The sequence below is a fragment of the Aeromonas sp. s4 genome (assembly GCF_040907855.1).
Classification (GTDB): domain Bacteria; phylum Pseudomonadota; class Gammaproteobacteria; order Enterobacterales; family Aeromonadaceae; genus Aeromonas; species Aeromonas caviae.
Genome location: NZ_JBFOCP010000047.1, coordinates 1 through 56,438, shown reverse-complemented (window position 1 = coordinate 56,438; position 56,438 = coordinate 1). Strand labels below are relative to the sequence as shown.

Below are 56,438 nucleotides of genomic sequence, written 5' to 3'. Positions count from 1 at the left end.
GAGCACCACGATGGGCCGCCCCTTCAAGTCGGGGCGAAACAGCCGCTCGCAACTGGCGTAGAAGTTGTTCACGTCGACCAGGGCGACGGCGCAGCGCTTGTTCATGGGGTATCAACCTGGTGCACGATAAAGGACACCACCCCGAAGATTTCCAGCTCCTGCCCCTCACTGAAATGGATGGGGCGATAGGCCGGGTTGCCAGGGAGCAAGGCGACGGTGGGCTCAAGCTGCAGCTCCTTCACCGTGAACTCGCCATCGACTGCGGCGACCACCACGCTGCCGTGCCTGGCCTTGCGGCTGCGGTCGACGACCAGCAGGTCGCCATCGCGGATCCCGTGGTCGAGCATGCTGTCACCGGCCGCCCGCACAAAGTAGGTGGCCGCTGGGTGCACCACGCACAACTGATTGAGATCGATGGTCTGCTCGGTGTAGTCCTGCGCCGGCGACGGAAAGCCGCAGGCCACCGGGGAGAGAAACAGGGGTAGCTCCAACAAGGGGGCATCTGGGGTGGGTTGAGCAAACATGCTGGCAATCTCAAGAAATGCTGTATGGATAACCAGTATAGCAAGGCGCAAAAATCGGATCACCGTGCGGCGTTTGGCTCCGCCATTCATCATTTATCTACGAATACTGCAACGATTTGATGAATAGGGACGATTAAACGAAAAGTAGTGAAAAGTGTTTATTAAAACGCGTAATATCTATTACACTCTATTTTTTAACATGAATGAGATTATTTATGATTGAAGATATCAGGGGTGTAGTTATATCAAGAATGAATAATGTTTTAATGGGTGGCTTTATAATATCTGCAATAATGATGAACTCAAGAGGGATATTGATATTCATTTACAGTGATAAACTGGGGAAAATAAACATCCTAAAAAATTGGGAGCTAAATGTAGCTAATGACATAATGATACCGTTAGCGTTAACATTTATATATGTAACGGCGATCCCATTAATCAGTAGCCTTTTTAAAAAACACATAGCAAACAAAATATATGAAAAAGAGCACGATGCAGAACTGGATAGACTACTTATAAGCCATAGAGATATGTCGCAGGTGTCAATAGCCGCCGCTGAAAGCACTATGGAGAATGCCGACTTTATTGTAAAAAGCAGGGTTCGTGAATGGCTTAATGAAAAAGAAAACACTCTTTCTGAATTAAGTGAATGCAAGAAGCATATAGATATAATCACTGCGGAATTCACAGAGCGAATGAAAGACCGAGACGAATTAAATGAACGCTCAACATATTACGCTTCACTTTACGAACGAATGTCATTATTAATAAATAGCCTACAACCTATTACTAACGAACTGCTTTATCCATCTCAACACCTGCAAAACATGCTTGCTAACGCCCCTGCCGAATACAATAAATACATTGTAACTCAGTTCATAAAAGGAATTAAAAATCTAGCAGAAAACGTTAATAGAGCACCATTGAATACAGCAATAAAATGGCATCCGCCTGTAGATGAGGCGTGGATTTCAGCATTATCTGAATATATAAATAAGCAAGCGGAGAGTGGGGAGAAAATTAGTACAGGCAATAGACTATAAGTTAGTGAACGAATCTGGCGGAAAGTGAAGGATCGCAAAAAGGATCTGTTATCACCCGCGCGGCCAGCGCTGACGCGGGGAGCCGTTCCCCGCCCCCAGTCGTTCACCTGCATGATTTTCCACACATAAAGCGGGCAGGCGAGGCGGGGTCCCGATTGCGCGCCAGCGGTGCTGGCAGGTGGCAGCAGGCTGCGCCAGCCGCTCAGGATGCGCGTGAAAGGATCTGCGAGGGTGCAAGGGTAGCCCGCATCGGTGATGCAGCAGCGGGCCGCTGATGCGGCCATGTGAGGGGCAAAAGAAAACCCCGCCAGGTGGCGGGGTGGTCGGGATGCACAGGCCGGGTCAGCGCAGCATGTCGCCTTGGCTGGCCTGCTCGATGCCGGCGGCCAGCTTGTAGGGGTTAAACCGGATCACCTCCTCCCCTGCCCAGTCATTGAGCGCCAGCAGGCTGGCCTTGATGCTGTCGATCTCGTTGATGTCGAACACCTGGGCGGCCTTGGTCACATCGCCGAACCCGCCGGTGCTGTTCGGCATCACTCCCATCAGCTGGGGCGGTACCCGGTGGGTGGCCAACTGGTCGTCGCGGCTGACGTTCTTGATGGAGAGAAAGTCATCCTTGGCCGCCACCTCGGCCACCGGGATCAGCTTCACCCCGTCCTTGCTGCCGTTCGGGGTGTAGAGCAAGAGGTTGCGGAAGTTGCCGGGCCCCCGGCTCTGGCGCAGCGCCTCACGCAGGGCCGCAATGTCGCCCTCGTTCTGCACTGCGTCGGTGATGTGCATGATGAACCCAGCGTGGGATCCATTCTCGTAATACTTGCGGCGAAACAGGGTAGCAGACTCGTTGAGCAGGGTAGAGTTGAGCCCGCCGACATAGTCGGGGATGCCGTAGATCTCCTGGTTGATGTCGCTCTCCATCACATGGCCTACCCGCCCGGCCGGCAACGCCTGCTCCTGGCCGGGCTGGGCAATCCACCAATAGGTGTCCAAGTCCAGAGCGCGCCGGGTGTACTTGGCCCGCAGGTGGTCATAGCGCAGCACCCCGCCGAGCCGGTTCTGCACCACCTGCAGGTAGCCGTTGCCGAAGATCAGATAGTCCAGCGCCAGCCCGGTGAAGGCGGCCAGACTCAGTTTCGGATGCGGGATGAAGCAGGAGCGCAGGATGTTGCGCTTAACCTGAATGGCAGAGGCATGGTGTACCCCGGCCCGGTAGACCCGCGACAAGCCATTGAGCGAGAGCGGCGGTTCATACCAGCGCCCGTTGTGCATGGCTTCCAGGTAGTCGAACACCTCCCGCTGACTGAGCACGGGCACCGGCTCACCGAAGGTAAACGCCTCGATGGTCTGGCTGGTTGCGGCTTGGGTCGCCGTCACCGGCGAGGTATGGCGCTGCGGGCGGCGCTTTCTCATGCGAAAATCTCCATCATGCTGGTATTGGCACCGGTGGCACCTGCCAGCGGTTCGTGTAACAGGGCCTGCATCGTTGCCCAGGCAATATCGCCGTGGCTGACCTCTTCGGAACGGCTCGACTCAAAGGTCGGCATCTTGCCGGCGGTTACCCCCCGGCGAATACTCATAAAAGCGGCTGCTAAATCATTCCAACCGCTGTCAAACTCCAGCCGCCCCTTGTTCATCACATCGATAGCCTTCATGACCATGCGGATCTTCACACTCGGGTTGTACTGGATTGCGGTAACAGCGGGATAGAACACCTTCACATTCTGATAGACACCCTCCCCGATCCCGGTGGTATCGATTCCGATGTAGGCAACGTTGTAGCGAATAGTCATCTGGCGGATTGCCTCTGCCTGGGCTGCAAAATCCATCCCTTTCCACTGGTGACGTTCGAGCACCCGGAACTTACCGCCGGGTACAGCCGGCGGAGCCAGCACGGCGCAACCGGCGCTGTCACCCTGGCCACCCTTGGCCGGGTCATAGCCGATCCACACCGGCCGGTTACCCATTGGTCGCAGGGCAAAATGCTTATAGTCCTCCCATACCTCCCAGCTATCGACCATGCACCGTTGCAACATCGCCAACGGGAACACGCTGGACGTGTCATCCATGAAGATGCACATCAACAAGTTGAGGTATTCATCATCGGAATACTCGCTGCGCAGCTGATCCAGGTCGAACAGGTCACAGCCACCGCGCACCGCATCTTCGACCGTGACAATCTGCCGCCACTGACCATCGGCACACAGCTTACCGCTGGCAAGATTGGCGTGGCTCAGGTCAATCTCGACCCGGTCTGCCTTCGCCTTGCCGCGGTTGAAGTTGGCGCCGGACCAGAACGCATAGGCGGGATGGGAAAGGCTGGATGGGGTGGAAATGTAGGTCTGGCGCCACTTCTTGTGCATCGCCATGCCGGAAGCCACCTTGCGGAACTCCAGGAAGCCATGGATCCAGAAGTACTCATCCATGTAGATGTTGCCGTGGTAGCTCTGGGCGGTGCGGGCGTTGGTGCCGAGGAAGTAGAGGTGCGCTCCGTTCGGTAGCACCATGGGGTCGCCCTTGAGCTCCACCCCCTCCTCCTTGGCAAACTGGATGATGTACTGCTTGAACACATGAGCCTGCGCCTTGCTGGCCGACAGGAAAATCTGGTTGCGCCCGGTGACCAGGGCATCGATGAAGGCCTCGAAGGCAAAGAAGTAGGTCGCCCCAATCTGGCGAGACTTGAGCAGGTTGCGGATCCGGTGCTGGTTGCCAGCCTCGTACCAGGTGCGCTGGTAGCCAAACATGGTGGACTCGAAGCGCTCGATCAGCCGCTCTTGCTGTTCGGGCTCCACCACATTGCGCTCTGGCGCCTTCTTCGGCCCCTTGTTGCGGTTCGCCACCTTGGGGTTGAGGTCGGCCTCATTGCCTCCGTTGCTGTACTTGTTGACCCGGGCGATCCGCTCCAACTGCCTGCCCAGCAGGTCAATCTCCTTGAAGTCGCCGCCGCTCTTCACTTCCTTGGCGATCAGCTGGCACATCCGCGCCTCGATGGCGAAGTCGACCCGGTCAATGGGTTTGATGTCATCCCAGCCGTCGCGCTTCTTCCAGGTCGAGATAGTCCCCTCCGGCGTCTGCAGCAATTCAGCAATGGCGCGGAGCGGATAGCCCTGGAAGAACAGGTGCATGGCCTGCCGTCTGGGTTCGATATGGGGAAAGAGTAAGGGTGCTGTCATGGCGCCAGTCTACCCAGTCGCTACCGCTCAAAACGCCCCCGCGCCAGTGTGCCAGCGCCGTACACACTGGCCGCCGATTGCACGATCCCGCCTGTCACCCAGACCATAACCGCGACATCACCACCCAATCACCAAAGGGATCCCAACCCATGGCAAAGTCCAAATTTTTCCGTGTTGCCGTAGAAGGGGGCACGACCGATGGCCGCGCCATCACCCGCGAATGGCTTGAGCAGATGGCCCAGCGCTACAACCAGTCCACCTACGGCGCCCGGGTCAATATGGAGCACATCCGGGGGATTGACCCCAACGGCCTGTTCAAGATGTACGGCGACATCACCGCCGCCAAGACAGAAGAGGTCACCATCGAGGGCGAGAAACGCCTGGCCCTGTTCGTGCAGATTGACCCGACCCCGGAGTTGATCGAACTGAACAAGAAGCGCCAGAAGGTGTACACCTCGGTCGAGATCCACCCCAACCTGAACGAAAAGGGTGCCTACATGATGGGGCTGGCCGTCACCGACAGCCCGGCCAGCCTCGGCACTGAAATGCTGCAGTTCTGCAGCAAGGCCACGGTCAATCCGCTGGCCTACCGCAAATACCATCCGGAATGTCTGTTCACCGAAGCCTTGGAAACTGTCATCGAACTCGAGGATGAAGGTGAAAAAGGCCCTGGTCTGCTGGAACGGGTAACCGCGCTGTTCTCCAGCCACAAGAAGCAATCCACCGCCGATTTCAGCGACGTTCACCAGGCCGTCGAGACCGTCGCGAAAGAGGTCACCACCCTCGATGCCGACCTGCACAAGAAGTTCACCGAGCAGGCCAAGACCCTCACCGAGCTGACCAACAAGCAGGACGCCACCGCCAAGGCGCTGGCCGACCTCACCGCCAAGCTGGAAGGCCAGGAAGATTTCAGCCACAAGCGCGATCCAGCCACCGGCTCCCAAGGCGCCACCATCGAAACCGACTGCTAAGGACCATGCCCAATGCGTAACGAAACCCGCCAGAAGTTCAACGAGTTCACCGGCAAGGTGGCCAAACTCAACGCCGTCTCCAGCGCCACGGTGCAGTTCAACGTGCAGCCCAGCGTCCAGCAGACCCTGGAAACCAAAATGCAGGAGTCGGTCGAATTCCTGAAAATGATCCAGATCATCCCTGTCACAGAGATTAAGGGGGAGAAAGTTGGCATCGACATCGCCGGCACCATTGCAGGCCGCACCGATACTACCACCCACGTTCGTGAACCCAACGACCCCAGCACGCTCTATTCCAATGAATACGAGTGTGCCAAGACCAACTACGACACCAGCCTCCCTTACAACAAACTGGATATCTGGGCCAAGTTTCCCGACTTCCAGACCCGCATCCGCGATGCCATCCTCAAGCGACAGGGGCTCGATCGCATCATGATTGGCTGGAATGGCGTCGCCGTGGAGAAGAACACCAACCGCCAGACCAACCCGCTGCTGCAAGATGTGAACAAAGGCTGGCTGTACCACATCCGTGAAGACGCGCCGGCCAAAGTGATGGATGAAGGAACCGAAGGCTCAGGCAAGATCTACGTTTACCAGCCGAAGAATGACGCCGACACCAAAGAAGGCGACTACCACAACCTCGACGCCCTGGTGTTCGATGCCGTCAACGAGATGATCGCCCCCTGGTACCAAGACGATACCGACTTGGTGGTCATCTGCGGCCGTAAGCTGCTGGCCGACAAATACTTCCCCATCATCAACAACGCTGACAACAACCAGGACAAGCTAGCCGGTCAAGTGCTGGTGAGCCAGAAGCAGATCGGCAACCTGCCAGCGGTCCGCGTCCCCTTCTTCCCGGACAATGCCATTCTCATCACCAAGCTGAAAAACCTCTCCATCTACCCGCAGGAAGGTGCCCGTCGCCGCCATATCGCGGAAGAACCTCACCGCGACCGTGTCGTCAACTACGAAAGCTCCAACGACGCCTATGTGGTCGAAGATTACGACTGCGTCGCCCTGATTGAAAACATCGTCATCGGGCCGAAACCGGCCGCTGGCGGTTAAGGGGGCGACATGACATCACCTGCCCGTCGCAACCGCGAACGCAAACTGGCCGCCCTGCAAGGGGCGGCCAATCCTCAGTTCGACCAACAACGCGCCAATGCCTACGAGCTGCAACTGATGCAGTTGGCCGAACACCGCCGCACCCTCAAGGGCATCCAGAGCATCGAGCGCAAGATCGACGCCAAGCGCACCATGCTGGGCGTCTACAAGCCGTGGATTGATGGCCTGCTGGCCGCTGACCGGGGCGAACAAGATGACGTCCTGGTCACTGTCATGCTCTGGACACTCGACACCGGCGATCTCGAAGGGGCCTTCAACATGGCCGACTACGTGATCCGCCACGGCCTCAGTACCCCGGACCGCTACGAGCGCACCGCCGCCACCCTGATCGCCGAAGAGGTGGCCGACACCGGCATCAAGCTGCAAGAGGCAGGTGCTGGCCCCAGTTATGGCCTGCTGTGCGCTTACCTCGAGCTGCTGACCCACTGCGACATCTTCGACCAGGTGCGCGCCAAGCTGCACAAAGCCGTGGGCCGAGCCGCCCTGGCCGACGGGTTCAAGGAGCAGGCAGCCCAGCACTACCGCCGCGCCATCGAACTGCACGACAAGGTGGGCATCAAGAAAGAGCTCGAAGTGCTCGAGCGCGAACTGAAAAAAGAACAGCAGCCCGACGCCACTGGCGGCGGCAGCTAACCGAGCGAACCCCGCACCCTGGGCGGCTCGGGCCTGACGAATGCGTTTCGCATACCAGACGGCCCGACCACCGCCCAACAAGCGGAAAAGGAGCACCATGAGCACCGGATTCATTGCCAATGCCCCCACGTCGCCAGCCGAAGGGGAGATAGACTCCAGCCCCTTCTGGCCGGCGATCTCGCTGCCTGACCTGCGTGACACCGTCCGGCTCGATGGCACCGTCACCACGGCCCGCCTCAAGCATGCCGTGATCGACGCCATCACCAGCGTCAACCGGGATCTGGCTGACTGGCGCCGCGCCCGCGAGGCAGAAGGAGTCACCACCCTGGCCGCCGTACCGGGCGAGGTCATCAATGGCGAATCGGCGTACCTGCACAGCTACCGGCGCGCCGTCTATGCCATGACCCGCGCCAACCTGCTGGAGCGTTACACCGACTACAGCGCTACCGGTGATGGAGTCAAAGGGGCCGATGCCAAAATCATCAGCTCTGACGACCTCTACCGCGACGCCCGCTTTGCCATTCGCGACATCCTCGGTACCACCCACATCACCGTGGCGCTCATCTGATGGAGCTGCGCAGCCAACAGGGTGACACCCTCGACCTCATCCTGTTCCGGCACTACGGCTACACCGCAGGCATCACCGAGCAGGTGCTCGCACTCAACCCCGGTTTGGCCGCGCTCGGCCCCATCCTCCCGACCGGAACCCTCATCACAATGCCAGCGGCCCCCACCCAGGCCGAGCAGCCGCTGATCCAGCTATGGGAATGACCATGAGCCGCCTCGACGACGAACTCGAACGACTGGCCGACATCAGCGAGCAGCAACTCGCTGCCCGCATCCACGCCGCCCGCATCAGTGGCACCGGCCCGCACTACTGCATCGACTGCGAAGACCCAATCCCGCAGGCGCGCCGCGAAGCACAGCGGGGCTGCGAACGCTGCGCCGAGTGCCAGACCATCTACGAATTCCAAACCGCTCGCCACTACGGCAGCAAACGATAAAAACAGGAGAGCACGATGCCAGAACCGATTTCATCCAGTGCAGCAACCAGCACCCTGAGCGCCTTGGCGTTGCTGTCCCTCTTCCCGGGCGTAGACCCCGGCGTCCTGCTCGGTGCATTCGCCGGGGCGCTGGTGTTCATCGCCACCACCGCCGAGCTGGGCAACCTGCGCAAAGCGGGCCTGTTCGTTGCCGCCTTCGTGGCGGGGGCACTGGCGGCGCCGCTGGTTGCCGCCATGCTGGCCAGCGTGCTGCCGCTCAGCGTCGAGGTCCCCAGGGCTGTCGGCGCAATGCTCGCCTCGGCGCTGGCCGTCCACCTGTTGCAGTGGATCCTGCGCAAAACGCCGGAAGACCTGCTCAAACTCCGCAAAGGGGGCTGACATGCTGACCATCCTCTACGCCATGATCTGCACCGCGATCGCCATGCGCATCGCCACCTTCAACCGCAACGGGGGCGACTATCGCCCCCTGCCGGCACTGCTGGCATGGGTCATCACCGTCGCCGCCGGGTCCGTGCCGCTGCGCGTCCTGCTCGGGGTCATGCCAGCGCCAGACCCGGCCGCGGTGCTGCTGGCAGCCGTCCTGCTCACCGCCCTGATCGGCTCTCGCGGATCCGTCATGCGCCTGCTGCCACGCCGTCGCCAGCAACCGACCACCGCCAGCCACCTGAACGGGAGATTTCAACCATGAGCCTGAAAAAAGGGGATACCGGCGCCGCCGTCGCCGACCTGCAGCGTCGCCTGGCCAAAGCCGGTTATCCGCTCGATCCGGATGGCTGGTTTGGCGATGCCACCGAGCGCGCCCTGCTCGCCTTTCAGCGGGACTACATGATCACCGCCATCGGCCAGGCTGGCCCCCGCACCCTGGCCGCCCTGCTCGGCAGCGAGCGGGGCAACCAGTTGCGCATCGGCGACATGCAGGCTGGCGCTGACCTGCTGGGCCTGCCGCTGGCCACCATGGCCACCGTCGCCCAGGTCGAGAGCATCGGCGAGGGGTTCACCACCGACATGCGCCCGGTGGTGCTGTTCGAGCGGCATGTGTTCTACAAGCAGCTCACCCAGCACCTGGGCAAGGGCACTGCCGACCAGATGGCCGCCCATTACCCCAACCTGGTCAACCCCAAGCGCGGCGGCTATGCGGGCGGGGCGGCCGAGTGGGAGCGGCTGCAACTCGCCATCAGCCTGCACCGGGATGCCGCCATCGAGTCGGCCAGTTGGGGGATGTTCCAGATCATGGGCTTCCACTGGCAGGCGCTGGGCTTTGCCTCGGCCAGCGACTGGCAGACCGCCATGCAGCGCAGCGAAGTGGACCACCTCACCGCCCTGTGCCGCTTCATCCAGCAAGATCCCGCCATGCACAAGGCCCTGCAGGGGCGCAAGTGGGCTGACTTTGCCCGCCGCTACAACGGCCCGGCGTTTAAGGACAATGACTACGACACCAAGCTCGCCAAGGCATACGACCACTTTGCCAAGGTCTACCCGGTGAAGGAGGTGGCGGATGTGGCGTAGCCTCCTGCGCTCCCCCCTCACCTGGTTGCTGCTGGCCCTGGCCGTCGCCTTGGCCGGCTGGGGCTGGTCGGCCCGTTCTGCCGCCAAGGCTGAGGGCAAAGTCTCCACCCTGCAAAGCGACCTCAAGGCCGCCAACGACAAGGCCAAAGAGGCCGAGCAGCGGGAGAAACTCAAAGACGGGGCCATCGATACCCTCACCGGCGAGCTGGACGCCCAGGCAAACGCCGCCGCCACGCTGCAACGCCAGCTTGGCGATTTGACCATCACGGCCGCCACCCGGGCCGACACCATCAAGAGGCTCAAACGTGAAAATGCTGAACTCAAGGAGTGGGCTGATCGCCCTCTGCCTGATCCTGTTGTCAGGCTGCTCCAGCGCCCCGCCCTCACCGGCGCCGCAGATTATCAGGCTCACCTGTCCAGCCCCGGCGCCCTGCCAACTGCCGGCAGCCAGCCCGGTCAATAACGGTGATCTGCTCGACCAACTGACCCAGACCGAGGCGGCATGGGCCACCTGCGCCGCCCAGGTCGACAGCCTTATCGCCTGCCAGCAACGCCACCAGTACAGGAGGGAAAATGGAAAAGCCAAAACAGATCCGTGAGGTACTGACCCGCTGTGTGCCCCACCTCAAGACCAACCCGGACAAGCTGCACATCTTCATCGCCCCGGGCAATGTCGAAAGCACCGGTGCCCGCTCGCTCTCGTTCGAGTGGCAATACCCCCTCACCATCGGCATCGAAGACTTTGCCGGGCACCCGGACCAGATCATGGTGCCGCTGCTGGCCTGGCTGCGCCAACACCAGCCCGAGCTGATGACCAACGACGAGCAGCGTAAGGAAGGCATCACCTTCGAGGCGGAATACCTTGCGAGCGACCTGATGGACCTCATCATCACCGTCAAGCTGACCGAGCGGGTCAGGGTGTGGCAAAACGAACAGGGAATTGGTTGGGAGCACCTGCCGGAGCCACCGGAAGACCCCTATGACGGCATAACCTGGGAACTCTTCATCAACGGGGAGCATCAGCCATGGCCGCCGACGACCTGAGCCACCTGACCCATTGGGCCGATGGCCTGCTGGCCAGCATGGAGCCCGCCGCCCGCCGTCAGTTGGCGGGCGAGATGGCCCGCACCTTGCGCGCCAGCCAGGCCCAGCGGATCCGCGCCAACCGCCAGCCCGATGGCAGCCCCATGGCCCCGCGCAAGCCTCAGCCTAAGCTGAAAAAAAACCGGGGGCGCCTGCGCCGCAAGATGTTCTTCAAAATCAGCAGCCCAGCCTGGCTCAAGGCCCGCGCCAATGAACATCAAGCCGTGGTCGAGTTTGTCGGCACCGCCAATCGCCTTGCGACCATTCACCAATACGGCCTCAAAGACCGCATCAAGGGCCGCGAGATCCGCTATCCGGCGCGGGAACTGCTGGGCATCACCAGCCTGGAGGTGGAAAAGCTGGAGGAGTTGCTGTTGTTCCATGTCACAAGTTCTCACTAACCCAGCGTCTATCAGATCTACGCAGCCTTATGGCATGCCACTATCGATCTAACGTTGGCTTATAACGTCATTTTGTGAGCCAGTAATGGTTGTCAGGCTGGTACTGTTACGTAATACTGCACGGCAAAAGAGTCTGCTACGAGTAACACTAGGAACCTGACAATGACCACCGAATTTGACATTGCAAAGTACATCCTTCGTCAGCAAGGTGAAATGTCTGCAATGAAGCTTCAAAAACTGGTGTATTACAGCCAGGCATGGTCGTTGGTGTGGGATGAAGAACCCTTGTTCGAAACCGACTTCCAAGCTTGGGCCAACGGGCCAGTACTGCCCACCCTGTACAATGCCCATCGTGGCATGTTCAAGGTGAATGAAGCTACTTTCACCCAAGGAAGTCCGGATAGACTCTCTGCAGAGCAGAGAGATACCGTTGATAAGGTGCTTGAGTTTTACGGTGACAAGACAGCCCAGTGGCTTAGCAATTTGACGCATCAAGAATCTCCCTGGGTAAATGCCAGAAAGGGATTACCAGCAATGACTGTCTCCAATGAGGTCATCACTCAAGCGGCAATGGAAGAGTATTACTCGGCGCTTTAACATCTTGTCCAAAAAAGCCGAACGCGAGCAGCGCAAGCAAGAAAAAGCCGACAGGAAACGTGAAAAGTCGGTCCGTCTTCAGCAAGCCTATATTGCTGAGGATTTCGTCAAAAGACCCAAGTTTATCCCCCTCCCTGATATCGAAAAGATGCCGCAAACTGCTGCGGATATGGTTAACCTGAACGTACCCAAGCAACCTAGAACGAGCCAAAGCGGATCTCGTTTTGGGCTGCTCATGTCATGGTGCGCCAGATGCGCAGATCAACACGGTACTTGGTCATGGGGTCAGTCAAGGGCATGGACTGCAGATGAATGGGAAAATGTTATTAAACTAGGCATGAACGGCTTAGAAGGTAATGATTGGGGGGCTATCCAGCAAATGACATCCGATACAGGCCACTTGATGCATCATGACCATGACATCAGTGACCTCTGTGATGAAGCCATAAGGCGTTGGCTTGATCTCGGCTTTGAGCAATTTGATACCCCCTTCAGATTTCGCCTTGGTAACTTACCCAGAGTATGGGGAATAGTACTGCAAGGGCATTTCTACATGGTTTGGTGGGATAGACAACATCGGATATACCCAGTCCAAAACTGACCTGAAGCCATACTGCCCAACCAGTCTATTTATTCACCTATCTCCTTGTGTTTGCTCCCTCGCAAAACAGACACACTCTGCCATGACGGAAATCGCTCCCCGATGACGCCGCAGCATGCCCAGCGCATCCTGGCCGATAAAACCAGCCATGTGCAACCTGCCACCCATCGTAACTGTGCATGGCATCGGGTCACCCCACATCTGAGCAGCTCAACCTTCCCATGCAAGTGAATACCAAAGGACTGTAACCATCGCCGCCAGTGTGCCAGCGCCATACACACTGGCCGCCTCTCGCCTTACTCGCCATTGCCCAAAACAATGGCCCCATGCAACCGACCCCGACTGAACTCCAACGCCTGATCGACAACCTGATCCGCATCGGCACCGTCACTGCCGTGCGATCAGGGGAATGTCGCGTCAAAACCGGCGACCTCATCACCAACTGGCGGCCCTACGCAGCAGCTCGGGCCGGGAAGAATCGCACCCGCCATCGCCTCTCCATTGGCGAACAGGTGCTGATGCTCTCGGTCAGCGGCGATTTGCGCAATGCCTACATCGTCGGCCCCATCAATTGCGCTGCCTTCCCAGAACCCTTGGCAGGCGATGACAACCCGGACCTCGATCGCACTGAATACGCTGATGGCGCCGTCATCGAGTACAACCCGGCCACCGGGGTGCTCAATGCGAGCGGCATCAAGACCGCCACCCTCTCGGCCTCGGTGACCGTCAAGCTGATCACCCCCCTGGTGGAATGCACCCAGGCACTCAAGGTCGGTTCGACCATCGAGGCGGGCGGCAAGATCACCGCCCCCAGCGCCAAGATTGGCGGCATCGAGGTGACTACCCACAAGCACGGCAACGTCAGCACCGGCAGCGGCACTTCCGGGGGCCCGCAATGAACTGGCTCGGCATGAATGCAGTCTCTGGCCGCGCCATCAGCGCCACCGACCACATCATCCAGTCGGTGCGCGACATCCTCATCACCCCGGTGGGATCCCGGGTCATGCGCCGCGACTACGGCAGCGAGCTGTTTTACCTCATCGACCAGCCCCAGCATCAGGCCACCCGCCTGCGCCTGATGGCCGCCACCGTGCAGGCCCTCATCAACTGGGAACCCCGCATCACCATCACCCGGGTCGATGTGCTGGGCGGCGGCATGGATGGCGCCCTCACCGTCGAGCTCACCTGGCGGCGCAAGGACGGCGGCGCGCTGGAGTCTGCGTCTATCGCCATCCCCACAGGAGCCGCCAATTGAGCAACGTGGATTTGACCCAGCTCCCGCCGCCCTCGGTGGTGGAGCCCCTCGACTTTGAGACCATCCTGGCCGAGCGCAAGGCCACCCTGGTGAGCTACTACCCGGCAGACCAGCAAGCCGCCATCGCCGCCACCCTGGAGCTCGAATCCGAGCCGCTCAACAAGCTGCTGCAAGAGAACGCCTATCGGGAGGTGGTGCTGCGGGCCCGCATCAACGATGCCGCCAAGCAGACCCTGCTCGCCTTTGCCAGCGGCACCACCCTCGACCACCTGGTCGCCGAGTACAACATCGCCCGCCTGCTGGTCACCCCGGGGGATCCGGCGGCCAATCCGCCTGTCGATCCGGTCTATGAGTCGGATGACCGCCTGCGCCTGCGCGGCCAGATGGCTTTTGAGGGGCTGACCACCGCCGGGCCAGTCAATGCCTACAAGTTTCACGCCCTGTCAGCCAGCGCCGAGGTGGCGGATGTGGCCGTCGACAGCCCCTCGCCGGGTACCGTGCGGGTGACCCTGCTCTCCCCTGCCGGCCAACCCAGTGCCGACACCCTCAATCGGGTCAGCCAGGCGCTCTCGGCCGATGATGTGCGCCCCCTGTGCGATCTGGTGGCCGTCGAGCCCGCCCAGATCAAACCCTATGCCGTCGATGCCACCCTCAACGCCACCGGTCTTGGCAAAGAGCAAGCCATTGCAGCGGCCACCGCGGCCATGAACCAGACCGCTGCCGCCTATTACCGGGTCGGGGCCACCGTCCCGCTCTCGGCCATCTATGCCGCCCTGCACCAGCCGGGGATCGATAGCGTCACCCTGCGCGCACCGCTGACAGATGTCACCTGCACGGCGCAGCAGGCCGCCAAACTCACCACCCTCCACCTCGATTAAGGACCAGACCATGGCAAACGCCCTCTATGACAAAGGCCGCGAGAAGTTTCTCACCGGCGCCATCAACGCCAGTGCCGACACCCTCAAGTGCGCGCTGATCAAAGACACCTACGCCCCCACCCTGGGCAGCGACGAGTTTTTCAGCACGCTCTCGTCCCACGTGGTCGGCACCCCGCAGACCCTGACCAGCAAAACGGTCACCGGCGGCGTGCTGGACGCCGCCGACGTCACTTTCAGCGCCGTGCCCACGGCGGCGGTGAAGTATTGCGCCATCTACAAAGACACCGGCAGCGCCGCGACCAGCCCGCTGATCGCCCTGTTCGACACGGCGGCGGGCCTGCCGGTCAGCACCAACGGCGGCGACATCATCATCGCCTGGGACAACGGCCCCAATAAGATCTTCAAACTCTGATGGCAACCCTCTATCCCGTCTGGCGCGGGTCACTGACCTATCACGACGGCACCCTGTCATTCGATGGGGCGGCGATCTACCGGGGCACCCTGCAGGGTGACGATGACCCCGCGCCGGTCGCCATTGCCGGGGTCAGTATCGGCCTGTCACCGGTCGGGATAGCGGCAGGACCAATCGGCAGCATGGCGGCATTACAACGCGCCAGGCCCGCCGGGGTCAGTCAGTTCGCAGCAGGCACGGGCAAACTGACCCATCGCACCGCCCCCGGCGCCATCGAGGCTAGCGCCTATGGCACCCCGGATACCACCGCCCGCGCCAGCGTGGGGAGCCTGGGGGATCTGCTCGCCATGGGCGCGGCCGAACTCACCCCCCTCGTCCGCGTGCCGGGGCTCAGTGCCGGTGCGCTGGGCATCGCCACGCTCAGGACCAGGCTTGCGGCTGGCAGCATGCAGCCAGACGCCATTGAGGCGCCGACCTTGGGGCAGCGCTTCGCTCCTGCAGGGGTTGATCCGGGTGCCCTGGGCAGCCACCGGGCCCGAGTGCGCCAGCTCGTCGGCGCTCTGTCTGATGGTCAGAGTGGTGCCCCAAGACTCAACACCCGACTGGCTCAGGCCGCGACCCCGTTCACGGGCGCAGTGGGGAGTCCCGTCGCCAAGTACGCGCGGATCCTCTATCCGCTGGCCCCGGCGGTCCCTCTCCCCGGTCTGCCCGCCATCACCGCCGCACTGGTCCCGGCCCCGCTGCTGCCTTCGGCACTCTCGCCGATTGCCAGCTCCGCGCGCCTGACCACTCGGGGCTTTGATGGCTGCACGTTCGGCGCGGCCAAGGTGCATCGTTTGCCCCTGCCATTGCCGACCACCCGGGATCTGCTGCCACCCTCTGCCACCCGGCTGGAGCACCTTGCCGCGGCCACCCTGGCCAGCACAGTGACGCCGGAGGTGATCACCACCACCCGCTTTGCTGACACCTGCCCCGCCCCGCTGCTGCCCTGGCTCGCCTGGGCAAGGTCGGTGGATTGGTGGGAGCTGGCCGAGTCAGAAGACCAGCAGCGAGCCCTCATCAGCGCCTCGTTCCGCCTGCACCAGCGCAAGGGCACCCCCTGGGCCATCAAGGAGGCGCTGGCCGTGCTGGGCTTTGGCGACAGCACCATCATCGAACGCGCCACGGGCCGCCGCTATGACGGCACGCTCGCATACAACGGCAACGAACCCCACGGGGATCCGTCCCAGTGGGCCGTCTATCGCGTCATCCTCGCCCGCCCGGTCACCACCGTGCAGGCAAACCGCATCCGGCGCCTGCTGGCAGAGATGGCCCCGGCCCGCTGCCATCTGGCGGCCCTCGATTACACCCAGGCGCCCCTGACCTACAACGGCGCCGCAACCTACAACGGCAACTACAACCACGGAGCCTCCTGATATGGCGAATTTACAAGAGGTGGTGAGCTGGGACGCAGGCGTCTATCAGCTCGAAACCAGCGACCCGGTGCTCGGCGGCCCGGGGGGTACTTCCAACAAGCAGGCCCAGGCGCTGGCGAACCGCACTGCCTACCTGAAAAAGCACATGGATGACCTGGAAGGCGGCACCACCGCTGCGGGCAAGGCCAACAAGCTCACCACGGCGCGCACCATCGCCGTGGCCGGGGATGTGACCGGTCAGGCCTCCTTCGATGGAAGCGGCAACATCTCCATCACTGCCACCTATAAAAACTCCGGGGTCGTGGCGGGGACCTATCGGTCCGTCACCGTCGATGCCAAGGGCAACGTCACCGCCGGCAGCAACCCCACCACCTTGTCGGGCTATGGCATCACCGATGCACTGCCTGCAACAGGAACGGCCGCCGCAGCCCAGAAACTGGCTACCGCTCGTACCATTGCCTTGGCTGGCGATGTCACAGGTCAAGCTAACTTTGATGGCAGCGGCAATATCTCCATCACTGCTACCTATAAAAATTCTGGGGTGGCCGCTGGCACTTATCGCTCGGTAACGGTCGATGCCAAGGGCAACATAACCGCCGGCAGCAACCCCACCACCTTGTCGGGCTATGGCATCACCGATGCGGTTTCATCGACGCAATATGCCACTGAGGCAACGAAGGGTATCGCGGCAACAGCCACCCAGGCCGAGGTCGACGCGGGGACCGATGACAGCAAGTTTGTGACGGCTAAAAAGCTGATGGCCGCACTGACCAAAGACATCGCGGCGAATGGCTATCCGGCGGGCGCCCCGATCCCCTGGCCGCTTGAAACACCACCTGACGGCTATCTGATGATGACGGGTCAATCGTTCAGTGCGGCGACTTACCCCAAGCTGGCGCTCGCATACCCGGCGCTGGTTTTGCCAGATATGCGGGCGGAGTTTATCCGGGGCTGGGATGCAGGAAGGGGGGTTGACCAAGGCCGCGCCATGTTGAGCAAACAACTAGCAACTGGAGTCGAGTCATACGGGATAAATGAAACTTCCGGGGCATTTAGATTGGTCACACGCCCCATCTCAACGACCTCCATTAACGGCACCAACTACGCCACTGCCGACTATGACTCACAAGACTCCATCGCTGCGACAGGCCCATATCCTATGGCGAACATGAGCAGTTTTGGCTCTACGCAGGGAGCTCGCTTCCGGGTTCGTCCCCGTAACATCGCATTCAACTACATCGTGAGGGCAGCATAATGAACGAACCGATCGTCATATGGGGAGAAGATGGGTTTGCTTCTTCTTCCGGTTGGGCCACGGTATTTGCCGCAAACCCGATTACTGGTGAATACCTGTCGCAACAGCAGGTCTGGGTATCCGTGGGAACGGGGCTCCCTGCTGGTGCCTATCTGGATGAACCGGATCAAACCGCACCAGGGAAAGCCATTGTTCGTAGACAGACAGGCTGGGAGTCCGTCGACGACTATCGTGGTCAGACTGCATACGACAAGAGCACCCGCCAACCCATTACCATCTATGAGCTCGGAGAGCTGCCGCTGGCCCTCACTCTCACCCCGCCGTCATCCCCATTCGACGTGTGGGATGCGGACCTGTTGCGTTGGGTGAAAGACCTGGAGCAGGAAGATGCAGTGCTGGCACAGCAAGCGCAGCAGAAACGTCTCACCTTGATGAGCGAAGCCAGTCAGGAGATCGCCGTGCTCACCGACGCACTGGATCCCAATGTCATCAGCGAACCGTCAGCCGATGACCAAGTGAAACTCATCGCCTGGAAGGCTTACCGCGTTGCCCTCTCCAAGGTCGACCAGCAGGCTGGCTATCCTCATACCATCACCTGGCCGACGCCCCCGGGGGATTCCGCCACCGAATAACCCTTGAGTCCGACCACCACCCCGCCCTGTGCGGGGTGTTTCGTGACTGCCGTCATCCGCCACCTTGTCACCGCTTCGCCAGTGTGTGCGGCCCTCACACACTGGCCACCGCTCGCCTGACATCCCCTACCCCTGCATCCTGACCCTGCTCGCATCACAGGCATTACCTACGCACAGAATGCTCCGTCCGGACAACAGGAGAACCTATGGCACTGGACCAATTTCACCACGGCGTGCGCGTCGTGGAAGCCAACGAGGGCACGCGCACCATCCGCACCGTCGCCACGGCGGTGATCGGCATCATCTGCACCAGCAGCGATGCGGATGCCGCTTACTTCCCCCTCAACAAACCCGTGCTGATTGCCAACCTGCCGGCGGCCATCGCCAAGGCGGGCAGCACCGGCAACCTCAAGCGCTCGCTGCAAACCATCTATGACACCGTCAACACCATCGTCATCGCCGTGCGCGTGGCCGATGGCGCCGACGCCGCCGAGCTGACCAGCAACATCATCGGCACCATCCTGCCGGATGGCAGCTATACCGGCCTCAAGGCACTCGAACGGGCCGCCCCGGTCACGGGCGTCAAGCCGCGCATCCTCTGCGTGCCGGACAACTGCACCCTCCCCATCGCCACCGCCCTGGCGGGCGCTGCCAAAAAGCTGCGCGCCTTCGCCTATGTGCCGACCATCGCCGACACCGTCGAGGCGGCGCTCGCCTACCGCGAGAATTTCTCCAGCCGCGAACTGATGCCGATCCACGGCGACTGGACCGCCTGGGACACCGCCGCCAATGCCAGCATCAAGCTCGATGCCTGCCTCAAGGCGGCCGCCATGCGGGCATTCATCGACAAGGAGATTGGCTGGCACAAGACCCTGTCGAACGTCGGCGTGACCGGGGTCGACGGCATGACCAAGGCCCTGTTCTGGGATCTGCAAGACCCCGATACCGAGGTCGGCCTGCTCAACGCCAACGAAATCACCGCTCTCATCCGGTCCGATGGTTTCCGGTACTGGGGTAACCGCACCTGTTCCGATGACCCGCTGTTCGCCTTCGAGAACTACACCCGCACCGCCCAGATACTGGCCGACACCATGGCCGAGGCGCACATGTGGGCCAACGACAAACCGCTTACCCCCACCCTGGTGAAAGACATCATCGAGGGCATCAAGGCCAAGGGCCGGGAACTGGTGGCGGGCGGTTACCTGCTCGGCTTTGACTGCTGGTACAACGAGGAGCTCAACGACAAAGACACCCTCAAGGCCGGCAAGCTGCGCATCGATTACAACTACACCCCGGTGCCGCCGCTCGAAGACCTCGGCTTCATCCAGCGCATCACCGACACCTACCTCATCGACTTCGGCGCCCGCGTCGCGGCCGCCGCATAAGGAGCCACCATGGCACTGCCACGCAAACTGAAACACGGCAACATCTTCATGGATGGCGAGAACTGGATTGGCGTCGCCGAAGACTTCACCCCGGCCAAGCTGAGCCAGAAATTCGAAGCCTATCGCGGCGGCGGCATGATGGGTGCCGCCAACATCCACATGGGGCTGGAAGATGGAGCCCTCGACACCTCCTTCACCTTCGGTGGCGCAGAGGCCGCGCTCGTCAAACGCATGGGTCTCGCCAAGATTGACGGCGTCGCCCTGCGCTTTGCCGGTTCTTTCCAGCGTGACGACACCGGCGAAATCGTCTCGGTCGAAATCGTGCAGCGCGGCCGCTTCAAAGAGCTGGACCGGGGCACCTTCAAGAGCGGCGACAACACCCAGAGCAAAGTCAGCATGGTCAACACCTACTACAAGGAGACCATGAACGGCGTCGTCCTGTGCGAAATCGACCTGCTCAACATGATCTGGATCGTCGACGGCGTCGACCTGATGGCCGAGCACCGCAAAGCCATCGGCCTCTAACCCACCCAACAACCCAACGGGCGGCCCTTATCCAAACAGAAAGTGCCGCCCTCACCACATCACCAGGACGCAACACCATGGAACACAAGACAGTGACTCTCGACCAAGCCATCCAACGCGGCGACACCACCATCACCGAGGTTCAACTGCGCAAGCCCAAGGCGGGCGAAATGCGCGGACTCAACATGGCCGATGTGCTGCAGATGGACGTTAACGCCCTCACCAAACTGCTGCCCCGCATCACCACCCCGATCCTGACCGAGCTCGAAATTGGCAATATGGACCCGGCTGACCTGCTGCAACTGGGTAGCGAGGTGGCCAGTTTTTTGATGCCGAAGAAAATGGGCTACCTGGCTGCATAGATGACCTGATGGCCGACATCGCCATCATCGCCCACTGGCCGCCCTCCGAGATGGCGGCCATGGAGATCAGCGAGCTGATGGGCTGGCACCAAAGCCTCGTTGAAACCCACAACCGCATCAACGGGGCAGACGAACAATGAACCCTCTCAAACTGCAAATCCTCCTCGGGGCGGTCGACAAGCTCACCGCCCCCCTCAAGGCCGCCAGCGGCCAGAGCAGAACCACGGCCAAAGACCTCGCCGAGACGAAAAAGCGCATCAAGGAGCTCGAGACCCAGAGCGGCCAGATTGACGGCTATCGCACCCTGGGAAGCCAAATTGGCGCTACCCGCGCCCAGCTCACTGCAGCCCAGCGCGATGCCCAGCAGATGGCCCAGCAACTTGCCCGGGTCGAGCAACCAACCAAGGCCATGACCCGCGCCATGGAGCAGGCAAAACAGAAGGTGCGCGACCTCTCCCAACAAGAGCGGGAAATGGTCGCCCGTCACGGCAGCCTGAAACGGGCCCTGGGCGAGGCAGGTATCAACACCAAGCAGCTCGGCGAACACCAGCGCCGCCTCAAGACCGATCTGGCTTCCGCCAATACCCAGCTCGACCAGCAGCGCGCCAAGCTGGGCCAACTGGCCGACCAGCAAAAGCGCCTCAACCAGGTCAAGGCCAGCTATGACAAGACCATGTCGATGCGCGGCACCATAGCGGGCTATGGCGCCGCAGGCATGGCAACCGGTGCTGCGGCCATCTACAAGGGCACCAACATAGCCAGCAAGGCCATGGGCTTTGATGTCGACATGTCCAAGGTGCAGGCGATCACCAGGCTGGACAAAGGCAGCAGCGAACTGGCCGCCTTGCGGGCTCAGGCCCGGGAGCTCGGCGCCAATACCGCCTTCACGGCGGGCGAAGCGGCGCAGGGCCAGGGCTTCCTCGCCATGGCTGGCTTCACACCCAAGGCGATCCGTGACGCCATGCCTGGGGTGCTCGACATCGCCAAGGCAGGGGGTGTCGAGATCGCTGCCGCAGCGGATATCGGCTCCAACATCCTGACCGGCTTCAAGCTGCCGGCAAACCAGATGACCCGACTCGGGGATGTGATGGTCGGCACCTTCACCCGCGCCAACGTCGACTTGCAGATGCTGGGGGAAACCATGAAGTACGTGGGCCCGGTAGCGGCGGGCCTTGGCGTGGATCTTGAAACTGCCTCCGCCATGGCGGGCAAGCTGGGGGATGCCGGTATCCAGGGCAGCATGGGCGGTACCGCCATGCGGGCCATTCTCGGCCGCCTCGCGGCGCCCCCCAAGGCCGCACATGACGCGCTCGCCGCCCTGAACGTGAAGACCGCCGATGCCGCCGGTAACCTGCGCGCCCTGCCCGATATTCTCGACGAGCTCTACAAGAAGACCAGCAAGATGGGGGACACCACCCGATCGGGCTACTTCAAGGCCATCGCCGGTGAGGAAGCCTTCGCCGCCCTGGCCGTACTGACCGAACAGGCGGGATCCGGCAAGCTGCAGGAGCTCATCGCCACCTTGAAGCAATCCCAGGGCGAGGCGGGCAAGGTCGCCAAGGTCATGGCTGATAACGCCATCGGTGATCTGGATAACCTCACCTCCGCGTGGGATGACGTGGGCATCCAGATGATGGAGACCGAGAACGGCCCGATGCGCGGGATCATCCAGCGCATCACCGAGATTATCCAGGTCACCGGCAACTGGATGCGGGCCAACCCTGAACTCACTTCCACCCTGACCCGCATCGCGGCCGTGACAGCCGTGGCCGCCGCCGCTGGCGGTTCACTGCTACTGGTCGTGGCTGGCCTGCTGGGTCCGCTGGCGGCCATCAAGATGGGAATGTCGATGCTGCTGGTCTATGGGAGCCCCCTGCTGACCTTCATCAAGGCACTGACCATGGGCATGGTCAGGCTCGGCATCGCCATGCTCACCAACCCCATTGGCTGGTTCATCATGGGCATTGTGGCCATCGCCGCTGGGGCTTACCTGCTCTACAAAAACTGGGATGGCGTCGCCGCATGGTTCAGCGGATTGTGGGCGCAGTGCCAGGCCCCTGCGCTCGCCTTCTGGGCGCTCCTGAAAGAACTCTTCTCATGGACCCCCATCGGCATGCTGACTATGCACTGGGGCGAGATCTGGGCCTTCTTCGACACCTTGCCAGCAGGGGCGGCCAACAAGGGCAAGGCCATCGTCGACGGTCTGATTGGTGGCATCACTGCGAAGTGGGAGAGCCTGAAAGCCAAGATAAAAGCCCTCACCGACCTGCTGCCGGACTGGATGAAAGGGGGTGGCTCGGTCACGGCCAACGTCAACCCGTCAGGCTACCTCACCGGAAACTACAACACTGCCGCCATGGCCGGGGGATCCGGCTACGGTCCGCGCATCGTGACGCCGCCGCGCCCAGTAGCCAGAGGCAGCACCACCACCGAGATCAACGCCCCTATCCACATCGTCCAGCAACCGGGGCAATCCGGCGCGGATGTGGCGCAAGAGGTGCGCCGCGAACTGGACAGACGCGAACGGCAGGCCGCTGCCAATGGCCGCGCCTCCCTGACCGACCGCAACTAAGGAGCAACAGCCATGATGATGACCCTGGGCTGGTTCGTGTTTATGCGCTCGACCCTCGCCCCCCTCTCACAACAAGACGAACGGGCATGGCGCCATCCGGGCAATAACCGGATCGGTGCTCGTCCTGCCTATCAGTTCCTCGGCCCAGATGATGAAACCACCACCCTGAGCGGGGTGCTGCTGCCCGAAGTGACCGGCGGCCCCGTCTCCCTCGACTTGCTCAACAATATGGCTGACAGCGGCCAGGCTTTCCCCCTGATCCAGGGGGATGGCGTCATGCGTGGGTCATTCGTGATCGAGGGCATCAGCACCACCCGCAGCGAGTTTTTCAGCGATGGCACCGCCCGCAAAATCGAGTTCACCATCAAGCTCAAGCGGGTCGATGACAACGACAGATCCCTTGTCCAAACCCTGCTGGGCCGCACCGCGGGCAACCTCTTTGGCCGCCTGGGCCTGGGCAAGCTGGTCGGCAGTATCGGCAACAAGCTCGGGGGGCTTCTCTGATGGGGGCTTTCGACCAGTTCGGCACGCGATTGGCCGAAAACTTGGGGCTGACCAATCCGCTCGACGCCTTGCGCCAAGGCCACCCGGTACCGGCTTACCAGGTACTGGTCGACGGCAAAGACATCTCGGCCGCCATCAGGCCGCGCCTGATGTCGATGACCATCACCGACAACCGGGGCTTCACCGCCGACACCATCGAGATCACCCTCGATGACAGCGACGGCCAGCTCGATATGCCACGCCGGGGCGCCACCCTGCGCGCCCTCATCGGCTGGCAAGGCCAGGCCCTGGTTGACAAGGGCACCTACAAGATCGACGAGGTGGAGCACGGCGGGGCCCCGGATGTGCTCACCATACGGGGCAAGTCAGCCGACCTGCGCGGCGGCATGAACAAACTACGTGAGCAAAGTTGGCACCAGACCACCGTGAGCGGCATCGTCAGCCAGGTCGCCGCCCGCTACCAGCTCACGCCCTGCGTGGGCGACTCACTCAAGGGCCAGCAGATCGACCACATCGACCAGGCCAACGAGAGCGATCTCGCCTTCCTCACCCGCCTGGCTGGTCAGTGCGATGGCATCGCCACTGTCAAGAATGGCCGCCTGCTGTTTATCAAAGCTGGCCAGGGCACCACCGCGAGTGGCCAGCCCCTGCCCGCCATCACCATCACCCGCCAAGATGGCGATCAGCATCGTTTCTCGGTTGCCGACCGGGATGCCTACACGGGCGTGACCGCCTACTGGCAAGACAACAAGGAGGCGGAAAAGAAGCGAGTCGAGGTGAAGCGCAAGAAGAAGAGCAAGCCGAAACAGGAACGGCCCTTGCCCCCGGGGGTCATGGTGAACAAGCAAGAGAACGAGCTGCTGGTCGGTAGCAGCGAGAACGTCAAAGAGTTGCGGCATGTCTATGCCAGCCAGGCAAATGCCATGCGGGCCGCCCGGGCTGAATGGGAGAAGCTGCAACGCGGCGTGGCCGACTTCCAGATCACCCTGGCGATGGGGCGCCCTGAACTCTACCCGGAGCAACCCACCACCGTCAGAGGGTTCAAGCCCCAGATTGACGAGGCCGACTGGCTGCTCACCCAGGTGGTGCACGACCTCACCAACCAAGGCTTCACCAACCGCCTGCAGCTCGAAGTGAAGCTTGAAAAACTCCCAGAATAAAAAATGGCGGCAGAGCTTACACTCTGCCGCCACTCTCGATCATCAAATCCCCTGCCGCCACTTTGCCGCCACCACGACCATTATCGCCTTAGCGAACAACAGTAAGCCATTGATTTACAACAAATAAAAAGACAATCAAGTCAACACGCCAAAGAGCATAGAACTTTTTTGGCATGCTATCGATCTCAACGAGTTATAAAGCAATCACTTATGAGGCGAGAACCCGGCAAAGAGACGGGTTCAGGTCAATTCTGGCACCCCGTTTCCCGAATTTTGCTTGCACTTTTTCGGCCTCGGGGCTGACGCCTCGGCGGCAAAAACGGATGCAATGCGAACAGGGATGGGGTGTAGCTGGCGGCCATCTCGGGTGGACTCCCGATCTCGGGCCGGCTGTTGGGCCGGTATGATAGCACTCTTTATGGATAAATTGAGCGGCAAACGTATGCGAAAAACAGGAAATGTCCGCCATCTTCCGCTCTGTCGCCCTTTTGGGAGGGCTCCGGCGACACCGACAGGTTAGCCGTTTGACACACATTCCATGACATTCGGGCAAAAAAATAGCAGGGGGAGGAGAGGATCCTCACGCACCTGCTGCTGTTACCTGTGACGCCTGCGAGCCTTAACGGCGGGTGGCGTAGGGATTCGGGTAGTTGAAGCCCTGGGTATAGAGAGATTGGGCAAACCAATAGGTTGAATTGCTGCCTGACATCATAAACTCCTGATTGCTTAACAAGTTACGTACCTTAATGCGGGTTCACATCCTTGAACTGACACTCGGTTCCATGGAGGCGCACTTGCTTTGCTTCGGTTCCCTGGAGGCATTGATTGTCATCCTGACAAGTGGGCTGGCCACGGCGGCTAATTTACCACCCGGCGCCAAAAAGACAATATTTTTGTGACCAACATCACATAATTGATGATGTGCTGACACGAATAAGGCAGGCAGTGAAGTTCGCCATCCATGCTCCCTTTCCCAGCACAAGCAGAGCGTCATTTGCGCTGATCGCTCACATTTTTGCGTGATTGACTGTATTATCGTTATCCTTTTCCCCGGCCCGCAGAGTGGGGCCCGACATTTTCCATGCTGGTAAGGAGTCCCGACGTGGCACAGCTCAGTTCTCTGTCTCCCAAGTTGATTTGGCAATTCTTCGAGCAGATCTGCTCCATCCCCCACCCCTCCAAGCACGAAGCCCAGCTGAGCGCCTGGATCGTCGCATGGGCCCAGGGAGAAGGCCTGGCGGTCAAGCAAGATGCCGTCGGCAACATCATCATCAAGAAACCGGCCACACCGGGGATGGAAAACCGCAAGGCCGTGGTGCTGCAAGCCCACATCGACATGGTGCCCCAGGCCAACGCCGACACCCAGCACGACTTCACCACCGATCCCATCGATGCCTACATCGATGGCGAATGGGTCACCGCCCGTGGTACCACCCTGGGTGCCGACAACGGCATGGGCATGGCGGGCTGCCTGGCCGTGCTGGCCGACAAGACCATCAAGCACGGCCCGCTGGAAGTGCTGCTGACCACCGACGAAGAGACCGGCATGACCGGCGCCTTCGGTCTGGAAGCGGGCTGGCTGGAAGGCGAGATCCTGCTAAACACCGACTCCGAAGAGGATGGCGAGGTCTACATGGGCTGCGCCGGCGGGGTGGATGCCAATATCCGCTTCCCCCTGGAGCTGGTCGCTGCCACCGAGGGTGAAGGTTTCGAGCTGCAGGTCAAGGGCCTGCGCGGCGGCCACTCCGGGGTCGACATCCATCGTGGCCGCGGCAACGCCAACAAGCTGCTGGTCCGTCTGCTCAAGGCCGCCGAACCGCTGGGGGTGCGCCTTGGCGATCTCAGCGGCGGCACCCTGCGCAACGCCATCCCCCGCGAGGCCCGCGCCAGCCTGCTGGTGCCCGCCGCCAGCGTGGCTGACTTCAAGGCTCTGGTAGACCGCTACGCCGGCATCTATCAGAGCGAGCTGGCCGCCACCGAGGCCAACCTCACCGTGCTGCTCACCGCCCGGGAGAAACCGGCCCAGCTCATGAGCGAGTCCCTGCAAAGCCGCCTGCTGGATGCCCTGATGGCCTGCCCGAACGGGGTGATGCGCATGAGCGACGCCATCCCGGGCGTGACCGAGACCTCCACCAACCTGGGTGTCATCAAGACACTCGAGGGGGAAGTCTATGTGCAGTGCCTGATCCGCTCCCTCATCGATTCCGGTCGCGAGAACATCGAGCAGATGACCCGCTCCCTGTTCACCCTGGCTGGCGCCAGCTGCGAGTTCACCGGCGCCTACCCGGGTTGGGCCCCGAACGTTGACTCACCGGTCATGGCGCTGGTGCGTAGCAGCTACCAGACCCTGTTTGGCGAGATGCCGAACGTCATGGTGATCCATGCAGGCCTCGAGTGCGGTCTGTTCAAGAGCGCCTACCCGGACTGGGACATGGTCTCCTTCGGCCCGACCATCCGTGGCGCCCACGCACCGGGGGAGAAGGTACACATCCCGGCGGTCGAGCGTTTCTGGCAACTGCTGGTTCACGTGCTGGAACATATCCCGGCCAAGTAAGCCAGCTCACGACCATATCGATGCCCCGCCCCGTGCGGGGCATCTTTTTTGTACTTCCTCCTCGGCCACCTCTCTCATATCCCCGACTCCATACGTGGCCCTGGCTTGAAATCGTATCCATGAACAGGTCTGCATTTGAAAACCCTTTCCATGATTTATGTAAATTTACAACACAAAAAGTTGATCCAGCTCACATATACCCCTAGGATCAGAACGTGACCAAGGTCACACAACCCATGAACCACAGAGAAACGAGGTCATCATATGTTCGAGAATCTGGCAGTGCTGTTCCACCTGAAGGGTGCAACCAGCAAGAAAGGTGCTGAAGAGAAAGACACTTATGCGCCTGCAACCCGCAATTACTACTTCCGTTATGGCGCCTGATATCGCCTGTCCGGAAGTTGAAATTAGCAACGTAATAAAACTACAAAACAACTCAGCAATCCACACAACAGCCACCCCCATCGGGGCGCTGTCCTGCCCGGGCCAGAATTTCCACGGCCAAACCTGAACTCCAACCATGAAGATGGGGCCTGCAGGCCCCATTTTTTTATTCCGTTTCCGCCTCTATTGCGCCTCCTCGGTGCCACCTTGCAGCGATGCCGGTCGCGACGCGGCGGGCGCCGGCATCATATCGCCTTTCCCAACGGGACCGCCTCCTGCACGGGCAAGGGGAAATGGCAGGCCACCTGATGCCCCTGCCCGCCACACGCCTCAAGGGCAGGCGAGCGGGTGCGGCACAGATCCGTTGCATGGGGGCAGCGCTGGTGAAAGTGGCAGCCACTCGGCGGCGAGATGGGGGACGGCACATCCCCCGTCAGCAGGATGCGCTGGCTGCGCCGCCGCGGATCCGGCACAGGAATGGCGGAGATGAGGGCCTGGGTATAGGGATGGCGCGGTGCCAGGTAGAGAGCCTGGGCCTCGGCCAGCTCGACGATCCGGCCCAGATACATCACCGCAATCCTGTCCGAGATGTGCTTGACCACCGACAGGTCATGGGCGATGAAGATGATGGCGAGGTTCATCTCCCGCTGCAGATTGAGCAGCAGGTTCACGATCTGGGACTGCACCGACACGTCGAGCGCCGACACCGCCTCGTCACACACCAGCAGCTTGGGCTTGAGGGCGATGGCGCGGGCGATGCCGATGCGCTGGCGCTGGCCGCCAGAGAACTCATGGGGATAGCGATCCACCACGCTGCCAGGCAAGCCGACTTTCTCCAGCAGCTCCTGCACCCATGTCCGGCGCTGTTCGGCGTTGCCCTTGCCGTGGATGATGAAGGGCTCCTCCAGGATCTGCCCCACCGTGTGGCGGCTGTTGAGGGATTCTGCGGGATCCTGGAACACGATCTGCATCTCCTGACGCAGGGATCGCATCTCCTTGGGCGAGAGGTGGGTGATGTCACGCCCCTCGAAGGTGATGGAGCCGGCGCTCGGCTCGAACAGCTTGAGCAACGAACGCCCCAAGGTGGATTTGCCGCATCCCGACTCTCCCACCAGGCCAAGGGTCTCCCCCTGCCTGAGATCAAAGCTGATGCCATCCACCGCGTAGACGGTGTATTGCTTGCGCAAGAAACCGCCACCCATCTTGAAATGCTGCTTTAAATTGCTTACCGACAACAAGCTGGTCATGACTTCCATCCCCGACGATTCATGGCAGCAGACGACCTGGTCGCCTTCCCGCCGCCAGGCTGCCCTACGACACCCCGTAACACCAGACCGTTCATAGGCTCACCTCCTTCCAGTGGTGGCAGGCCACCCCGTGGCGTTCGCTCAACTGCTCGGTCACCGGTATCGTCTCCACGCAAAGGGGCGTGGCATGGGGGCAGCGGTTGGAGAAACGGCACCCCGCCGGCATCTCGTGCAGGGCGGGCACCTGACCCTTGATGGTCTTGAGCAGGCTCTTTGGCACATCTTCCAGACGCGGGATCGAGGCCATCAGACCATGAGTATAGGGATGGCGCGGGTGGTCAAACAGTTCATAGATATCGGCCCGCTCCACCGCACGCCCGGCATACATCACCACCACCTCGTCGCACAGCTCCGCCACCACCCCGAGATCGTGGGTGATGAAGATGATGGCCATGCCGGTCTGGGCTTGCAGCTCCTTCATCAGATCCAGGATCTGGGCCTGGATGGTCACATCGAGCGCCGTGGTCGGCTCGTCGCAGATGAGCAGGGCCGGTTCGCAGGCCAGCGCCATGGCGATCATCACCCGCTGGCGCATGCCGCCGGAAAGATTGTGGGGATAAGCCGCGAAACGCTGGGCAGGCTCGGGGATCCCCACCTTCTTCAACATGGCAATGGCGGCGTCACGGCGCTGGGCCTTGCTGTAATCGGGGCGGTGGAGGCGAAACACCTCCATCAGCTGATCGCCGACCGTCTGCACCGGGTTGAGGGCCGTCATGGGCTCCTGAAAGATCATGGAGATACGGTTGCCGCGCACCTTGTACATCTGCTCCGGCGGCAGATTGAGCAGCTCCTCCCCCTGAAAGCGGATGGAGCCCCCTACCACCTGACCGTGAGGCCTTGGCAGCAACCCCATGATGGCCAGCGAGGTGACGCTCTTGCCGCAGCCGGACTCGCCGACTATCCCCAGGGTCTTGCCCGGGGCGACCTGGAAGCTGACCCCGTCGAGCACCTTGATCTTGCCGTCGTCGACGGCGAACTCCACCTCGAGATCCCGCACCTCGAGGATGGGGGACAGAGGCTGCCCCTCATGATCTCTGGTGCCGGGGGCGGTGGCCTGTGTGTTGGGCATGACTGCTGCTCCCTTCTGGGCCACATCAATGATGTGCATAGGTCTTGTCGATCAGGGTGATGGGGGCCAGCGCCTTGCCGTCAGACTTGGCCTTCTGGGTCTCCTCCTTCACCTTGGGATCGATCCAGAGCAGGCCGCCACTGCTGTGGGGGTAGCCATCCATGGGCCAGTAGAGCAGATCCGGCGTGTTCTTGGTGGCGGGCACCTCCGGCAGCATCACATAGCGCCAGCTGCTGGCTCGCACGTAGTTGAGCTGCACCCCGGGCACGAAGATGGCGAGATCATAGATGCGCTGCTGGATCTGGTGGGAAAGCGCGGCCCGCTTGTCCATGTCGAACTCGACGTTGTAGGCGTCGATCAGGCTGTCGAGCTCTTTGTCAGCCACGTTGAACAGGTTGTTGGTCTGGGGCTTGTTGGCGTTGTCGGAGTGGAAGGACTCCCAGTATTGCGGATAGAGACCGCCGCCCCCCCAGCCAAGCCAGGCCGCCTCGTGTTTCTTCTCCAGCATCACCTTGAAGCCGGTGGCGCCATCCACCAGATTGAGCTCCAGATCCAGGCCCGCCTTCTTGGCCTCTTCCTTGAGCACGGTCAGCCGCTTGGAGTGCTCCTGGCTGGTGTAGGTGAGGGCCAGGGTGAGCCGCTCTCCCTTGTCGTTTTGCAGGATGCCGTCCGGTCCCTGCTTGCCGTAACCGCCCTTGGCGAAGTAGTCGCGCGCCTTGGCGATGTCGTAGGCCCGCTCAGGGAGCGCGATGTCGGTGAAGGCCCCGAAGCCAGAGCCGAAGGTGGTAGCGCGGTCATAGTCGCCGTGCAGCACCGTCTCTATCATCTTGTCGATGTTGAAGGCGTGCTGGATGCCGAGCCGCACGTTGAGATCCGCCAGCTTGGGATTGGCCACGTTGAGGTGAACCCCCTGCCCCCCCTGCTTGGTGTCGGTCATGGCCATCACCTTCTGCACGTATCCCTGCTTGTACTCCGGGGTGACCGCCTTCTCATGCCACCAGTTGGGCAGGATCATCTCGAAGGTGTCCAGCTCCCCCTTGAGGAAGTGGCGGAACGCAATGTTGTGGTCGCGGATCACCTGCACCTTGATGGTGTCGAGGTTGAACCTGTGCTGGTTGTAGCGATCGTCTTTTGCCCACCACTCCTTCTGCTTGCTGAAGGTGACGGACTTGCCCTTTTTTACGTCGCTCATCACGTAGGGGCCCGTGGTGGGTACCACGGCCCAGTTGTACTGCTTCACCCAGTTCGGGCCCATCTTGTAGTAGTGCTTGGGCTGGGGCCACAGTTCGGTGGTGTTGAGGAGATCGAGCTTGGCCTTGCGGCTGCCCGCTTTGACCAGGATGGTGTGGTCGTCAATCTTCTCCACCGCCACCACCTCGGTGGTGTAGTAGTTGTTGAACCAGGGGCCCTTGATGTCCTTGGAGCGCATCATCTCGTAGCCGAAGGTGTAGTCATCGGCGGTGACCGGCTTGCCGTCGGACCACTTGGCGCGCGGGTCGAGCCTGAAATAGACGGTCTGGCTGTCCGGCGCGATGGCCCAGGCATTCGCCAGGGCCGGAATGGGGTTGCCCGTGTTGGGATGGAAGCTGATGAGCCTCATCTGGTTGTCGAGGATGAAGGAGCGGAACGAGCCGTTGGAATCCGGCCCCACGGTGCGAAACGTCAGCGGGAAGCTGTCGACGAAGAGATTGAGGTTGCCGCCGGGCAGCGCCTTGGGAGAGGCGAACACAGGGTCGGTGTCGTTGGTCTCCCACGTCAGATCCGCGGGCAGGCTGGCCGCCCACACCCAGGATCCGTTCAATAGCAGAAAGAGAGCACCTGTCCATTTGATTTTATTGTTCATGTTTGACTTCCTGGTCATGCCCCTGCACTGGGGGCGTCTTCATTAAGGGTCCTATCGATGTGCCCTGGCAAGGCGCCACCGCTCACTGATAACGGGTAAATTTGCGCGGATCGAACGCCTCCCGGATGGCCTCCCCGATGAAGGAGACCATGATGAGCACCAGGCTCACCGCCGCCACCACCGAACTCACGATCCAGATGGCGTCGAGGTTGTTGATCCCCTGGGAGAGCAACTCCCCCCAGCTCGGGGTCGGCGGCGCCAGGCCAAAACCCAGGTAGTCCAGCGCCGTCAGGGTGGAGATGTTGCCCACCACGGCAAACGGGGCCAGGGTGACGATCATCATCAGGGTATTGGGCAGAATGTGGTTGAAGATGATGCGCCTGGTGCTCGCCCCCTGGGCCCGCGCCGCCATCACGTAGTCCCGCGCCCGCTCCTTGTAGGTGAGGGTGCGCATGTACCAGGTGATCCCCATCCAGCCGAACAGCACGTTGATGCCGACGAACAGGCCGAAGTTCGGCTTGGCCAGGGAGACCAGGATCATGATGACGTAGAGGAAGGGCACCTGGGACCAGATCTCGATGAAACGCTGCATCAGGAGATCGAACCGACCGCCGAGGAACCCCATCATGCAGCCGATGCTGACCCCGATGACATAGCTCGCCACCAGCGCGATGAAAGCAAAGCCGATGGCGATGCGAAAGCCGTAGACCAGCCGTGCCAATACATCGCGACCGCTGGTGTCGGTGCCGAGGAAGTGGCGCTCCGCCAGGCTCGGGGCATAGGGCGGATAGGCTTCCTCCTTGAAGTCCTGCTCATAGGGGTTCCAGGGGACCAGGGGCAGCAACACCCAATCCCCCTTATCTTCCTTCGCAAATTGGCTCTTGAGCTGGCGGTAGTTGGTCTCGTACTCGTAGTCGAGCCCGAAGTGCTGGCCCGGGATCACGTCCCCATAGGTGGGGAAATAGAGCTCCCCCTGATAACTCACCGCCAGGGCCCGGCTGTTGACCAGCAGTTCCGCCAGCAGAGAGATGACCACCAGGACCGAAAAGATGACAAAGGAGTAGTAGCCGCGCTTTATCGACTTGAAGCGCTTGAGTTTTTTCAGCGTTACCGGATTCAGGTTCATGCTCACTCTCCAAACCGCACGCGGGGATCGACCAGGGCAACGCAGATGTCGGAGACAATGTTGCCCACCAGCATCAGCATGGAGGTGATGGCCAGAATGCCCATGACGGTGGGGTAATCCCGCTCGACAATGGCCTCATAACCGAGCAGGCCGATGCCGTCGATGTTGAAGATGGTCTCGATGAGGAAGGAGCCCCCGAAGAAGACGGTGAGCACCGACCCTAAGTGACTCGCGATGGGGATCAGGCTGTTGCGCATGGCGTGATCGGTCACCGCCTTGCGAAACGGCAGCCCCTTGGCCACGGCGGTGCGCACATAATCCGCCGACAGGTTTTCCATCAGGCTGTTCTTCATGGTCATGGTGAGGATGGCGAAATCCCCGATGGCGTAGGCGATGAGCGGCAGCAGGGCGTGGGCGAAGACGGTGCGGATCTGATCCCAGCTGCTCTCCATCCCGTCAAACTCGTCCCCCGGGAAGCCCCCCATGGGCAGCCACTCCAGATGGAACGCAAAGACGGTGATGAGGAAGATCCCCACCACGTAGGCGGGCAGCGCATAGGCCATGTAGATGAGCATGGAGCTCAGGGAATCGAAGCGGCTGTTGTGCCTGAGCGCCTTGGCCACTCCGAGCGGGATGGAGACGGCATAACTCAGCAGAAAGGTGGCGAGCCCGAAGAAGGCGGTTACCGGCAACCTCTCCTTGATGAGATCCCACACCGGCTCGTAATAACGGGTCGACTCCCCGAGATCCAACACCGCCAGCTTCTGCAACCAGTCCCAGTAGGCGACCAGCATGGGCTTGTCGAGGCCGTAGAACGCCTTGAGCTCTTCAATCTGTTCGTCGGAGAGTGCCTGCGCCCCCTTGCTGCCACTGGAGCGGCCGGACTCGTTTTGCGAGACCTGCGCCTGCAGCAGCATGCGCTCAACCGGGCCGCCCGGCACGAAGCGGGTGATGGTGAAGACGAGCAGGGTGATACCGAGAAACGTCGGGATGATCAAAAGCATCCGACGTAGGAAATACGACAGCATGGTGGAACCTCGTCCTTGTTGTTCTTTTATGGCCAGTCACATCCGGTGACGGGCCTATCCTTACCTGGCATTACTCACTGAATTGACTGGCATTGACAGACAATCCGGCTCGGTCACTGTAAAAGCTCTGCAACAAAAATCAAGTAGAACCCGGTCTGCGACCGGGAATGTCCCCCCGCAGCATATCCCGCGGATGATTTTTTCCAAAAAACCCAACTTCAATATAAAAAACTGCTACGCCGACCCGTCAAACTCGATTTTAATTATTAAAAAATTAATTACACAGGTGTTTTAATCCATACCAAGCAGAACAAAATCAACAAGTTAAGAACAAGTCGGGTTATTTTCTCATTTACCTATAAAAGAAGAGGGATAGCCGCCCCCACCCTCCGTTCCCCGGAAAACGCTCTCGCCACAAAAGCAGATGAAAATACTGCAAAAAACCGTTTTCTCGATATCGACACTGGAGTGACAAGCGACTTATCGATAAGTTCAAAAATAATCAATAAAATTGTAAAAATCGAACTTAACAACATCTTTACATAAGTTGACGCGACATTTACGGAATAAAACGCCAAAAATATTCCATCAAGTGCATATTCCCATCTAATTCCCTCTACTGCCCCCATCCCCGCCGCTCCATTTGACGTCCATCACCAAACCTTGATAAGCCTTACGCACCGCTCCAACGAGGGCGGTAATGGAAGCAAACAATAAACAATCAGGAAGGATACTAGCGATGCTTAGGAAAAGCAGACTCTCTGCTGCCGTAGCGTTTGCCTTGGCGAGCGCGGCAGTTGTGGCCACCCCTGTCCTGGCCGAAGAGGGCCAGAACGTAGAAAAACTGCAAAAAATCAAGGTCACCGGCTCGCGGATCTCCCGGGTCGATGTGGAAGGCGCCACCCCGGTCGTCTCCGTGACCAAGGCGAAAATCGAGCAATCCGGTCAGCAGACCGTCGCCGATTACCTCAAGCAAGCCTCCTACAACTCCTTTGGCGGCGTCTCCCCTGCCTCCGGCAGCTCCTTCCAGTCCCAATCCACCGTCGGCCTGCGCGGCCTGGGTTCCGAGCGTACCCTGGTTCTGCTGAACGGCAAGCGGGTAGCGGGTTCCCCCACCATGGGCGGCACCTCCATCAACCTCAACACCATCCCCATGGCCGCCGTTGAGCGGGTCGAGGTCAACCTGGACGGCGGCTCCGCCATCTATGGTTCCGACGCCATCGGTGGCGTGATCAACGTGGTGCTCAAAGAGGGCTACGAAGGGCTGGACTTCCAGGGCCGCATCGGCTCCCCGAGCGAAGAGGGCGGCGACGAGAAGAGCGGCTCCATCGTGGCAGGGGTGGCCGGCGAGAAGGGCTCCCTGATGGCGGTCTACGAGCACGACAAGAAGGACGTCATCTACGCCCGGGATCGTGACTATCTCTCCAAACAGGGCAACGACTCCCCCAGCCCCTACGGCCGCAACGTGGAAGGGATCACGGGTCTTGACGCCAACGGCGACCCCATCTGGAAATACGGCCCCCTGGCCGGCGCCACCAATGCCGACGGCTCATGCAAGGAGCCCTTCGTCGGGTTCGAGGGCGGCTGTAACTTCAACTACGGCCAGGTCGCGGCCACCACGGCCTCCCGCAGCCGTGACACCCTGTACGTGAACGGTCGCTACCACATCAACGACAACGTGGACTTCGTGCCGCAGATCATCGGCTCCCGGGTCGAGAGTTTCGGCCGCTTCGCCCCGGCCGCCGGTGCCTTCACCATTGACCCGGCCAACCCGAAGAACGCCCAGTTCTTCGCCGACAACGGCCTGGATGCCGCCGCCACCCAGGGTCTGGGTGAGGCTGCCTACGCCTACTACCGCTTCAGCAACGTCGGCCCCCGTGACAACTATGTCACCGACACCACCGGCAGCATGAACCTCGGCTTCGAAGGCACCATCGCCACCGAAAGCGTCGGCGACATGCAGTGGAACGCCGGCTACATGTACTCCAAGACCGACAACAAGGAGAACGGCACCGGTTACGTGCTGAAGTCCGCCGCCCAGCAGGCGGTCGCCGACGGCAAGTTCGTCGGTGGCGAGTTCGACGCCTCCACCACGGCCTCCATGGCCGCCGACACCAGCCGCCGCTCCACCATGGACTTCTACCAGTGGTACGCCGGTGTCCAGTGGGACATGGGTGAACTGCCGGCCGGTCCGGTCAGCTGGTACGCCGGTGCCGAGTACAACGACTGGGTCTATGCCGACAAATACGACGCCCAGTCCGAAGCCGGCAACATCATCGGCTCCTCCGGCAACTCCTCCGGTGGCGTGCGTGACGTGACTGCCGCCTACATCGAGTCCCTGGTGCCCATCACCGAGCAGATCGAGCTGAACGTGGCCGGTCGCTTCGACAAGTACAGCGACTTCGGCAGCGCCTTCTCCCCCAAGGCGAGCCTGCGTTACCAGCCGCTGGACAACCTGATGCTGCGCACCTCCTGGTCCCGTTCGTTCCGCGCCCCCAGCCTGAGCGATCTCTACTCGGCTGACTCCTTCTCTGCCGACTGGGCGAAGGATTACGTCTACTGCGAGGCCAACGGCATCTCCGCGGCTGACTGCCCGAACCGCCAGTACGACACCACCCGTACCTCCAACGAGGATCTGAAGGAAGAGACCGCGGACACCTGGAACTTCGGGGTGGCCTACAGCCCGGTGGATGACCTGAACCTCTCCCTGGACTACTACACCATCAAGATCGAGGACGTGATCCAGCTGAACTCCCTGCAGTCTCTCATCTATGACGAACTGAACAGCGGCAGCTCCAGCAGCATCACCCGCAACAGCCAGGGCAAGATCAGCAACGCCATCGCACCCATGGTCAACCTGGGGACCCTCGAGACCTCCGGCCTCGACCTGAAGGTGGATTACACCTACGACCTGAACTACGCCACCGTGCGTTATGACCTGGGCGGTACCTACATCCTGAAATACAAGGAAGGTCTGTACGCCGGTGGTCCCATCATCGACAAGATCGGCCAGAACGGTCTGCCCCAGATGCGCTTCAGCTCCGGTGTGGGTGTCAACGTTCCCCAATGGTGGAACATGGATACCTACCTGAGTGCGAACTACATCGACTCCCAGAGCCAGGACTACATCGCCGATACCGGTGAGGAAGTGGGCCACATCGCGTCCCAGACCACCTGGAACCTGAACGTCGGCGTGGAAGCGCCCTGGAACGGCAAGATCCAGGTCGGCGTGAAGAACATGTTCAACGTGGGCCCGTCCCTCGAGAGCGATGGCTTCACCTATGACGACGAGCTCTACAGCATCGACGGTCGCATCTACTACCTCGACTACAGCCAGAAGTTCTAATCCACCAGCAAACCACAAGCCGGCCCGTTCGGGCCGGCTTTGCCCAAGGTCCCAAGGAAGTTACGGAGATAGGGTAATCCTATGAAGACAAGGACAATTACAATGAAGAAAGCGCTCCTCGGCAGCCTGATTTCGGCTGCCTTGCTGACCAGCTTCAATCTGAGTGCCGCCTCTGCCAGCCAGGCCGTGGACGCTCAAGCCGCCACCGACAATGCATCCAAAGTTTCCCAGCAGAAGATCGACAGCTACGCCGAGTCTGCCGAGTCTGCCCTGGCCCAGTACAAGGCCGCCCTGCGCCAGGTGGACAGCCTGCGCGCCTACAACGAGCAAGTGGGCAAGATGGTCGACTCCCAGAGCGCCGAACTCGCCTCCATGCAAAAGCAGATCGCCCAGATCGACCAGACCAGCACCGAAGTGGTGCCCCTGATGCTCAAGATGATCGACTCCCTCGAGCAGTTCGTCTCCCTGGACCTGCCGTTCCAGAAGGTGGAGCGTGAGGACCGCGTGGCGGCCCTGACCGATCTCATGAACCGGGCCGACGTCACCATCTCCGAGAAGTACCGCAAGATCCTCGAGGCCTACCAGATCGAGGAGGGCTTCAGCCGCACCATCGAAGCCTACAAGGCGAGCCTGGACAAGGATGGGGACGAGAAGACCTACGAGTTCCTGCGCGTCGGCCGCATCGCCCTGCTCTACCAGTCCCCGGATGGCAACGAGACCGGCATGTGGAACAAGAAGACCCGCCAGTGGGAAGTACTGCCCCAGGAGTATCGCAGTGCGGTTGAACAAGGCCTTCGCATCGCGAAGAAGCAGGCGCCCCCCGCCCTCATCAAGCTGCCGGTTCAAACTGCGGAGAAAGCATCATGAAAGGAATCAAACTTGCCATCGCCTCGCTGATCGCGGGCGCTACCCTGGTCACCCTGCCGGTGACCGCCGCCGAGAAGCCGGTGGATCTCAACGCCCTGCTCAATCAGGTCAAGGCCGCCAGCACCAGCGAATCCCAGCTCAACAAGGAGCGGGAAGCCCGCTTCCTGGCTGACAAGAACGAACAAGGGGCCCTGCTCGCCAAGGCCAAGGCGGATCTCGCCGCCGAAGTCGCCAGGGGCGAAAAGCTCAAGGCCACCTTCGATGCCAACGACAAGCAGCTCACCGAGCTGACCGAAACCCTGCGCCAGCGCTCCGGCAACATGGGCGAGATGTTTGGCGTGCTGCGCCAGTTCGCCGGTGAATTCAAGGGGATCTTCAATGCCTCCGCCCGCCGGGTCGAACATCCCGAGCAGACCGCCCTGCTGACTCGCCTGGCCGAGAGCAAGGAGCTGCCCTCCAGCGATGACCTGACCGCCTTCTGGACCACCACCCTCAGCCGCATGGTCGACGGTGGCAAGGTAAGCCAGATCCCGGCCACCGTGGTCTACGGCGAGGGCAACCAGGCCCAGAAGACCGTGACCCAGATAGGCGAGTTCAACACCGTCTCCGAAGGCAAGTACCTCACCTTCGTGCCGGAGACCGGCAAGTTCGAGCAACTCTCCCGCCAGCCCGAGAACGCGGTGCTGGAACCGGTCGCCAAGTTTGAACAGGGTGGCGGCAGCGTCGAACCCATCTTCATCGACCCGTCCCGCGGCGTGATCCTCTCCCTGCTGGTGCAGTCGCCGACCCTCAAGGAGCGCATCGATCAGGGTGGCTCCGTGGGCTACGTGATCCTGGCGCTGGGTGTCATCGGTACCCTGCTGGCCCTGTTCTGCGGTGCCCGTCTCTCCCTCATCGGCGGTGCCATGCGCAAGCAACTGAAATCCGAGCAGATCATCAAGGGCAACCCCATCGGCGAGATGCTGGGAGCCTACCAGGATCACCGGGGTGACAACATCGAGGATCTGGAATCCAAGCTCGACGAGATCATCCTGCGCAACGTGCCCAAGCTGGAGAAGGGCATCAGCCTCATCAAGCTGATCGCCTCCGTCGCCCCGCTGCTGGGCCTGCTGGGTACCGTGGTCGGGATGATTGCCACCTTCCAGGCCATCACCCTGTTCGGTACCGGCGATCCCAAGCTGATGGCGGGGGGTATCTCCGAGGCCCTGGTGACCACCATGCAGGGTCTGGTCGTGGCCGTGCCCATGCTGTTCCTCTACACCATCGTGCAGACCCAGAGCCGCCGTCTGATCCAGGTACTGGAAGAGCAGAGCGCCGGTTTCGTTGCCCGTTATCAGGAACGTCTGCACGCCGCCAAAGCCGCAGCCTAAGGAGTCACCCATGTGGTTCTGGTTGATTGAAGAAGTCGAGTCGGTCCGCCGGTTTCTGGGATTGGGGGGCGACGTGCTGGTCGCCCTGTTCTTCCTGACCCTGATGATGTGGGCCCTACTGCTGGAGCGCTGGTTCTACTTCATGGCGGTCTATCCCCAGCAGGTGAAACAGACCAAGACGGCCTGGCTGGCCCGCACCGATCACCTCTCCTGGTCCGCCAGGCAGATCCGCCGCGAGCTGGTCTCCCGGGTCGCCATGGCGGTGGACAAGGGGATGCCGGTCATCAAGGTGCTGATCGCCCTCTGCCCGCTGATGGGGCTGCTCGGGACCGTGGTAGGCATGGTGCAGGTGTTCGACACCCTGGCCATCACCGGCACCGGCTCCCCCAGGGCGATGGCCTCGGGGATCTCCAAGGCGACGGTTCCGACCATGGCGGGCATGATTGCCGCCCTTTCCGGCCTGTTTTTTGTCAGCCGGCTCGATCACAAGGCCAAGCTGGCCGTGCAGAAGCTGGAAGACAACCTGAAACACGGCTGATGCAGGATGCACATCCCCGGCCGGGCCATGCCCGCCGGGGCACAGAACAAGCAAGGAGTTTTTGCCATGAGAAAACGTCACAGCGACAGCGGTGCTGACGAGGCGGCCATCGATTTGACACCCATGCTGGACATCGTGTTCATCATGCTGATCTTCTTCATCGTCACCACCTCGTTCGTCAAGGAGTCCGGCGTGGAGATCAACCGCCCGAGCGCCAGCACGGCCGAGACGGTGAAGAAGGGGAACATCATGGTCGCGGTCCGCGAGAACGGCCAGGTCTGGGTCGACAAGCGCATCGTCGAAGTGGGTGCCGTGCGTGCCAACATCGAGCGGCTGCGGGCGGAGAACCCGGAAAGCGCCGTGGTGATCCAGGCCGACAGCGAATCCCGTTCCGGTCTGGTGGTGCAGGTCATGGACCAGATCCGCATGGCCGGTGTCCAGAACATCTCCATCGCCGCCGACAAGAGCAGCTGATGCCGGAGCGAATGCCATGAGATACCTGATATCGTTAGCGGTCTCCTGCGTGGTGGTGTTCTTCCTGTTTCTGGGAATGAACAAGCTCATCACGCCGGATCACCGGGAGCTGACGGAGCGGGAGGACGTCACCATGACCGACTTCATCCGCCTCAAGCCTCAGGAGACCTTGCAAGAGAAACAACGGGAACTGCCCAAACCGCCGCCCCCGAAACGCCCGCCGCCCCCGCCCGAGATGGAGGTGGCGAGCACGGACAGGCCGAAGATGGAGAGCTCCCCCATGGACATGCCCAAACTCGACATCCCGGTCAACATCGGTGGCGGCAACGCCCTGGGTGCCTACAGCACCGGCGGCGGTGGCGGCGGCATGGGCGGCAACAACGGCGCCATCCCGATGGCGACCTTCGAGCCCATGATGCCCCGCAAGGCGGCCCTGGCCGGTCTTGCGTCCGGCAAGGTGCTGGTGGAGTTCACCGTCACCGAGCGCGGTACCGTGAGCAACATCCGCATCGTCAAGGAAGAGCCCCGCAGCTATGACCTCGGCAAGGCGGCGCGCCAGACCATCGCCAAGTGGACCTTCAAGCCGGCCATGGTGGACGGCAAGCCGCAGGCCAGTCGCATGCAGCAAGAGATCGAGTTTGCGACCAACTAAGGAGGGTGGCGATGAAAAAGTTACATACCCTGATCCTCGCCCCGGTGGCCATGGCGGTGCTGCTAAGCACCGCCACCTGGGCCGCCGAACAACCCGCCCTGTCTGACCGCGCCTACCGCGCGGTCAACAAGGCCCAGGCGTTGATCACCGAGAAGAAATACGGCGAGGCCAATGCCAAGCTGCAGGAGGCGCTGTCCGGCGCCGGCGAGCGGGTCTACGACAAGGGGGTCATTTTGCAGACCCTGGGCTTCGTGGCGGCGCAGCAGGAGAAGTACGGTCAGGCGACCAAGTACTTCGCCGACGCCATCGCCACCGGCGGCCTGCCGCCCCCGGTGGCCCAGCAGGTGCGCTACAACCTGGCCCAGCTCTACATGGCGGAGGGGAACTTCAAGGGTTCCATCAACACCATGAAGGAGTGGTTCGCAAACCTCGGCAAGGACGAGAAGCCGACCCCGCACGCCTACATCACCCTGGCCAACGCCCATGTGCAGCTCAAGCAGTACCGGGAAGCCATTCCGGCAGTGGACAACGCGATCAAGCTCTCCGCGGGCAAGGCGCCGGAGTCCTGGTACCTGCTGAAGATGGCGGCCCACTACGAGCTGAAACAGTACAAGCCGGCCACCGAGGTGCTGACCGCCCTGGTGGACCGCTACCCGGAGAAGAAGAAGTACTGGACCCAGCTCTCGGCCATGCACATGCAGGCGGGCAACGATGCCAAGGCCCTGGCGGCACTGGAAGGGGCCTACAACCTCGGCATGCTGACCGAGGCCAACGAGTTGCAGCGGCTCGCCAACTACCTCGCCTTCGCCGGCATTCCCCACCGCGCCGCCCGCGTGATGGAGAAGGCCATGAAGGAGGGGCAGATCGAGAGCACCGCGGCCAACTACAAGACGCTGGCCAACTACTGGCATCAGGCCAAGGAGCTGGACCCGGCCATCGACACCCTGGCCAAGTCCTACAAGCTGGCCCCCAATGCCGAGCTGCAGCTCAAGATGGCGCGCATGATGATCCAGAGCAAGCGCTACCAGGATCTGGTGGCCTTCGCCGCCAAGCCTGCCGCCAACGCCAGCGGCGAGCAACGGGCGGATCTGAAGTTCCTGACCGGGGTCGCCTATTTTGAGCAGCAAAAGCCCAAGGAGGCGCTCTCTGCCTTCACTCAGGCTGCCCAGAATGGCAACGTCAGTGGTCGCGCTTCCCCCTGGATCAGCTTCTTGAAAGAGCAGCAGGGCGGCGCCGTCACCCAATAAAGCTGCGCGGCCCGGCTGGCGGGGTGGGGATCTCCCCGACTCGGCATCCGGGCCGCGACACATCGACAAGGGGGTCACCCCGCAGATTGCCTTGGTGGCAATTGGCCGCTCTTCGGAGCGGTCTTTTTTATGGCACCGCCCCTGCCATTTTCCCCTCCTTCTCCTGATACAAGGCACAAAAAAATCCGGAGCCTGGGCTCCGGATTGGGTCATTGCCTTGCGAGAGAACAGGCCATGCAAAGTGCCGGCCTGCCGCTCAAACGGTCATCAGTAGCTGCACACCAGCTTCCAGCTGCCATCGCCCGCCTTGGGCTCGCTGCTGGTCCACCAGTTGGCCTGCCACACCGCCTTGCCGTTGGTCATGCGGTCGTTGCCATTGGCGTGATCCCCGCGCGGCCAGGTCGGATAGGCATTGTAGTCCGCCGGGTTGACGTTCTGGCTGGCACAGGTGGTGCCACCGCTGCCGCCGTCACCACCGCCACTGCTGCCCAGCACCGCCTCGGCCAGGGCCGGGAAGTCGGACTTCAGGCCTATGGTCTGACTGCCGGCAATCAGGCGCATGCCACTCGGCACGCCGGCGGCCGGCAGGTAGTAGGTCATGGCCACTTCCACGTCGGTGCCCGGCGTCCAGGCTTTCCAGGCCGGCAGCGTCAGAGCCACCTTGTGGAAGTCCTTCTCATTGGCGATGCCGTCCGAGTTCTGGTTGCCACCGCTCTCCACCACTTTCAGCCCCATGCCGCTCTGGTCGGTGATGGTGTCTGAGGTGGAGGTGGGGACCAGGAACTCGATGCGGGTGCCGCCCGGAATGGTCTGGGTCGACTTGTTGGTGAGCTTGAGGGTCGGGTTGATCGGGTAGTTGGAGTCCCCTTCCTTGAAGCCGGAGAGGCTCACGCCGATGTCGAGCTGGGCGGCCGGAGCCGGCAGATCATTCTGCTTCAGGGCCGCCTTGTCGGCCTTGCTGAACTTCTCGTAGGCGAGGCTGGTGAGGGTGCTGCCCATCACGTACTCGTTCTTCGCGGCGTCGAAGTCATAGTCCCCCGCCATCTCCCAGAACATGACGCCCCCCAGGCCCCGCTTGACGATGTAGTCGAGCTTGTGACCCATGGACTCTTCATCTTCGGTGGAGAGGAACACCTTCTTCTGCTCGTTCCAGAGCCAGGGCGCATGAGCCTTGTCGTCGTAGTAACGCACATACTGGCCTTGCATCACGTGGGCCGGGTTGTTGGGATCCAGACCCCAGGCCTGGCCGTAGCTCGGCAGGGTGGTGATGCCGAGGCTGGCCGCGTGCTCCAGGTTCTTGGCATGCCACATGGGCACGGCGCCACCGCCAATCTCCTTGCCGTTCTTGTCAAGGTCATGCCAGATGTTGTCGATGCCCACCGCCCCGTTGCCGCACGGAATGGTGCTGCCACCGGTGCCCGGCTGGCAATCGCTCTGGCTCGGCAGCGCCGCCTTGCCACCCAGACCGTGGGTGCCACCGGTGACCCCCTGCCAGCCACGGGTGTAATAGGGCACTCCTATGTTGATCTTGCCCGCCGCCATGGCACCACGGAAGTAGTGGGCCGCCCAGGCGGAGTTGAGATAACCGATGCCGCCAAACTGGGCCTGGGTGTAGACACCCCACTGGGACAACTCGGGATCCGCCTTGTTGTCGAACAGGGCGGCGTTGTGACCGACGAAGTGGTTCCAGGCACCGTGGAAGTCATAGGTCATCAGGTTGACGTAGTCGAGGTACTGGGTGACCTGGAAGTTCTCCATGCCGCGCAGCAGGTAGGCCGAGGCCGGCGAGGCGATGGTCAGCATGTACTTGCGACCGTCCTCGGTGCCGGCGCTGTCGAGCTTGTTGCGCAGGGTCTTCATCAGCACTTCATAGTTCGCAAAGAGCTTGCCGCGACACTGGTTGGAGAGCGGGAAGTCGTTGGGGTTGCCCGCATCCTTCATGGAGGTGGGGTACTCGTAGTCGATATCCACCCCATCGAAGCCGTACTGGCGGATGAAGCCCACGGCCGAGTCGGCAAAGGCGTTGATGCCGGCGGTGTTGACCGAGCAGTCGCCCTTGGTGGTGGCGGCGTAGAAGCCGCGGGTATCGGCCCAGCCCCCGACGGAGATGAGGGTCTTCACGTCCGGGTACTGCTTCTTGTACTTGGACAGCAGGTTGAAGTGACCCTGATAGGCGAACTCCGGATCCATCTCGGCGCCCGGCACCCCGTTCCAGGTCAGCTTGGTAGCGGCGTCATCCACCTTGATGGTGTGACTCTGCTCGTCCACCGCCGCGAAGGCGTAGTTGATGTGGGTGATCTTGTCCCAGGGAATGTCGCTCACCAGGTAGGCGGGCAGGCCGTTCTTGCCGGTGCGCCAGGAGGTGAAATACCCGATGACGCGGCGGCCGTGGTCATCCCCCATGCACTCGCTGCCGTCGGCGCGGTAAATCTGGCGCACGTCGCAGGAGAGGTTGCCGCCGGTGGGGGGCAGCGCCGCCTCTTCCACCTGCACGTCCACCTGGGCCGACTCGCCAGAGAGGTTGGTCTTGTCGGTCGCCACCAGCTTGAGGCCGGTCAGCCCCTTGTTCTGGGGCGTCCAGCTCAGTTGCCAGGGGGCGCTGGTGTCCTCGCCCACCTTCTGGCCATTCACGAAGAGCTCGACCTTGGCGACGTCGTCATTGGCGTCGGTGACATTGCCGCTCACGGTGAGGGCGCGGCCCAGGGTTACCCTGGCACCGGCGGCGGGGCTTGCGATGCTCACCCTGGGCGCCTCTGGCGCCACCACGGCGGCGACCTTGAAGCTCGAATCCGCCTCGCTCAGCACCTTGCCGTCTTTATCCAGCGCCCGTGCCTTGAGGGCGTGAGCGCCCGCACCGGCGGCAGACCAGCTGGCACTCCAGGGAGAAGCCGTGGCGGTGGCGACCAGGGTGCCGTCGATGAGGTATTCCACCCGGGCGAGCGCCGTGACCGGGCCGCTCAGCGTCACCGCCAGGGCCACACTGGCCCCCTCGCTGACGCTGGCACCCACGGCGGGGGAGCCGATGGCGACGACCAGGGCCGGCGGCGGCACCTCACCACCATACAGCTTCCAGGCATCAGCCCAGACCACCCCCACCCCGGGGGCGTAGTGATAGGGGGACGCGCCGCACCAGCCGGAGTAAGGGAATTCCTTGCATTCATAGAGGGCGCCTGCGTTGCTGACGATGTCGCCAGCCTTGTAGGCGGTGCCGGCCTGATAGGCGGGGTAAGCGGCCTGCGCCCAGGCAGGGACGGCCGCAAGGGCGACCAGCATGGCAAGCCTGCTGGGCCTCAAGATCTGTTGCATATTGTTATCTTCCTTGTTTTGTCTTGGCTTCAATACCGGGAAAAGCGCAATCGCAACAGGGAACAAGGGAGCGACAACAGGCCATGGACGGGCCACAAACCCTCAAGTCACCCTGGGTAACCCCGCTGTCTGGCCCGGATGGGACAGATCGGAGGCTTTGCGTCCCGGCATCACTGCCGGTTTGCCCTTTGCCTGGGTTCCGTGAGGAACGGCTCGAGTATAGGAAGCAAGTGACCACTGCTCAATCTTTATTCTCGAAGGAAAATATGTGAATGCTGGCCGCCTCACACTTTTCGCTCCCACCTGATGACAAATAGATCATCAATATCAAACTGTTAGCCACGTCAAAAAATGGCAGATGGGCTCCTTTGTCTCCTCATAATGTGCGTTGGTTCACTGGTCAGAGCTGCCAGAAATGTGACAATGCGCGCCCTTGGCCACGATGCCAAGGCTATGGAAACACTGGCAAAAATAAAAAAAGGAATACCCATGAAAGGAACACCTACCCTGCTGTCGCTGGCCGTGGGGCTCGCGCTCGCGTCCCCGTCTCTCTACGCCGCCGGCTTCAGTTGCCCGGCCGACAGTGCCCTCACCCCCATCCCCGCCATCCAGGGCAGTGGCGACAAGAGCCCCCTCGTCCCGGACGATCAGTTCGAAAGCGCCCAGAGCGTCTCGGTCAAGGCAGTAGTCTCGGGTCTGGGGGAAAGCCTCAACAAGGGCTTCTACCTGCTGGATGTGCAGGGGGACGGCAACCCCGAGACGTCGGACGGCATTTTCGTCTACCTCAATGACAAGAACTTCGCCAGCAAGTACCCGGACATCCAGCCGGGCGCCCTGGTCTGTCTGGAGGCCAAGGTCGAGGAGTATTACGGCCACACCCAGCTCAAGCCCCTGTTTGACGGCAGCACGCCGCGCCTGACAACCCTGGCCCAGGGCGACGCCCCGGCCGCCACGGCGCTGCGGGTACTGGAGGGGGAAACCCTGGCCCGAGCCCTGGAGCGTCACGAAGGGATGCGGGTGCGCCTCGACGCCGACAGCGCCCTCAAAATAAGCCGCAACTTCAGCTACGACTATGCCGCCCGGCGCAACAACCTGGTGCTCGCTCACGGCGCCCCGCTGATGAAGCCGACCCAGCGCCATGTGGCGAGCAGCCCCGAGGCCGTGGCGCTGGCCGAGGCCAACGCCAGCAACCGCGTCTTCCTCGAGTCGGACTTCAAGGCGGGGGACGGCAAGCTCCCCTGGCTGCCCGCCTGGGAGCCGGAGCAGGGTTACCTGCGCATCGGCGATGCCCCGATCAATCTGGAGGCCATGGTCGGCTACAGCTACAACGAGTACCGCCTGATCGTGCCCCGGGATCAGACCATCACCGCGGGGGATCTGCTGCGCACCGGCGACAACGACCGCCAGAGCGCCCCGGCCCGCGTGGATGGCACTGACCTGCGCATCGGCAGCTTCAACGTGCTCAACTACTTCACCAGCCACTCCAGCGTGGGGGGCGCCCTCAACGTGCTCTGTGCGGATCAGGCGGATGCGGACAGCGCCAAGGGTTGCAACCGCGGCGCCAAGAGCCTGGAGGAGTTCCAGTTGCAGCGCGCCAAGATCGTCAACGCCATCACCGAGATGGACGCCGACCTGCTCGGCCTGATGGAGATGGAGAACAACGGCTTTGACGAGCACGCCGCCCTCCACGATCTGGTGGAGAGCCTCAACGCCAGGCAGAAGGAGGCGAGCAAGCACTACGCCTTCGTCACCCTGCCCAAGGCCCTGCTCACGGAGGATCGCTTCTTTGGCGGCGACGCCATCATGGTGGCCATGATCTACCGCCCCGCCCTGCTCACCCCGAGCGGGGATGCCGACGTCATCCCCCTGCCCCAGCAGCGCTACACCACGGGCGGCGTCACCAAGAGCGCCGGTCAGCGGGACTCCCTGGTCCAGCGCTTCACCGTGGCGGGCAGCGACGCCCCCCTGACCCTGGTGGTTAACCACCTCAAGTCCAAGGGGTCGGGCTGCTATGAAAACGGGGATGGCAAGACGGAGCCTGCGGATCTGCAGGGCAAGTGCACCGAGTTTCGGGTGAGCGCGGCCAAGGTGCTGGGGGAGGCGGTGAGCAAGATGCCGGGCCAGGTGCTGCTGGTGGGGGACTTCAACTCCTACGCCAAGGAGGATCCCATCCGGGTGCTGACCGACTATGTGCCGATCGCGGGGGAGCGCCAGATCCGCTCCGCCTCCCACACCTACATCGGCGACAAGCCCTATGAACAGATGGGCCAGACGGTGGCCAAGGGTTACGGCTTGGTGGATCTGAACGTCAAGTTCAACCAGGAGAAGGCCATCTCCTACAGCTACGAGGCCGAGCTCGGCACCCTGGACTACGCCCTCGCCAACCCGGCGCTGGCTGACAAGGTGGTGGCGGTAGCCGACTGGCACATCAACTCCTTCGAGAGCAACCTGTTCGAATATGGCAGCGCCTACACCGGCGATCTCATCAAGTCGGACAACCCCTTCAGCGCCTCGGACCACGACCCCGTCATCGTCGACCTCAAGCTCAAGGAAGCGAGCAAGGGGGGTGGCGGCGCCATGGGCGCCCTGCTGCTGGCCCTGTTGCCGCTCGCCTGGCGGCGTCGTCGCTAAGACGCGGCATCTTCGATGCCAGGTGCAAAGCCCGCGATGATCGCGGGCTTTTTTTGTGCCATGGCCATTTGAAAAACAAATGCAAAGGGCCACATCATGGGATTAATAAATGCCCTGTTGCCCCACCCGCCCCTTTCCCGGGGGGCTGGCACCCTGTCGATGGGGAAACCCGGTGCTGACACCAGGGGCCGGATAGCGTATCCCGCAGGCTGCCGAACGAGCCAACCGCCACGCGGCAGAGGATGGCATCGCGCAGCCCGCGCCATGGCCATGGCGGCATCGGCGCCAATCCCCGTCAGCAGCGGCCAGAGCCGCTGATGCCCTCGCGGACAGGGTGAAGCGCCATCGCAGGCTACCGAACGAGCCAACCGCCGCACGGCAGAGGATGGCATCGCACAGCCCGCGCCGTGGCCATGGCGGCATCGGCGCCAATCCCCACCCTCATCCCCGTCAGCGGCGGCCAGGGCCGCTGATGCCCTCGCGGACAGGGTGAAGCACCATCGCAGGTTGCCGAACGAACCAACCACCACACGGCAGAGGATGGCGTCGCGCAGCCCGCGCCATGGCCATGGCGGCATCGGCGCCAATCCCCACCCTCACCCCCGTCAGCGGCGGCCAGGACCGCTGATGCCCTCGCGGACAGGGTGAAACGCCATTTGCCAGACAAATGCAAAGGGCGAGATCATGGGAGATCCAAATGACAGGTAAATAAAAAGGCCACCGCGATGCGGTGGCCTTGGTGCTTTCTTGCGAAAGATGGTGGAGCTACGCGGGATCGAACCGCGGACCTCTTGCATGCCATGCAAGCGCTCTCCCAGCTGAGCTATAACCCCGATGTGTGTGAGTGACACTGAATCACTCTGAATTTGGTGGAGCTACGCGGGATCGAACCGCGGACCTCTTGCATGCCATGCAAGCGCTCTCCCAGCTGAGCTATAACCCCAAATTCGGTACTGAATGAATGGTTCTGGCAGCCATTCACCCTCAATAATGGTGGAGCTACGCGGGATCGAACCGCGGACCTCTTGCATGCCATGCAAGCGCTCTCCCAGCTGAGCTATAACCCCACAAAGGTCGGCCTGGGTGATACACACCGCACTGCCCTGGGTACTTCATGCCAATCGGGAACCTGGTGGAGCTACGCGGGATCGAACCGCGGACCTCTTGCATGCCATGCAAGCGCTCTCCCAGCTGAGCTATAACCCCTTGGATTCCAGATTGTACGAGGAGAATTTGGTGGAGCTACGCGGGATCGAACCGCGGACCTCTTGCATGCCATGCAAGCGCTCTCCCAGCTGAGCTATAACCCCAACTCACCTCGGCGCTACCAAAGTTATCTCTGGCAACGGAGGCGCATGATAGGCATCACCCGCTTTGCTGTCAACCCAAAATTCTCGCCCGCTGGAGCGTTTAGTCAAAATTCAGACAGTTAGCTGTTTTTATCGCCAACCTCGTCGCTATGTCGCTGTTTTACGTCGCAAATCCGCTTGAGGCCAAAATACGAAGGGCCCCCGTCAGGGAGCCCTTTTCATGCCATGGCCGATGTTTATTCAGCGGCCATGCGCGCGTCGATATACGCCAAAGCGCGGTCGATACGGGCGAGGACCCGCTCCTTGCCCACCAGCGCCATCACTGCGTCGATGGCAGGGGAAAGATTACCCCAGACCGGTGACGGCAATGTGCGGCGGCAAGCTTACTCGGCGGCCATGCGCGCTTCGATATACGCCAGGGCGCGGTCGATGCGGGCGAGGACCCGCTCCTTGCCCACCAGCGCCATCACTGCGTCGATGGCAGGAGACTGACCCAGACCGGTGACGGCCACACGCAGCGGCATGCCGACCTTGCCCATGCCCTGACCCAGCTCGGCAGCGGTCGCTTCAATCAGCTCGTGCAGCGCCTCGGTGGTCCAGGTCTCCAGGGCCGCCAGCTTGGCCTTGGCCAGAGCCAACGGCTCGGCAGCCACACCGCGCAGGTGCTTCTTGGCAGCGGCTTCGTCGATGGCCTCGTACTCTTCGAACAGGTAGCGGCTCTGGGCAGCCACCTCCACCAGGGTGTTGCAGCGCTCGGCCAGCAGGGTGACCACATCGGCCAGCGCCGGGCCATTGCTGGTGTCGATCTGCTGGTGTTCCATGTGCCAGGCCAGGTGCTTGGCCACATAGGCCGGATCCAGGCTGCGCATGTAGTGGTTGTTCAGCCACAAGAGCTTGTCGGTGTTGAAGGCGGAGGCGGACTTGGAGATGGCATCCAGGCTGAACAGCTTGATCATCTCGTTCAGAGTGAAGATCTCCTGATCCCCGTGGGACCAGCCCAGACGCACCAGATAGTTCAGCAGCGCTTCCGGCAGGTAACCGTCGTCGCGGTACTGCATGACGGAGACGGCGCCGTGGCGCTTGGAGAGCTTGGCGCCGTCGTCACCCAGGATCATGGAGACGTGGGCAAACTCCGGCACCGGCGCGTTCAGCGCCTTGTAGATGTTGATCTGGCGCGGGGTGTTGTTGATGTGGTCTTCGCCACGCACCACGTGGGTGATCTCCATGTCCCAGTCATCCACCACCACGCAGAAGTTGTAGGTCGGCGCGCCGTCGGTACGGCGGATGATGAGATCGTCCAGCTCGGTGTTGGCGAACTCGATGCGGCCACGGACGTGGTCATCGAACACCACGGAGCCTTCGGTCGGGTTGCGGAAGCGAATCACGTGCGGCGCATCGGCAGGGTGATCGTGGGCGCCATCCCGGCACTTGCCGTCATAGCGGGGCTTCTCGCCGTTGGCCATCTGGCCTTCACGCAGCGCTTCCAGCCGCTCCTTGGAGCAGTAGCACTTGTAGGCACGGCCGTCGGCCAGCATCTCGTCGATGAGGCCGTTGTAGCGATCGAAGCGCTTGGTCTGGTAGTAGGGGCCCTCATCCCAGTTCAGCTCCAGCCATTCCATGCCCTCAATGATGGCGTCGATGGCCTCCTGAGTGGAACGTTCCAGATCGGTATCCTCGATACGCAGCACAAACTCACCGCCCTGGTTCTTTGCAAACAACCAGGAATAGAGTGCGGTACGGGCACCGCCGACATGCAAAAAGCCGGTCGGGCTGGGAGCAAAACGGGTTTTGACTTTCATCTTTAAGCCTTGTGTAGAGGGCCTTGGGCCAATTCGTTAAAAAAACCGTCGCATTTTAGCACCGACAATGACGGATGGGAAAACCATGGCGAGGCAGAGGGGAAAATAGGGTCTATTCCCGCAAAAACCGCTGTTTTAGAGTGATGTCTCAGAATTTTCCCTTTTTTCCCGCTTAGCTAGGCGAGGTTGCTGGAGAGATCTCCCGCACAGCCGATACTTCAGTCACCCCGTCAACGAACCCTCAACGATACAAGGAACGCGCGATGCAGTTTCGTTCTATCCAGAATCGTATCCTGGTACTGGCCGGTGTCGCCATGACCACGGCCCTGGTCATCCTGATCCTGCTCAACCAGTATTCAGGCCGGCAGACCCAGCAGCTCACCATCGACTCCAGCCGCGCAGCCCTGCAACAGGAGGCGTGGCAGAAGGTGAGCGCCAACGCCCGCGCCGAGGCCGCCACCATCACCCAGCTGCTGCAAAAGGGGCTCTCCTACACCCAGCAGATGGCCAGCGTTTTCGCCCGCCAGCAGGAGGGAAAACTGCCGCTGGATCGCCAGCAGGCCACCGATCTGCTCAAGGCCCAGCTTGCTTTGGAGCCCCAGCTCTATGGCGCCTTCGCGGGCTTCGAGCCCAACGGCTTCGACGGCCAGGACGAAAGCTTCGCAGGCCAGAGCGCGCTCGGCAGTGACGACAAGGGGCGCTTCGTTCCCTACTTCTACCGCGACAAGGATCAGATCGGCAGCGATCTGCTGCTCTCCATCGAGAAGAGCGATCCGGACGAGTTCGGCAACCCGGCCAACGACTACTACGCCTGCCCGAAACGGGAGGGGCGCCCCTGCCTCATCGATCCCTTCAAGGTGGACATCAACGGCCAGCAGGTGCTGGTGAGCACCATCACCACCCCCATCCTGGTGGATGGCCGGTTCAAGGGCATCGCCGCGCTGGATCTGGCGGTGGACTCCATCAGCCGTCAGGCCCAGTCTCTCAACAGCAACATCTATGACGGCAAGGGGGAAACCCTGATCGTCAGCGCCGCCGGCGTCATCACCGGTACCAGCGGCGACGCCAGCCTGCTCGGCAGCCGCGCCGACAAGGTGCTCGGCAACGGCTGGCAGCAGTACCTCAAACCGGACGTGCAGCGCCAGGAGCTCACCGACGCGTTCCGTATCTCGGTGCCCATCGCGGTGCCCGGCATGGCCCGCAACTGGGCCATCATCGTCACCCTGCCCTACAAGGTGGTGCTGGCGGGAGCGGACGAGCTGGCACGCCAGCTCACCGACATGAACCGCGCCGCCATGACCCAGCAGCTCATCGGTGCCCTGCTGGTGCTGGTGCTGGCCCTTGGCACCATGCTGGTCATTGCCCGCAGCATCACGGGCCCCATCCGTCAGATGGTGAGCCTGGTGGATGACATCGCCGACGGCGACGGGGATCTCACCAAGCGCCTGGAAACCCGCTCCCGGGACGAGCTGGGGGCCCTGGCCCGGGGCATCAATCGCTTCATCGACAAGCTGCAGGCCTTGCTCGGGGATGTGCAGAAGACCGCGAGCGAGGTCCATCGCCACGCCGGGGATACCGATCGCATCGCCGGACAGACCGACAACAACCTGCAGCATCACCAGGCGGAAATGGAGCAGATGCTGACCGCGGTGCAGGAGATGTCCTATGTCAGCCAGGAGGTGGCCACCCACGCCAACAACACCGCCGACTCCGCCAAGCAAGCCCAGAGCGCGGCGGACGAGGGCAAGGTACGCTTCCAGCGGGTGATCCACTCCATGCACAAGGTGGCCGCCGAGGCAGGCAAGGGAGCCGAAGTGGTGGAAGGGCTGGCTCACGACAGCGAGCAGATCACCAGCATCCTCACCGTCATCCAGGGGATCGCCGATCAGACCAACCTGCTGGCGCTCAACGCCGCCATCGAGGCGGCTCGGGCCGGGGAGCAGGGGCGCGGTTTTGCGGTGGTGGCCGACGAGGTGCGCAAGCTGGCGGGCAACACCCAGCAGGCGGTGCAGAATACCCAGGAGCTGATCGACAAGATCCGCCACAGCTCCACCAACGCGGTCAACGCCATCCAGCAGAGCCAGCAGCTGACCCATCAGGCGGTGGGGGAAGCGGATCAGGCGGAGGCGGCCCTCGGCAGCATCTTCCAGGCCATCGCCACCATCAACGACATGACCTACCAGATCGCCTCCGCCGCCGAGGAGCAGAGCTCGGTTTCCGAGACCGTCTCCGGCAATCTGTCAAAAACCAGCGCACTGGCCAACGACATCGCCAGGGACGCCACCAGCACGGCCAACGCCAGTCAGGCCTTGCGTCAGGCGGCGGAACGTTTGCAGCAATTGTTGGGTCAGTTTCGTCTCAGCTGATAATTTTCATGCTCCGGACTCTCCCCCTCGGGGGCGAGTCCGTTTACCATAGGCGGCATATTTGCCTGATGGCAGGCAATGTAGTGAGAGGTAAATGCCGTGCCCACCCCGGACCGTCGCCCACGTGGCCATAACAGACGAGCCCAGCAGCGTCGCCAAGACGAATCACAAGGAACCCTGCTCCAACGTATCAACGCGGCTACCCTGCCCCTGCGCCAGCGTCTCGGCCAGGGTATGAGTGGCCTGGGTCAGCGCAACAAGGAGCCGAAGGCGGCCTCGTTCAAGCTGGCAAGCCCCCTGCCCCGCAAACACACCATAGGGTTGCTGGTGCTGATCCCGCTCTGGCTGCTGGTGCTGGCCTGGGAGCCCGCCCCCGCCGCCCCGACCACGGCGCCGTCAGGCTCCCTGGCGGTCCCCCTGGCCGTGCCGGCCCAGGCCCTGACCGTCGGCAACGCCGGTGAGCCCCAGGCCGCCAAGCCCGTCGAGGAGAAAGTGGATGGCACCTGGTTGCAGCACGACGTGCAGGCCGGCGAGACCCTCTACTCCATCTTCCGCAAGTTCGAGTTGCCGGGGGCCGAGCTCAGCCGGCTCATCGCCATCGAAGGGCCGGACAGGCCGCTGACCCGGCTGCAGTCGGGCAAGTCGGTGTTCATCCTGGTGGACACCAGCCGCCGCATCCAGCGGGTCGAGGTCCGCTCTCTGGGTCAGGTCAGCTACCGCTACGACCGCCAGGGGGAAGGGTTCGCCCTCAAGGAATAAGGGGGCTCGACCACTTCCCCTTATGCAGACGGGAGGCCATGGCCTCCCGTTTTTTTTGATGTGAAGCATGAAACAAACTGCTGACTTCACAATACTTTTAGCTCGCTCAAAAAATGAAAAGTGCCAAATTGACAAGGGATCGGGCTCCAGTACAATCGGTCAGGCTTTAGACAGGGATTGTGCTACATGCTACTGGGACAAAGAGACGTGGTCAGTCATGCTTCAACCCCTGACTTCCAGGCAAATGCTGCCCAACCAGGCTTAGTTTCATTTTGTTATAGATAGGACTTACCACATGTCTGACATTCGCACCGGCCAAGTAAAATGGTTCAACGAAACCAAGGGTTTTGGCTTCATCGAGCAATCCCAGGGACCGGACGTTTTCGTTCACTTCTCCTCCATCCAGAGCGCAGGTTTCAAGACCCTGGCTGAAGGTCAAAAAGTCCAGTTCACTGTGACCCAGGGCAAAAAAGGCCCTCAGGCCGAGAACGTCACCGTTATCTGAGCCAGCGCCAGTGAACCCGTAGGAGGAGCCATCGCCCCTCCTATTTTTTGCCCGCGATTTCCCCTCCCCGATCGACAGAGCTCTTGCCGGGCTTGCCATCCCCACCTGCAAGCCGTTTATGGCCGCCACCAGCCGCTATAAATCAAAATTATGAGCTTTGGTTAAATGCCCCGGTTTTAACTTATAGCGAGCCACTGTCTGTCATTCAGGCCCTGCCAAGCCTGTTAGCCGACCGCAAAGGGTTGTGCCCGATCTCCGGGAGGCTATTAGCAAGCAATACATTTTGGTCTTATGACTTGGGATGTGCGGGGAAGAGAGAAAACAGGCAAACGCCGGATACGACAAATCATCGCGGCGCGATGTGATGGGGAATTCAAAGGGATTATGAGGACGTCGAAGAGAAATTGGAGCGGGAAACGAGACTCGAACTCGCGACCCCAGCCTTGGCAAGCACGGATCATGCTCTACCAACAGGACGCGGCAGTGATGGTACTGAGAAACTGGATTCGTGTACTTGGGGGAGAGATTGAATTCGAAGGGTTCGAAGAGAGATTGGAGCGGGAAACGAGACTCGAACTCGCGACCCCGACCTTGGCAAGGTCGTGCTCTACCAACTGAGCTATTCCCGCAACAGGATGTCATCTGCAAGTGATTGGAGCGGGAAACGAGACTCGAACTCGCGACCCCGACCTTGGCAAGGTCGTGCTCTACCAACTGAGCTATTCCCGCAACGGAATATCACTTACACATATCTACTGGACACTGTTTGGAGCGGGAAACGAGACTCGAACTCGCGACCCCGACCTTGGCAAGGTCGTGCTCTACCAACTGAGCTATTCCCGCAACAGAATGTCATCTGCAAGTGATTGGAGCGGGAAACGAGACTCGAACTCGCGACCCCGACCTTGGCAAGGTCGTGCTCTACCAACTGAGCTATTCCCGCA

Annotated in this window: 53 protein-coding genes, 9 tRNA genes and 1 riboswitch (1 of these 63 running past the window's edge); of the genes, 42 read left to right on the top strand and 20 right to left on the bottom strand. The window is 61.5% G+C overall.

All coding sequences use genetic code 11. The features are described from left to right. Positions 1-105, bottom strand: the 5' end (the start) of a protein-coding gene (gene umuC / locus AB5Y89_RS15850) for a translesion error-prone DNA polymerase V subunit UmuC (RefSeq protein WP_368224149.1). It extends 1,176 nt beyond the left edge of the window; the window shows 105 of its 1,281 coding nt (coding positions 1-105); the start codon lies at positions 103-105; its stop codon lies beyond the left edge, outside the window. Then, entirely contained in the window at positions 102-524 is a 423-nt protein-coding gene (gene umuD, locus AB5Y89_RS15845) for a translesion error-prone DNA polymerase V autoproteolytic subunit (protein ID WP_368224148.1), read from the bottom strand. Before umuD ends, umuC begins: the two co-directional genes overlap by 4 nt. A gap of 215 nt (positions 525-739) precedes the next feature. Here umuD and AB5Y89_RS15840 point away from each other — a divergent pair, with 215 nt between their 5' ends. Beyond that, entirely contained in the window at positions 740-1,570 is an 831-nt protein-coding gene (locus AB5Y89_RS15840) for a hypothetical protein (RefSeq protein ID WP_368224147.1), read from the top strand. A 342-nt stretch (positions 1,571-1,912) separates the two neighbouring features. Here AB5Y89_RS15840 and AB5Y89_RS15835 read toward each other — a convergent pair whose 3' ends face one another. Together AB5Y89_RS15835 and AB5Y89_RS15830 are read right to left on the bottom strand one after the other, a co-directional pair. Continuing rightward, positions 1,913-2,977, bottom strand: coding sequence for a phage portal protein (locus AB5Y89_RS15835; RefSeq protein ID WP_368224146.1), 1,065 nt, complete (start codon positions 2,975-2,977; stop codon positions 1,913-1,915). After that, positions 2,974-4,737: a terminase ATPase subunit family protein gene (locus tag AB5Y89_RS15830; protein WP_368224145.1), complete on the bottom strand. Its 1,764-nt coding sequence runs from the start codon at positions 4,735-4,737 to the stop codon at positions 2,974-2,976. The genes AB5Y89_RS15835 and AB5Y89_RS15830 overlap by 4 nt, the downstream gene beginning before the upstream one ends. Positions 4,738-4,886: 149 nt before the next feature. Here AB5Y89_RS15830 and AB5Y89_RS15825 point away from each other — a divergent pair, with 149 nt between their 5' ends. The 30 genes from AB5Y89_RS15825 to AB5Y89_RS15680 all read left to right on the top strand — a co-directional run bounded on the left by AB5Y89_RS15825 (position 4,887) and on the right by AB5Y89_RS15680 (position 27,567). Continuing rightward, a complete protein-coding gene (locus AB5Y89_RS15825; RefSeq protein WP_368224143.1) occupies positions 4,887-5,708 on the top strand; it encodes a GPO family capsid scaffolding protein in 822 nt (273 codons plus the stop codon). Positions 5,709-5,720: 12 nt separating this feature from the next. Further along, complete coding sequence (locus AB5Y89_RS15820; protein WP_368224142.1) at positions 5,721-6,773, top strand: phage major capsid protein, P2 family; 1,053 nt, start codon at positions 5,721-5,723, stop codon at positions 6,771-6,773. Positions 6,774-6,782: 9 nt separating this feature from the next. Further along, on the top strand, positions 6,783-7,466 hold the full coding sequence (gene gpM, locus AB5Y89_RS15815; RefSeq protein WP_368224140.1) for a phage terminase small subunit: 684 nt from the start codon (positions 6,783-6,785) through the stop codon (positions 7,464-7,466). A 97-nt stretch (positions 7,467-7,563) separates the two neighbouring features. Then, positions 7,564-8,034 (top strand): head completion/stabilization protein, encoded by a 471-nt coding sequence (locus AB5Y89_RS15810; RefSeq protein WP_319900240.1) that lies wholly within the window; start codon positions 7,564-7,566, stop codon positions 8,032-8,034. Continuing rightward, entirely contained in the window at positions 8,034-8,237 is a 204-nt protein-coding gene (locus tag AB5Y89_RS15805) for a tail protein X (RefSeq protein WP_139737920.1), read from the top strand. Before AB5Y89_RS15810 ends, AB5Y89_RS15805 begins: the two co-directional genes overlap by 1 nt. A gap of 2 nt (positions 8,238-8,239) precedes the next feature. Beyond that, on the top strand, positions 8,240-8,470 hold the full coding sequence (locus tag AB5Y89_RS15800; protein ID WP_043162862.1) for a TraR/DksA C4-type zinc finger protein: 231 nt from the start codon (positions 8,240-8,242) through the stop codon (positions 8,468-8,470). Positions 8,471-8,485: 15 nt separating this feature from the next. Further along, complete coding sequence (locus AB5Y89_RS15795) at positions 8,486-8,848, top strand: putative holin (RefSeq protein WP_041214915.1); 363 nt, start codon at positions 8,486-8,488, stop codon at positions 8,846-8,848. Position 8,849: 1 nt separating this feature from the next. Continuing rightward, a complete protein-coding gene (locus tag AB5Y89_RS15790; protein ID WP_017765312.1) occupies positions 8,850-9,158 on the top strand; it encodes a phage holin family protein in 309 nt (102 codons plus the stop codon). Then, positions 9,155-9,976: an N-acetylmuramidase domain-containing protein gene (locus tag AB5Y89_RS15785; RefSeq protein WP_368224139.1), complete on the top strand. Its 822-nt coding sequence runs from the start codon at positions 9,155-9,157 to the stop codon at positions 9,974-9,976. The genes AB5Y89_RS15790 and AB5Y89_RS15785 overlap by 4 nt, the downstream gene beginning before the upstream one ends. Next, positions 9,966-10,439, top strand: a complete 474-nt coding sequence (lysB, locus tag AB5Y89_RS15780) for an Rz-like lysis system protein LysB (protein WP_368224137.1) — start codon at positions 9,966-9,968, stop codon at positions 10,437-10,439. The genes AB5Y89_RS15785 and lysB overlap by 11 nt, the downstream gene beginning before the upstream one ends. Continuing rightward, positions 10,333-10,575 (top strand): Rz1-like lysis system protein LysC, encoded by a 243-nt coding sequence (lysC, locus tag AB5Y89_RS15775; protein WP_236752469.1) that lies wholly within the window; start codon positions 10,333-10,335, stop codon positions 10,573-10,575. Before lysB ends, lysC begins: the two co-directional genes overlap by 107 nt. Further along, positions 10,550-11,020 (top strand): phage tail protein, encoded by a 471-nt coding sequence (locus AB5Y89_RS15770; RefSeq protein WP_139738024.1) that lies wholly within the window; start codon positions 10,550-10,552, stop codon positions 11,018-11,020. Before lysC ends, AB5Y89_RS15770 begins: the two co-directional genes overlap by 26 nt. After that, positions 11,002-11,460: a phage virion morphogenesis protein gene (locus tag AB5Y89_RS15765; protein ID WP_368224135.1), complete on the top strand. Its 459-nt coding sequence runs from the start codon at positions 11,002-11,004 to the stop codon at positions 11,458-11,460. Before AB5Y89_RS15770 ends, AB5Y89_RS15765 begins: the two co-directional genes overlap by 19 nt. 162 nt (positions 11,461-11,622) lie before the next feature. After that, on the top strand, positions 11,623-12,057 hold the full coding sequence (locus AB5Y89_RS15760; RefSeq protein WP_368224133.1) for a Panacea domain-containing protein: 435 nt from the start codon (positions 11,623-11,625) through the stop codon (positions 12,055-12,057). Continuing rightward, the gene (locus AB5Y89_RS15755; RefSeq protein WP_368224131.1) at positions 12,008-12,658 is read left to right on the top strand and encodes a hypothetical protein; all 651 of its coding nucleotides are present in this window, start codon (positions 12,008-12,010) and stop codon (positions 12,656-12,658) included. Before AB5Y89_RS15760 ends, AB5Y89_RS15755 begins: the two co-directional genes overlap by 50 nt. A 326-nt stretch (positions 12,659-12,984) precedes the next feature. Then, on the top strand, positions 12,985-13,557 hold the full coding sequence (locus tag AB5Y89_RS15750) for a phage baseplate assembly protein V (protein ID WP_368224129.1): 573 nt from the start codon (positions 12,985-12,987) through the stop codon (positions 13,555-13,557). Next, positions 13,554-13,913 carry a GPW/gp25 family protein gene (locus AB5Y89_RS15745; protein WP_368224127.1) on the top strand — a complete coding sequence of 120 codons (360 nt, stop codon included), beginning with the start codon at positions 13,554-13,556 and terminating at the stop codon, positions 13,911-13,913. The genes AB5Y89_RS15750 and AB5Y89_RS15745 overlap by 4 nt, the downstream gene beginning before the upstream one ends. Before the next feature lie 5 nt (positions 13,914-13,918). Beyond that, entirely contained in the window at positions 13,919-14,791 is an 873-nt protein-coding gene (locus AB5Y89_RS15740) for a baseplate J/gp47 family protein (RefSeq protein WP_323890655.1), read from the top strand. Positions 14,792-14,801: 10 nt separating this feature from the next. Beyond that, positions 14,802-15,203, top strand: coding sequence for a hypothetical protein (locus AB5Y89_RS15735; RefSeq protein ID WP_368224126.1), 402 nt, complete (start codon positions 14,802-14,804; stop codon positions 15,201-15,203). Next, positions 15,203-16,618: a phage tail protein I gene (locus AB5Y89_RS15730; RefSeq protein ID WP_368224125.1), complete on the top strand. Its 1,416-nt coding sequence runs from the start codon at positions 15,203-15,205 to the stop codon at positions 16,616-16,618. The genes AB5Y89_RS15735 and AB5Y89_RS15730 overlap by 1 nt, the downstream gene beginning before the upstream one ends. Before the next feature lies 1 nt (position 16,619). Beyond that, positions 16,620-17,873, top strand: a complete 1,254-nt coding sequence (locus AB5Y89_RS15725; protein ID WP_368224124.1) for a tail fiber protein — start codon at positions 16,620-16,622, stop codon at positions 17,871-17,873. Continuing rightward, positions 17,873-18,505, top strand: coding sequence for a tail fiber assembly protein (locus tag AB5Y89_RS15720; RefSeq protein ID WP_368224122.1), 633 nt, complete (start codon positions 17,873-17,875; stop codon positions 18,503-18,505). The genes AB5Y89_RS15725 and AB5Y89_RS15720 overlap by 1 nt, the downstream gene beginning before the upstream one ends. A gap of 212 nt (positions 18,506-18,717) precedes the next feature. After that, positions 18,718-19,890, top strand: a complete 1,173-nt coding sequence (locus tag AB5Y89_RS15715; RefSeq protein WP_368224188.1) for a phage tail sheath protein — start codon at positions 18,718-18,720, stop codon at positions 19,888-19,890. A gap of 9 nt (positions 19,891-19,899) precedes the next feature. Next, a complete protein-coding gene (locus AB5Y89_RS15710) occupies positions 19,900-20,415 on the top strand; it encodes a phage major tail tube protein (protein WP_270825179.1) in 516 nt (171 codons plus the stop codon). Positions 20,416-20,492: 77 nt separating this feature from the next. Then, positions 20,493-20,777: a phage tail assembly protein gene (locus AB5Y89_RS15705; RefSeq protein ID WP_048209085.1), complete on the top strand. Its 285-nt coding sequence runs from the start codon at positions 20,493-20,495 to the stop codon at positions 20,775-20,777. A gap of 8 nt (positions 20,778-20,785) precedes the next feature. Beyond that, the gene (locus AB5Y89_RS15700; RefSeq protein ID WP_368224121.1) at positions 20,786-20,917 is read left to right on the top strand and encodes a GpE family phage tail protein; all 132 of its coding nucleotides are present in this window, start codon (positions 20,786-20,788) and stop codon (positions 20,915-20,917) included. Beyond that, entirely contained in the window at positions 20,914-23,349 is a 2,436-nt protein-coding gene (locus AB5Y89_RS15695) for a phage tail tape measure protein (protein ID WP_368224119.1), read from the top strand. Before AB5Y89_RS15700 ends, AB5Y89_RS15695 begins: the two co-directional genes overlap by 4 nt. 12 nt (positions 23,350-23,361) lie before the next feature. Then, the gene (locus tag AB5Y89_RS15690; RefSeq protein ID WP_104452358.1) at positions 23,362-23,853 is read left to right on the top strand and encodes a phage tail protein; all 492 of its coding nucleotides are present in this window, start codon (positions 23,362-23,364) and stop codon (positions 23,851-23,853) included. Then, positions 23,853-25,013, top strand: a complete 1,161-nt coding sequence (locus AB5Y89_RS15685) for a phage late control D family protein (RefSeq protein WP_368224117.1) — start codon at positions 23,853-23,855, stop codon at positions 25,011-25,013. Before AB5Y89_RS15690 ends, AB5Y89_RS15685 begins: the two co-directional genes overlap by 1 nt. A gap of 1,102 nt (positions 25,014-26,115) precedes the next feature. Further along, positions 26,116-27,567, top strand: a complete 1,452-nt coding sequence (locus AB5Y89_RS15680) for an aminoacyl-histidine dipeptidase (RefSeq protein WP_045525722.1) — start codon at positions 26,116-26,118, stop codon at positions 27,565-27,567. Positions 27,568-28,196: 629 nt separating this feature from the next. On the opposite strand, the gene AB5Y89_RS15675 is transcribed toward AB5Y89_RS15680, so the two are convergent. The 5 genes from AB5Y89_RS15675 to AB5Y89_RS15655 all read right to left on the bottom strand — a co-directional run bounded on the left by AB5Y89_RS15675 (position 28,197) and on the right by AB5Y89_RS15655 (position 34,324). Then, positions 28,197-29,198 (bottom strand): ABC transporter ATP-binding protein, encoded by a 1,002-nt coding sequence (locus AB5Y89_RS15675; RefSeq protein ID WP_368224116.1) that lies wholly within the window; start codon positions 29,196-29,198, stop codon positions 28,197-28,199. Between the two features lie 91 nt (positions 29,199-29,289). Further along, positions 29,290-30,327 carry an ABC transporter ATP-binding protein gene (locus tag AB5Y89_RS15670; protein ID WP_069652066.1) on the bottom strand — a complete coding sequence of 346 codons (1,038 nt, stop codon included), beginning with the start codon at positions 30,325-30,327 and terminating at the stop codon, positions 29,290-29,292. A 25-nt stretch (positions 30,328-30,352) separates the two neighbouring features. Continuing rightward, entirely contained in the window at positions 30,353-32,170 is a 1,818-nt protein-coding gene (locus AB5Y89_RS15665) for an extracellular solute-binding protein (RefSeq protein ID WP_368224114.1), read from the bottom strand. 82 nt (positions 32,171-32,252) lie between these two features. After that, positions 32,253-33,296 carry an ABC transporter permease gene (locus AB5Y89_RS15660; RefSeq protein ID WP_041212459.1) on the bottom strand — a complete coding sequence of 348 codons (1,044 nt, stop codon included), beginning with the start codon at positions 33,294-33,296 and terminating at the stop codon, positions 32,253-32,255. Positions 33,297-33,298: 2 nt separating this feature from the next. Further along, the gene (locus AB5Y89_RS15655) at positions 33,299-34,324 is read right to left on the bottom strand and encodes an ABC transporter permease subunit (RefSeq protein WP_010675471.1); all 1,026 of its coding nucleotides are present in this window, start codon (positions 34,322-34,324) and stop codon (positions 33,299-33,301) included. Positions 34,325-35,063: 739 nt separating this feature from the next. Here AB5Y89_RS15655 and AB5Y89_RS15650 point away from each other — a divergent pair. From AB5Y89_RS15650 to AB5Y89_RS15620, 7 genes are all read left to right on the top strand, one after another. After that, positions 35,064-37,670 carry a TonB-dependent siderophore receptor gene (locus tag AB5Y89_RS15650; RefSeq protein WP_039040352.1) on the top strand — a complete coding sequence of 869 codons (2,607 nt, stop codon included), beginning with the start codon at positions 35,064-35,066 and terminating at the stop codon, positions 37,668-37,670. Between the two features lie 102 nt (positions 37,671-37,772). After that, positions 37,773-38,537, top strand: a complete 765-nt coding sequence (locus AB5Y89_RS15645; RefSeq protein WP_041215710.1) for a DUF3450 domain-containing protein — start codon at positions 37,773-37,775, stop codon at positions 38,535-38,537. Next, a complete protein-coding gene (locus tag AB5Y89_RS15640) occupies positions 38,534-39,907 on the top strand; it encodes a MotA/TolQ/ExbB proton channel family protein (RefSeq protein ID WP_010675474.1) in 1,374 nt (457 codons plus the stop codon). The genes AB5Y89_RS15645 and AB5Y89_RS15640 overlap by 4 nt, the downstream gene beginning before the upstream one ends. A 10-nt stretch (positions 39,908-39,917) precedes the next feature. Next, positions 39,918-40,445, top strand: a complete 528-nt coding sequence (locus tag AB5Y89_RS15635; protein ID WP_010675475.1) for a MotA/TolQ/ExbB proton channel family protein — start codon at positions 39,918-39,920, stop codon at positions 40,443-40,445. Positions 40,446-40,511: 66 nt separating this feature from the next. Then, positions 40,512-40,919 (top strand): biopolymer transporter ExbD, encoded by a 408-nt coding sequence (locus AB5Y89_RS15630; protein ID WP_010675476.1) that lies wholly within the window; start codon positions 40,512-40,514, stop codon positions 40,917-40,919. Positions 40,920-40,935: 16 nt separating this feature from the next. Further along, positions 40,936-41,571, top strand: a complete 636-nt coding sequence (locus AB5Y89_RS15625; protein WP_180911405.1) for an energy transducer TonB — start codon at positions 40,936-40,938, stop codon at positions 41,569-41,571. An 11-nt stretch (positions 41,572-41,582) separates the two neighbouring features. Next, complete coding sequence (locus tag AB5Y89_RS15620) at positions 41,583-42,818, top strand: lipopolysaccharide assembly protein LapB (protein ID WP_042014300.1); 1,236 nt, start codon at positions 41,583-41,585, stop codon at positions 42,816-42,818. 267 nt (positions 42,819-43,085) lie between these two features. On the opposite strand, the gene AB5Y89_RS15615 is transcribed toward AB5Y89_RS15620, so the two are convergent. Continuing rightward, positions 43,086-46,091 carry a glycosyl hydrolase family 18 protein gene (locus AB5Y89_RS15615; protein WP_368224187.1) on the bottom strand — a complete coding sequence of 1,002 codons (3,006 nt, stop codon included), beginning with the start codon at positions 46,089-46,091 and terminating at the stop codon, positions 43,086-43,088. A 145-nt stretch (positions 46,092-46,236) separates the two neighbouring features. Further along, a riboswitch (cyclic di-GMP riboswitch) is annotated at positions 46,237-46,320 on the bottom strand. 293 nt (positions 46,321-46,613) lie between these two features. On the opposite strand from AB5Y89_RS15615, the gene AB5Y89_RS15610 reads away from it, so the two are divergent. Next, on the top strand, positions 46,614-48,755 hold the full coding sequence (locus AB5Y89_RS15610; protein WP_368224113.1) for an ExeM/NucH family extracellular endonuclease: 2,142 nt from the start codon (positions 46,614-46,616) through the stop codon (positions 48,753-48,755). Between the two features lie 757 nt (positions 48,756-49,512). Here the strand turns inward: AB5Y89_RS15610 and AB5Y89_RS15605 are convergent. The 6 genes from AB5Y89_RS15605 to gltX form a co-directional block, all read right to left on the bottom strand. Further along, positions 49,513-49,588, bottom strand: a tRNA-Ala gene (locus AB5Y89_RS15605). Positions 49,589-49,622: 34 nt separating this feature from the next. After that, positions 49,623-49,698 (bottom strand) — tRNA-Ala (locus tag AB5Y89_RS15600). Positions 49,699-49,746: 48 nt separating this feature from the next. Then, positions 49,747-49,822 (bottom strand) — tRNA-Ala (locus AB5Y89_RS15595). A gap of 63 nt (positions 49,823-49,885) precedes the next feature. Further along, positions 49,886-49,961 (bottom strand) — tRNA-Ala (locus AB5Y89_RS15590). Between the two features lie 28 nt (positions 49,962-49,989). Further along, a tRNA-Ala gene (locus tag AB5Y89_RS15585) sits at positions 49,990-50,065 on the bottom strand. A gap of 383 nt (positions 50,066-50,448) precedes the next feature. After that, the gene (gene gltX, locus AB5Y89_RS15580; RefSeq protein WP_368224112.1) at positions 50,449-51,864 is read right to left on the bottom strand and encodes a glutamate--tRNA ligase; all 1,416 of its coding nucleotides are present in this window, start codon (positions 51,862-51,864) and stop codon (positions 50,449-50,451) included. A gap of 263 nt (positions 51,865-52,127) precedes the next feature. On the opposite strand from gltX, the gene AB5Y89_RS15575 reads away from it, so the two are divergent. From AB5Y89_RS15575 to AB5Y89_RS15565, 3 genes are all read left to right on the top strand, one after another. After that, the gene (locus AB5Y89_RS15575) at positions 52,128-54,230 is read left to right on the top strand and encodes a methyl-accepting chemotaxis protein (protein WP_124244802.1); all 2,103 of its coding nucleotides are present in this window, start codon (positions 52,128-52,130) and stop codon (positions 54,228-54,230) included. Between the two features lie 99 nt (positions 54,231-54,329). After that, entirely contained in the window at positions 54,330-54,989 is a 660-nt protein-coding gene (locus tag AB5Y89_RS15570) for a LysM-like peptidoglycan-binding domain-containing protein (protein ID WP_010675484.1), read from the top strand. A gap of 295 nt (positions 54,990-55,284) precedes the next feature. Continuing rightward, the gene (locus tag AB5Y89_RS15565) at positions 55,285-55,494 is read left to right on the top strand and encodes a cold-shock protein (protein WP_005297820.1); all 210 of its coding nucleotides are present in this window, start codon (positions 55,285-55,287) and stop codon (positions 55,492-55,494) included. 553 nt (positions 55,495-56,047) lie between these two features. On the opposite strand, the gene AB5Y89_RS15560 is transcribed toward AB5Y89_RS15565, so the two are convergent. From AB5Y89_RS15560 to AB5Y89_RS15545, 4 genes are all read right to left on the bottom strand, one after another. After that, a tRNA-Gly gene (locus AB5Y89_RS15560) sits at positions 56,048-56,123 on the bottom strand. Positions 56,124-56,147: 24 nt separating this feature from the next. Beyond that, positions 56,148-56,223, bottom strand: a tRNA-Gly gene (locus tag AB5Y89_RS15555). A 38-nt stretch (positions 56,224-56,261) separates the two neighbouring features. Beyond that, positions 56,262-56,337: transfer RNA gene (locus AB5Y89_RS15550), tRNA-Gly, on the bottom strand. A gap of 24 nt (positions 56,338-56,361) precedes the next feature. After that, positions 56,362-56,437, bottom strand: a tRNA-Gly gene (locus AB5Y89_RS15545). Position 56,438 lies beyond the last annotated feature (1 nt).

Bases quoted from the DNA above. Each gene is read 5' to 3' on its own strand.
- umuD (WP_368224148.1), bottom strand. From the start codon at position 524: ATGTTTGCTCAACCCACCCCAGATGCCCCCTTGTTGGAGCTACCCCTG.
- AB5Y89_RS15840 (WP_368224147.1), top strand. From the start codon at position 740: ATGATTGAAGATATCAGGGGTGTAGTTATATCAAGAATGAATAATGTT.
- AB5Y89_RS15835 (WP_368224146.1), bottom strand. From the start codon at position 2,977: ATGAGAAAGCGCCGCCCGCAGCGCCATACCTCGCCGGTGACGGCGACC.
- AB5Y89_RS15830 (WP_368224145.1), bottom strand. From the start codon at position 4,737: ATGACAGCACCCTTACTCTTTCCCCATATCGAACCCAGACGGCAGGCC.
- AB5Y89_RS15825 (WP_368224143.1), top strand. From the start codon at position 4,887: ATGGCAAAGTCCAAATTTTTCCGTGTTGCCGTAGAAGGGGGCACGACC.
- AB5Y89_RS15820 (WP_368224142.1), top strand. From the start codon at position 5,721: ATGCGTAACGAAACCCGCCAGAAGTTCAACGAGTTCACCGGCAAGGTG.
- gpM (WP_368224140.1), top strand. From the start codon at position 6,783: ATGACATCACCTGCCCGTCGCAACCGCGAACGCAAACTGGCCGCCCTG.
- AB5Y89_RS15810 (WP_319900240.1), top strand. From the start codon at position 7,564: ATGAGCACCGGATTCATTGCCAATGCCCCCACGTCGCCAGCCGAAGGG.
- AB5Y89_RS15805 (WP_139737920.1), top strand. From the start codon at position 8,034: ATGGAGCTGCGCAGCCAACAGGGTGACACCCTCGACCTCATCCTGTTC.
- AB5Y89_RS15800 (WP_043162862.1), top strand. From the start codon at position 8,240: ATGAGCCGCCTCGACGACGAACTCGAACGACTGGCCGACATCAGCGAG.
- AB5Y89_RS15795 (WP_041214915.1), top strand. From the start codon at position 8,486: ATGCCAGAACCGATTTCATCCAGTGCAGCAACCAGCACCCTGAGCGCC.
- AB5Y89_RS15790 (WP_017765312.1), top strand. From the start codon at position 8,850: ATGCTGACCATCCTCTACGCCATGATCTGCACCGCGATCGCCATGCGC.
- AB5Y89_RS15785 (WP_368224139.1), top strand. From the start codon at position 9,155: ATGAGCCTGAAAAAAGGGGATACCGGCGCCGCCGTCGCCGACCTGCAG.
- lysB (WP_368224137.1), top strand. From the start codon at position 9,966: ATGTGGCGTAGCCTCCTGCGCTCCCCCCTCACCTGGTTGCTGCTGGCC.
- AB5Y89_RS15770 (WP_139738024.1), top strand. From the start codon at position 10,550: ATGGAAAAGCCAAAACAGATCCGTGAGGTACTGACCCGCTGTGTGCCC.
- AB5Y89_RS15765 (WP_368224135.1), top strand. From the start codon at position 11,002: ATGGCCGCCGACGACCTGAGCCACCTGACCCATTGGGCCGATGGCCTG.
- AB5Y89_RS15760 (WP_368224133.1), top strand. From the start codon at position 11,623: ATGACCACCGAATTTGACATTGCAAAGTACATCCTTCGTCAGCAAGGT.
- AB5Y89_RS15755 (WP_368224131.1), top strand. From the start codon at position 12,008: ATGAGGTCATCACTCAAGCGGCAATGGAAGAGTATTACTCGGCGCTTT.
- AB5Y89_RS15750 (WP_368224129.1), top strand. From the start codon at position 12,985: ATGCAACCGACCCCGACTGAACTCCAACGCCTGATCGACAACCTGATC.
- AB5Y89_RS15745 (WP_368224127.1), top strand. From the start codon at position 13,554: ATGAACTGGCTCGGCATGAATGCAGTCTCTGGCCGCGCCATCAGCGCC.
- AB5Y89_RS15735 (WP_368224126.1), top strand. From the start codon at position 14,802: ATGGCAAACGCCCTCTATGACAAAGGCCGCGAGAAGTTTCTCACCGGC.
- AB5Y89_RS15730 (WP_368224125.1), top strand. From the start codon at position 15,203: ATGGCAACCCTCTATCCCGTCTGGCGCGGGTCACTGACCTATCACGAC.
- AB5Y89_RS15725 (WP_368224124.1), top strand. From the start codon at position 16,620: ATGGCGAATTTACAAGAGGTGGTGAGCTGGGACGCAGGCGTCTATCAG.
- AB5Y89_RS15720 (WP_368224122.1), top strand. From the start codon at position 17,873: ATGAACGAACCGATCGTCATATGGGGAGAAGATGGGTTTGCTTCTTCT.
- AB5Y89_RS15710 (WP_270825179.1), top strand. From the start codon at position 19,900: ATGGCACTGCCACGCAAACTGAAACACGGCAACATCTTCATGGATGGC.
- AB5Y89_RS15705 (WP_048209085.1), top strand. From the start codon at position 20,493: ATGGAACACAAGACAGTGACTCTCGACCAAGCCATCCAACGCGGCGAC.
- AB5Y89_RS15700 (WP_368224121.1), top strand. From the start codon at position 20,786: ATGGCCGACATCGCCATCATCGCCCACTGGCCGCCCTCCGAGATGGCG.
- AB5Y89_RS15695 (WP_368224119.1), top strand. From the start codon at position 20,914: ATGAACCCTCTCAAACTGCAAATCCTCCTCGGGGCGGTCGACAAGCTC.
- AB5Y89_RS15690 (WP_104452358.1), top strand. From the start codon at position 23,362: ATGATGATGACCCTGGGCTGGTTCGTGTTTATGCGCTCGACCCTCGCC.
- AB5Y89_RS15685 (WP_368224117.1), top strand. From the start codon at position 23,853: ATGGGGGCTTTCGACCAGTTCGGCACGCGATTGGCCGAAAACTTGGGG.
- AB5Y89_RS15675 (WP_368224116.1), bottom strand. From the start codon at position 29,198: ATGACCAGCTTGTTGTCGGTAAGCAATTTAAAGCAGCATTTCAAGATG.
- AB5Y89_RS15670 (WP_069652066.1), bottom strand. From the start codon at position 30,327: ATGCCCAACACACAGGCCACCGCCCCCGGCACCAGAGATCATGAGGGG.
- AB5Y89_RS15665 (WP_368224114.1), bottom strand. From the start codon at position 32,170: ATGAACAATAAAATCAAATGGACAGGTGCTCTCTTTCTGCTATTGAAC.
- AB5Y89_RS15660 (WP_041212459.1), bottom strand. From the start codon at position 33,296: ATGAACCTGAATCCGGTAACGCTGAAAAAACTCAAGCGCTTCAAGTCG.
- AB5Y89_RS15655 (WP_010675471.1), bottom strand. From the start codon at position 34,324: ATGCTGTCGTATTTCCTACGTCGGATGCTTTTGATCATCCCGACGTTT.
- AB5Y89_RS15650 (WP_039040352.1), top strand. From the start codon at position 35,064: ATGCTTAGGAAAAGCAGACTCTCTGCTGCCGTAGCGTTTGCCTTGGCG.
- AB5Y89_RS15645 (WP_041215710.1), top strand. From the start codon at position 37,773: ATGAAGAAAGCGCTCCTCGGCAGCCTGATTTCGGCTGCCTTGCTGACC.
- AB5Y89_RS15640 (WP_010675474.1), top strand. From the start codon at position 38,534: ATGAAAGGAATCAAACTTGCCATCGCCTCGCTGATCGCGGGCGCTACC.
- AB5Y89_RS15635 (WP_010675475.1), top strand. From the start codon at position 39,918: ATGTGGTTCTGGTTGATTGAAGAAGTCGAGTCGGTCCGCCGGTTTCTG.
- AB5Y89_RS15630 (WP_010675476.1), top strand. From the start codon at position 40,512: ATGAGAAAACGTCACAGCGACAGCGGTGCTGACGAGGCGGCCATCGAT.
- AB5Y89_RS15625 (WP_180911405.1), top strand. From the start codon at position 40,936: ATGAGATACCTGATATCGTTAGCGGTCTCCTGCGTGGTGGTGTTCTTC.
- AB5Y89_RS15620 (WP_042014300.1), top strand. From the start codon at position 41,583: ATGAAAAAGTTACATACCCTGATCCTCGCCCCGGTGGCCATGGCGGTG.
- AB5Y89_RS15615 (WP_368224187.1), bottom strand. From the start codon at position 46,091: ATGCTGGTCGCCCTTGCGGCCGTCCCTGCCTGGGCGCAGGCCGCTTAC.
- AB5Y89_RS15610 (WP_368224113.1), top strand. From the start codon at position 46,614: ATGAAAGGAACACCTACCCTGCTGTCGCTGGCCGTGGGGCTCGCGCTC.
- gltX (WP_368224112.1), bottom strand. From the start codon at position 51,864: ATGAAAGTCAAAACCCGTTTTGCTCCCAGCCCGACCGGCTTTTTGCAT.
- AB5Y89_RS15575 (WP_124244802.1), top strand. From the start codon at position 52,128: ATGCAGTTTCGTTCTATCCAGAATCGTATCCTGGTACTGGCCGGTGTC.
- AB5Y89_RS15565 (WP_005297820.1), top strand. From the start codon at position 55,285: ATGTCTGACATTCGCACCGGCCAAGTAAAATGGTTCAACGAAACCAAG.